Consider the following 57671-nt stretch of genomic DNA (forward strand, 5'->3'; position numbering starts at 1 on the left):
TGTAATGTTTTATGGACAATCTGGATAGGGGGCGGAATAGTGTAAAAATAAAAAGGTAGGACAATGTCCTACCTTTTTCCCCAAATCTTACCATGAACTTAACCTACTTATGCTATGGTCCTACAAACATAGGGTATAACTTAAGGGTATGGAAAGGTATTAGACAAACTTCCTGATACTTGGTTAAAGTGTTCGATTAGGTGGAAAACTAGGATCAATCCCAAAAGTTGGGTGTGAATTGGAAAAAAAACGCATAAACTATCCCGAGGTTCGTGTGCTGTTCTTTTTTGCATTGCCTCAAATGCATAGCATTCATGAATACCGTTAAAAAACAATAGACATGCCGATGAATAAAAAAGAAGCAGGACCGAAAAACCAAGGTGTGGTGTGCCTTGGTTATGAGGGGCCAGCAGTAGCCTTGGCTTGCCAACGAACACTTCCTAGGACATCTAAAGTGTAATTCGGCTGTGCGAAGTCTGTGGCTTCGCTCCGCATTCCACTCTGTGGACGGCTTTCCCCCCAATGCGGAAACCACTTGATTTAAAACGAAATCAAAAATAGGCCCTTCCTTCTTTAGCACCCCGCTCAGGGGGTTGAAAAATATAGCATTCTTCCTTTCCAGATTGACAATGATCCTTGCATAAACTCAACAATTGGTCATAACCCTTATATGGGTTAACCCAACTATTTGCATAAATATCCAAATGCCCAGAAATTGTTCTTGATCCTATAAATCGATGGAAATGAAGTTCGATTAAGCGCAATAAAAAAGGTGGAGAAGTCTCCACCTTTTTTGCCCCAAATCTTACCATGAACTTAACCTACTTATGCTATGGCAGGTCTAAAGTAGGTGGGTAGGTTTCGTTCTTGACTATAAAGACGATAAAACACTTAAATTATCGATGAAATGCACATTTATTATGTATTTCATCGATAAAGTGTACTAATAAGCCCTTTCGTTCTTTCCTTGGTAGAAGTTGATAAATGCTTTGTTTACAACCCTATTACCCCCTTTTGTTGGATAGTTGCCGGTAAAATACCAATCCCCTAGATTTTTAGGACAGGCTTCATGTAGGTTTTCTATCGTTTGATAAATGATCTTGACCTCGGCTTTAATATCGATGGGGCTCAAGAGCTCTCCTATTTTATCGGATATTTGTTGGGCGGTAAAAGGTGCGTAGAAATCCTTGACATAATTAACGATTTCATCTTCCTTTACATTGAGCTGGGAAAGACATTTATTGTAAATGGCAGTTACCTGATCCATGGTATTGTTGTCTTGGTGCAGGGCGAGAGCAGCCTTAAAGGCAATGAAATCCTCTAATTTAGCCATGTCAATACCATAGCAATCCGGGTATCGAATCTGCGGGGCCGAGGAAACTACAATGATTTTTTTAGGCGATAAGCGATCTAATATCCGTAGGATGCTTTTTTTAAGTGTTGTTCCCCGTACGATACTGTCATCAATGATAACAAGGTTATCATTCTTTTTTACTGAACCGTAGGTGATGTCATAAACATGTGCGACCAAATCATCCCTGCTACTGTCCTGGGTTATAAAGGTCCTTAGCTTGGCATCCTTTATGGCTACTTTTTCAATCCTGGGTCTTACCGCCAGAATTTCATGAAGCTCCTCACTTGTGATTTTAGTACCGATGGATAATATTTGTTCCTCCTTCTTTTTGTTCAAATAGTTCTGCGCCTCCTTGACCATGCCAAAGAAAGATGTCTCTGCCGTATTCGGTATATAGGAAAAAACGGTATTTTTTATATCGTGGTTGATGGCCTTCAGGATCTGGGGGAAAAGAAGTTTACCAAGTTTCTTGCGCTCTTGGTAGATTTCCTTGTCACTACCCCTTGAAAAATAGATGCGTTCAAAGGAACATGCTTTTCTTTCCTTAGGCTTTAATATCTCAGTGATTGAAGCACTACCATCCTTTTTGATGATCATGGCATGACCCGGGTCAAGTTCCTTGACCTTTTCAAAAGGAACATTGAATACGGTTTGTATGGCCGGTCTTTCAGAAGCGACCACGACTACCTCGTCATCTTTGTAGTAATAGGCGGGTCTGATACCGGAAGGGTCCCTTAGCACAAAAGCGTCCCCATGGCCCAACATACCGGCCATGGTATAACCACCATCCCAGTTCTTTGCTGCCCTTCGTAGTATTTTATTGAGCTTTAATCTTTTTGCGATTAAGGGTGAGGCTTCCATTTTATTGAAGCCTTCTTTCTTTATTTGTTTATAGAGTTTGGCTACGGCATCATCCAAAAAATGACCAATTTTCTCCATCACCGTTACGGTGTCGGCCATTTCCTTAGGGTGTTGCCCGAGTTGTACAAGATTGTCGAAAAGCTCATCCACATTGGTCATATTGAAATTACCGGCAACGATAAGGTTACGGTGCATCCAATTGTTCTGTCTAAGAAAAGGGTGTACGTTTTCAATACTATTCTTGCCAAAAGTACCATAACGTACATGTCCTAATAATACTTCACCAATATAGGGTATGTTTTTTTTCTGTGCGGCAACATCCTCTTGATATTCAGGGTGTTCCTTAAAAGCAGTATTGATACGGTCATTGATTTGATCAAAAATATCCTGAATCGGCTGTTGTTGTATCGAGCGTACCCTGCTCATATAGCGCTCACCGGGATCCATATCCAATTTGATACTCGCAAAACCAGCACCGTCCTGACCGCGGTTGTGCTGTTTCTCCATCATAAGGTACATCTTGTTTACCCCATAGAAAGCCGTACCGTATTTTTCTTTATAATAGGATAAAGGTTTTAGTAAACGGATTACCGAAATACCACATTCATGCTTAATTGCGTCGCTCATCGCTTCTTTAGATTAAAAAAGCCCTGGCAATTGTTGCAGGGCGTATCATTGTTATTGTATTTCAATATCAAATTGTGTCAATGCCTTGAATTGAAGCATTCTCCTGTTCACTTCATCCTTGTCCAGATTTTGCATTCTTTCGGTACCGAAACGTTCAACACAAAAAGAGGCAAGATTAGAGCCGTGAATGACCGCATTCTTAATATTGTTGAATGATGTGTTTTCAGTGGCTGCCAAATATCCCGAAAAACCACCAGCGAAAGTGTCTCCCGCCCCAGTTGGGTCAAAAACTTCTTCTAGTGGTAAGGCCGGTGCAAAGAAAACATTGTCTTCATTGAACAAAAGGGCACCATGTTCCCCTTTTTTGATTACCACATATTTAGGCCCCATTTTTTGAATTTTTCCAGCAGCCTTTACCAAGGAGTACTCATTGGTCAGTTGTCGTGCCTCTTCATCATTGATGGTAATAACATCGGTGTGTTTTATGACCTTCATCAATTCTTCGAGGGTATTGTCCATCCAAAAATTCATGGTATCCAAAATAACCAATTTGGGTCTTTTGGTCATTTGGTCGATTACACTCATTTGAACATTGGGGTGCAAGTTGCCCAACATGACCACGTCGGCATCCTTGAAATCATTGGGTACCACAGGGTTAAAATCGGCCAGGGTGTTCAACTCGGTGACCAAGGTGTCCCTGGAATTCAAATCGTTGTGGTATTTTCCCTTCCAAAAAAAGGTCTTGCCACCCTTCACCACTTCAAGTGATGAGGTGTCGATATTTTTATTTTTAAGAAGATCGATATATTCTTGCGGAAAATCGTCGCCAACTACGGAAACGATAGCTGATTGTACATCAAATTGGGAAGCCGAAAGGCCAATATAGGTAGCTGCACCGCCCAAAATCTTATCCGTTTTACCAAAAGGTGTTTCAATAGCATCGAAGGCGACAGTGCCGACAATCAGTAATTTGCCCATTACATTAGAATTTTGCTGCAAATATACATTAATGATGGGCTAAAATCCATAGGGATGTGGCCTTATTGTAAAAAGTTGTCAAAGCTTTATTTTCTTCCAAAATCTGCGGGAATTTCACCCCAGGCCTTGGTTTCCCATTTAACGACCGTTGTGTTATAAGTGTTTTTGTCCAACCATTCAAGGGCCCTTCGGACCAAATCGAATAGGTCTTTGTTCTTGGGTGTTTCCACTAACTTCGTATTGCAGGTTTTTTTTCGGATCCAACTCATAGCTGTTCTTGAGTCGGTATAAATGATACGATCGCTTTTCTGTTGTTTTAAAAAGGCCAACCCATGAACAATGGCCAAAAATTCACCAATATTATTGGTTCCTTGTTGAAAAGGCCCTTGTTTAAATAGTACTTTGCCAGTTTTGGTGTCGACGCCCTGATATTCCATAATACCAGGATTGCCGCTGGATGCGGCATCTACCGAAATGGAGTGGTAATTTGGTTTCCCTATTTTCTGAAGTTGTTCCGGGGTTAATCTTGCGGTGGAGCTCTTTTTGCCTTTATATGATTCGTAATCGGAGTTATAGGCCTTTTTTGCCATATCAAAAGTGGCAAATGACTTGTATTGGGCACCTTTGTAGCCGCTAATTGCTGCCTTGCAATCGCTCCAAGTGGAGTAAACCCCTGGGCGTTTGCCTTTCCAAACCACATAAAATTTCGTCTTTTTTGCCATTATTGGGCCAATAACAGTTGTTCTATGACTTTGGGAAAATGGTCATACTCCAATGCATGTACCTTCGCTGCGATGTCTGCCACCTTGTCTTCGGAAACTATTTTAGTTTTCGCCTGATGGATTATCGCCCCATCATCATAATGCTCATTTACATAGTGAATGGTGATACCCGATTCACCATCCTTGTTCGTTTTTACAGCTTTGTGAACGTTGTCCCCGTACATGCCTTTACCACCGTATTTTGGTAAGAGGGCAGGATGGATATTGATGATTTTGTTCGGGAACGCTTTGATGATATTTTCAGGGACTTTCCATAAAAACCCAGCTAAGACAATTAAATCCGGTTTGGCACATTTTAAAATATCAAGGACGCAGTCTGTTTCTTTAAATGCAGTTTTATTGAAATATAAAGCACTGATATTTAATCTATTGCATCGTTCTAAAACTTTGGCATTGCTTTTGTTAGTCAATACCATGGCTATAGTAACGTTTGGCTTATCCTGAAAATAGTGGATTATATTTTCAACATTGGATCCAGAACCAGAGGCAAATAAAATAATTTGTTTGGTTTTCAAAAGAGTAGGATTTTTTTAGAAGAATATAGTTTTTATTATCGGTAGGGCGACTAGGGAAAGAAACCGGGATTAGAGAACATAGCAGGCACTCTCAAATATTAAAAAGGGCTAAAATCCATAATCTTTGCTTTCCTTTTCCACACCGTTACCGAAGAAAATATTTTGGCTAAATTAATACACTTGTGTTTAAATTTCTTAAATTACTAACATTATTAACCACAAAAGGTATTATTAACACCAAAGTTTTTTATTTTTGCCAACAATTTAAATTTTAAAAACCAAAATTATTATGTCAGACATTGCATCAAGAGTTAAGGCTATCATCGTTGATAAATTAGGAGTTGATGAAAACGAAGTGGTTTCAGAAGCGAGCTTTACCAACGACTTAGGGGCGGATTCACTGGATACGGTTGAGTTGATTATGGAGTTCGAAAAGGAATTCGATATTCAAATCCCTGATGATCAAGCTGAAAATATCGCAACAGTTGGCCAGGCCATAAGCTATATAGAAGAAGCGAAGTAATCATATGATTTCTTGAATACGTTAATAATTATCCATGCGGTACACATGCTGCATGGATATTTTTATTTAATTTCACTTGGCTTATTAATTTAAAGTTAGTTCAATGCAATTAAAGCGAGTTGTAGTTACAGGATTGGGTGCTTTGACACCTATTGGTAATAATATTGAGGAATATTGGGAAGGATTGGTCAGCGGAAAAAGTGGTTCTGCCCCCGTGACCTATTATGATGCGGAAAAGTTCAAAACCAAGTTTGCCTGCGAACTTAAAAACTTCAAAGCTGAAGATTATTTCGACCGAAAGGAAGCACGTAAATTAGACCGATTTGCCCAATATGCCTTAGTTTCCTCTGATGAGGCCATACTTGATTCCAAGTTAGACCTGAATGTTGTTGACAAATTTCGGGTCGGTGTAATTTGGGGAGCAGGTATAGGTGGTCTTGAGACATTCCAGAACGAAGTGATAAACTTCGCAAATGGGGATGGAACCCCAAGGTTCAACCCTTTCTTTATTCCTAAAATGATAGCGGATATTGCCCCTGGTAATATTTCGATCAAACACGGTTTTATGGGGCCTAATTATACAACGGTCTCAGCATGTGCCTCATCGGCAAATGCCATGATCGATGCACTCAACTATATTCGTTTGGGTCATTGCGATGTTATTGTTACCGGAGGTAGCGAGGCAGCCGTAACCATGGCGGGTATGGGCGGATTCAATGCCATGCATGCCCTTTCGACTAGAAATGATAGTCCTGAAACCGCTTCAAGACCTTTTGATGCAACCAGGGATGGTTTTGTATTGGGAGAAGGGGCAGGAGCTCTTGTTCTTGAGGAGTATGAACATGCCAAGGCAAGAGGTGCTAAAATATATGCAGAGGTACTTGGTGGTGGAATGACAAGTGATGCGTACCATATGACCGCACCACATCCCGATGGGATTGGTGTTGTACAGGTTATGAAAAATTGTTTGGAGAATGCTGGTCTAAAACCGGAAGATGTCGATGCGATAAATACCCATGGTACGGCTACTGTTTTGGGAGATGTTGCGGAACTTAAGGCAATATCCGAAGTATTCGGAGACCATGCGCCAAAAATCAATATCAATTCAACTAAATCAATGACGGGTCATTTATTGGGAGCTGCCGGTGCGATTGAAGCCATTTCGTCTATCCTGTCCATGAAATATGGTATTGTGCCGCCGACGATAAACCATACGACTTTCGATGAAAGGATTGATCCAAAACTGAACCTGACCTTGAATAAAGCACAAAAAAGGGAAGTAAATGTAGCCATGAGTAATACCTTCGGATTTGGAGGACATAATGCATGTGTTGTTTTTAAGAAAATCAGTTAATAAGATTATGAATTTCCCATCCAATATATTTAATTCCCATCCTAAGCAGGATGGGGATTTTTTTTTGGGTGTCACGGATCTTTTAGGTTTTAAGCCGAAGCAACTCGAAATTTATAAAAAAGCCTTTTTACATCGATCGGTAAATAGAAAAGATAAAAAGGGCAACCCAATGAATTACGAACGCCTCGAATTTTTAGGCGATAGTATGTTGGGAACCATAATTTCGAGGTACTTATATAATGAAGTGCCCGAAGGGGATGAGGGGTACTTGACCAAAATGCGCTCTAAAATTGTTAGTAGGGAACATTTGAATGAACTTGGTAAAGATCTAAATTTGATCAAACTTGTCGAAAGTAGAATTCCCAAGACCCATTTTGGGGATAATATCCATGGCAATGTTTTTGAAGCATTGGTAGGGGCCATTTATTTGGACCGAGGGTATAAATATGTTGAGAAATTCATCTACGATAGGGTTATTGGACCTTATGTTGATATTGAACAACTCGAAGGTAAGGTCATTAGTTATAAGAGTTTGATCATAGAATGGTGCCAAAAACAGAAAAAACCGTTCAATTATAATGTTTATGAAGATACCGGCAAGGATGAATTGAAACATTTTGCCGTAAAGCTATCCATAGGGAATAAAGTTGTTGCAAAAGCGCGGGCAACATCGAAAAAGAAAGCTGAGGAACGCGCTTCAAAACGTGCATTCTTTGCCCTTCAGGATAGGATAGGTTAATATTGCACTAATAAATTGAAAATATACCATTATTGTTTTAACAAAAATGGCTTTAGTCTATAGTCGCTTAGGCTGTATATTTTATTAATCATATATTTACGCTTTTGTACGCATATGGCAGCAGTGCATAAAATTAGTGGTGATTTTTACGAGGAATCCTTTACCCTAATCGCTTTACATAGTTCTATGCAGGACTATTCGATTGTGTATGCCTTGAATATGGTGCTCAATTCATCATTTGTTAGGGCTTCGAAAGATTTGGAACTGTCTGAATATAAGTCGTTTCCTTTCTTTGAATGGCAAGACGAACAACATGATCGGTATTGGACATTGATTGCCAATAAGAGTATAAAAAAAGAACTTTTGGTACGGGATGGACTTTTTCAAGATGAGCCTTCATTTGCAAAACACTATTTGGTGCCAGAATATAAAGAGGTCGATTATTTTGTCAAGATTGAACACGATGATGATTTAGATTCATCCTTCCTGGTGAAAGATTTATTGACCATACCTAAAATAATAACTGCATACAGTTTAGATGCAGATACATTGAAATCAAGAAACAACTTAATTTTTTAATTGATGCCAAAAATAAAAAAGACGAAAATAGTTGCAACCTTGGGTCCTGCTACAAGTACAAAGGAAGTAATTGTCGATATGATTAAGGCCGGGGTTGATGTATTTAGAATTAATTTCTCACATGCCGATTACGAAGATGTAACGGAGCGTGTAAAAATGATTCGTGAAGTCAATGCGGAAATGGAGACCAATATTGCTATTTTAGGGGATTTACAAGGCCCTAAATTGCGGGTAGGTGTAATGGCTGAGGAGGTAGTTGTTGCCCCTGGGGATGAAATTGATTTTGTTACAGGAACGCCTTTCGAAGGAAATGCTGAAAGGGTATATATGAACTATGCCGCTTTTCCTAAAGACGTAAACCCCGGCGAACGCATTTTATTGGATGATGGTAAGTTGATGTTCGAGGTGATATCCACCAATAGGAAAGATCTAGTACATGCCAAGGTCATCCAAGGCGGACCATTAAAGTCCAAAAAGGGAGTGAATCTACCTAATACGAATATTTCCTTGCCAGCACTTACTGAAAAGGATGTCAAAGATGCCATTTTTGCTATTTCACTGGATGTTGATTGGATTGCATTGTCCTTCGTGAGACATAGCCAGGACATCATTGATCTACAGAACATCATCAAGGAACATGGCCAACATAAAATTCCGATTATTGCAAAAATCGAAAAACCTGAAGCAGTCGATAATATCGATAAGATCGTATCATATTGCGATGGTTTAATGGTTGCCCGTGGTGATTTGGGTGTTGAGGTTCCTGCGCATGAAGTACCCTTGATCCAGAAAAAATTGGTGCTAAGGGCCAAAAAAGCCAGGATTCCTGTGATAATCGCAACACAGATGATGGAGACGATGATCACCAGCCTTACCCCCACAAGGGCCGAGGTCAATGACGTAGCAAACTCTGTTATGGATGGGGCCGATGCCGTAATGCTTTCCGGGGAAACCTCTGTAGGTAATTATCCGGTCGAGGTTATAGAGAAAATGTCGAGCATTTTATCAAGCGTTGAGAATTCCGAATTGATTCTCGTACCTCAAGAGCCACCACATATCAGAACCAATAGATATATTACAAAATCGGTCTGTTACCACGCCGCCATCATGGCGAATGAAATTAAGGCAAAAGCCATATCTACCTTGACCAATAGTGGGTATACGGCCTTTCAAATTTCAGCATGGAGACCTAGTGCCTATATTTTGGTGTTTACTTCCAATAGAAGAATATTAACCCAATTGAATCTACTTTGGGGTGTTAAGGCATTTTATTATGACAAATATGTTTCTACCGATGAAACCATCGAGGATGTGAATGTCATTGCCTGTAAAAAAGGATTTTTGGAAGAAGGCGATATGCTTATCAGTTTGGCCGCCATGCCGATCAAGGATAAGGGAATGGTGAACACTTTAAGGGTGACCGAAATAAAAGGCCTGTAATTTTAATAGGACCATACTAATGATCTAGGCCCAAACACAAGCGTGTTTGGGCTTTTTCTTTTAGTAAGTTATCCAAACAGGGTAAGACTAATACTTTATGGCATTATAAAAACAAAGTATGAAGTTTGAATTTTACAACCGTAAATTGGGAGCTATTTTTGGCTTGACGGATGACATTAAAAATGAGGGTAAAGGTTTTTCCATTACTTCAGGGACCATTAATTTTTTATGGAACAGGAATCGCGAGAATCTGGAAATCCTTATTGATGGTTTTCCTGTAGTATTACAACCAAACCAGTTGACGACGACGACCTATTTACAACACATTTCTTATAAGAATACCAAGTTGCCGTTAACATCCTTTTTATTTAACAGGGAATTTTACTGTATTTCGGACCATGATGCCGAGGTCTCCTGTAATGGTATATTGTTCTTTGGAACACAAGACTTGCCGATAATAACCATACCTAAAGAACAGGAACGGAAGTTTAATACACTGTATGGGATTTTTGAGGATGAGTTTACGACATCGGATAAGATTCAAGGGGACATGCTTCAAATGTTATTGAAAAGATTGATAATAATGTCAACAAGGCTGGCCAAGGAGCAGTTGATACTTAAAAAATTGGATAATGATCAAATAGATGTTATCCGTAAGTTTAATGTTTTGGTGGATGAACACTATAAAACAAAAAGAAAGGTAAGTGAGTATGCCGAGTTGCTTTTCAAAAGTCCAAAAACACTTTCCAACCTTTTTGCGATCTACAATCAAAAATCCCCTCAGCAAATTATTTTGGACCGTTTGGCTTTGGAGGCCAAAAGGTTGATCAATTTCACAGACAAGCAAAATCAGGAAATAGCCCACGAATTGGGATTTAACGATCCTGCGCATTTTAGCCGGTTCTTTAAAAAAGCAACCTCTTATTCCCCAACTGAATACCGGGAAACACATAATATCCTTCACTAAGGGAAATATTTACAAGTAGTCGGGAAATGCGTAATAACAAAAAGCCTGATTGCTGTCACATCTTTGCATTGTAATTATAAAACAAAGCAAGATGAAAGAACATATCAAATCCATTTTCAACCTTATAGAGATTTTTGGTAAGACAAAAAGGGTAGTGCCCCAAACCCTTAATCTAGAAAATTACTGTACGCATGAACACCATCACGATTTCTATTGTGATGCGGAAAAACCGTTTATAACCTTCTAATTAGTATTAAAAACAGGGATTCAATAATTCCCATTAAACAACAACATAAACATGAATGATTTTAATGTACCCAAAAGGGAAGAAGTAAGTGCTACGAACCAAGCAATTTTTGACAATCTGGAAAAGGCAGTAGGTTTTGTGCCTAATTTATATGCGACCTACGCACATTCTGAAAATGCCCTGCAAAATTATTTGGCATTAGCCAACGCAAAAACATCCTTAAGTGCCAAAGAGAAGGAAGTGGTGAATTTGGCAGTGAGTCAAGTTAACGATTGTTCATACTGTTTGGCAGCCCATACGGCAATAGGGAAAATGAATGGTTTTACCGATAGTCAGATTTTGGAATTGCGTTCAGGAAAAGCAAGTTTCGACACCAAGTTGGATGCTTTGGCAAGGTTGGCCAAAAACATTACCGAAAATCGTGGGGCTACTGATGAAGCTGTTATAGCGGATTTTTTCAGTGCAGGTTGGAGTAAAGGCAATTTAGTGGATACGATAGTATTGGTAGGGGACAAAACGATTTCGAACTACTTGCATAAAACAACAGATGTACCAGTCGATTTTCCAGCTGCCCAAACATTGGAAGCTATAGAAGCATAAATAAGTATTAATAACAAATAACAAATTTAAAACGATGAAAAAAATTATAGTATTGGTAGTATTGGCATTTGGAACGGCATTTTCGGTAAATGCCCAGGATAAAATGATGAACAAGACCCAAAAGACGATTTCTTTGGAGCAAACATCCGGGGAATTTACCCAAAAACAAATCACGGTTTCTGAAGGAACATACGTTTTTGAAATCGCAAATAATGCCGTGGGTCATGATGTCGGATTTGTGTTGGTTGAAAAAGGAAAGGACATTGGTAAACCGGAAAACCATATTCAAACGGCATATGTCACGGAGGCTGTGGCAACGGGTAAGACCCAAAAATCCAAACCTACCAAATTGGAAAAGGGGGAGTATGTGTATTTTTGTCCTTTAAACCCTACGGCAACAGACAATTCCCTTATAGTAAAATAATTTCCAACAAACATTCTTAAGAAAGCCTCGATATAATCCATATATCGAGGCTTTCTACATGATGTGCGTACCCAATGGCCTGTCTGGAATGGCGTATTGACGATAACCCATTTTTCGTTCTCGGTGAAAAATTGGCACTTTCAAATGTCATAATGACATTTTTTTTTAATACTTCTTTAATAATTGGGAATTGACTTTCTTAAATAGTTTTAAAACTTTTCCCCCTATGACATATTTTTTCAATTTCGGCACCCAATTTGTTTCTACTGTAGTGATTTTTAAATGATTGTCTAACTTAAAATTTTGTCGTTATGGGTAATTTAGTAACAGCGGGAAATGGAAGTTTGGCAAAAACAAACAACAGTGGCCTGACATTTCCAGCATGGTCTTCATGGATTGATGAAATGTTCAACAGGGAGCTTCCATCGATTTTCACCTCCAATTTCAATACGGGTATTACACTCCCTAAAGTGAATATCAGGGAAACCAAGGATGCCTATTATGTTGATATGGCTGTTCCGGGAATGAAAAAATCCGATTTCCATATTGATTTGGATAATAAGGTGTTATCCATTTCAAAAGAGGTCCATGAGGATAATAAGGAGTCCAATGGGAACACGGGGGATGGAGAAAATTACACACGTAGGGAGTACGGGTACGCTTCCTTCAAACGTTCGTTCTCTTTGCCCGAAACCATCAAGGAAGAGGATATCAAGGCGGAATATGTAGATGGAATCCTCAGTATCCATCTTCCCAAAAAAGAGGAGGCCATTCAAAAGCCACCACGAATTATCGAGATTAAATAAGTTTTAGATGGGAGGCCGGATGGGCCGGTCTCCCATTACATTTTAACGGTTAATCATAATTCTTCTTAAAGATGAAAGTATTTGGAAAAGAAATAGGAAAGGATTTTAAAATACCACCCTTTTTAGACCACTTTTTTGGAAAGCTATTGCCGCATAAAAACAATGAGGAATTGGTCACCATCCCTTCAACGAACATTAGTGATGAAGAGAAGGTCTTTGAGCTTTCAATGGCCTTACCGGGATTGGACAAAAACGATGTGCAAATACAAATAGAGGATGATTATTTGATCATAAGCGGTCATAAGAGCCAGAGCTTGGAGGAAAAAAATAAAAACTGGGTGCGAACAGAATTTGTGGGCAATTCATTTTATAGGGCATTCGCATTGCCAACGAATGCCGACCCAAATCGTATAGAGGCCAAAATGAAGAATGGAATATTGGATGTTAAGGTGGGGAAGAGGCCTGAGGCCGAACGAAAAACCAGGATGATCGAGGTGGCCTAGTTTAACGGTTGCTTCATGGCATCGAAATTCATATGCGATGGAAAACCTTTTTAATTCGAATAAAATACTTTCTGGAATTGAATAGTGATTTTTTAAAAAGGATGACGATGAAAGTGAGGAAATTCAAACCAGGTGATTGGGTTAAGGTAAAAGGTAGTCCGGATCCGACAAAAATGGAGGTCGTAAAATACATTTTAAACGACTTCCCAATGCTGGACAAGGTTAATGATGGTAATTATCTGGAGTGTGTTTATTACAGGAACGGGGAAAGGATTTCGAAAATAATACACGAAAACCGCTTGTTGAAACATTGGGAAACGGGCGGTATATATAAAACCTAGGATGTTGAATATAAGATCATTCAAAATAAATTTAGTAACCTAAAAATCATTGTAGCATGAAAAAGTATGTTGTATTGGCTATTTCGGCACTTCTAACAATTAGTTGCAATAGTCAGGAAAAGCGAAACAAGAATGATGTCCATGGTGATGCCAAGGCTGAAATTACCGAGGCCCCTAAAGGTAGTTGGAAGGTCAATAGGGAGTTTGATGAACAGGGGAACCTCATTCGATATGATTCAATATATTCATGGTCTTCGAGTACCGACCTCGACAAACTGGCCGCTATGGACAGGGATAGCATTTTACATTCCATGCAATCTAGGTTTTATCACGGTTTTTCAAATTTTAACCATGAAGGATTTTCTGATCTGTTTTCTAAGGATTCATTGTTTACCAAACAGTTTTTCAATGATGATTTCTTCGATAGCGATTTTGGTCATGATTTTATGGATATAGACCGTTTTCGTGAGCAAATGGAAAGCATGCAGCGCAAATTTTTGGAAAGGTACCAATCCGAGTTTGAAAAAATCGGGAATGAAGGTTCTGGTGATAGGTCTTAAACGAGTTCAAAAGTCGAACTGTAACTGTACCAAGACCGAGTCTTTTTTAGTCTCGGTTTTATTTTTGTCGGTATTTAGGTTGGCCAAGGAAATACCCAAAAGACGCACCGAATTTTCCATTTTTTCCTGATAGAGTAATTCTTTGGCTGTTTCCAAGATCAGCGACTTGTCGGTCACAAAATAGGGTAGGGTCTTACTGCGGGTTTGTAATGTGAAATCGCTATACTTGATTTTTAAGGTAATCGTCTTACCGGCTATTTTCGATTTTTTAAGTCGTTTTTCCAATTCGTTCGCAATATGGTCTAGCCGCTCGAGCATAAAGATCTCGCTACTCAGGTTTTCACTGAAGGTACGTTCTGCCCCGACCGATTTGGGAATGCGATGCGGCTTTACTTCACTAGTATGGATGCCCCGAACGACATAAAAATAGTGGGAACCGCTTTTTCCGAAATGTTCTTCGAGAAATTCAAGTGGTTTTTGTTTTAGGTCTTTCCCTGTAAAAATGCCCAATTTGTACATTTTCTCGGCGGTGACCTTGCCCACCCCATAAAACTTTCGGATTTCCAAGTCTTCCAGGAATTGGGGTACTTCCTCGGGATTTACGGTTTTTTGGCCATTGGGTTTATTGAAATCACTTGCGACCTTGGCAATGAACTTGTTTATTGAGATGCCGGCGGAGGCTTTTAGTCCGACTTCATCAAGAATGCGTTTCCGGATTTCCTGGGCTAGCAAGGTTGCCGAAGGGTTTCCTTTTTTATTGGTGGTAACATCCAAATAAGCCTCATCCAATGAAAGAGGCTCTACCAAGTCGGTATAGTCGAAAAATATTTTCCGTATTTGTCCTGATATTTCCTTGTATCGGGCAAAACGTGGTTTTACAAAAGTGAGGTGTGGACAATATTTCTTTGCCAAATACCCGCTCATGGCACTGTGTACACCAAATTTTCGGGCCTCGTAATTGGCTGCGGATACTACGCCCCTTATTTCATTACCGCCAACAGCAAGGGGTTTCCCGATTAATTCAGGATTGTCCAACTCTTCTACGGATGCATAGAAGGCATCCATATCTACGTGTATGATCTTTCGTAAGGGGAAATCCGTTTTCATGTTGTAAATTTATAACAACTTTTAACCAATTCAACAGCGGTGAAAACAGCAATAATCTTAGGGGCAACGGGATTGACAGGAGGTAGGTTGTTAGAACTCCTGTTAAATGATTCCAGGTATTCCAAAATAAAACTATTCTCTAGAAGTTCTGTGGGAATAACGGACCCTAAAATTGAGGAATATCTTGGTGATATGTTCGATTTGGAAGACTATAGGGATGATTTTAAGGGCGATGAGGTTTTTTGCTGTATTGGAACAACAAAATCAAAGACCCCGAATAAGGATTTCTATAAAAAAATAGACTTTGGTATTCCTAATAGTGCGGCGTTACTCACAAAATCAAATGTAATAAATACCTTTATTGTCATCTCGGCATTGGGGGCCAATGCGAATAGTTCCATCTTTTATAATCGCATTAAGGGCCAGATGGAAGAAGCGGTCTTAGAAGCGCATATTCCCAGGACCTACATTTTACAACCTTCATTGATAGGGGGCAAACGCGAGGAAAGAAGGTTGGGTGAATGGGTTTTTAAACAATTGATGAAAGTGGCCAATCTTGTTATGGCCGGACCCTTGAAAAAATACAAGACAATTCATCCAGAGACTATTGCCAAAGCCATGGTTTGGTTGGCCAATAATGATTTTGATGGGAATAGGATACCGTCGGATGCCATTCAGGAAATAGCCCAGCGTTAATAAATCGAAAGTACAGGCAGATATTTTTTTTATAAATTTATTATGTATGGACATATGTACATAATAATTATTATATTCGTGTATTCCTTTTATAAATAAGTATGATGAAAAGAAAAACATCCCAATTTTTAATTCCTGTCGAAAAAAAAGAACAAGTTGATTCATCCTATAGCATTTATCCCTCGTTTTCTATTGAAAGTGGGGCTATCAATGAAGGGTATACCACTTTGGCTATGGAATTGGCCAAGTCAGACACCCTGGTTTTGGATGGCTATGTAGGTGTGGATTGGAATGAGGTAATTACCTCATTGGATGCGGCGTTTCAAAACATGGGGTTAAGTACCTCTATCCAGAACATTGATGGTTTCTTAAAACCGGAAGAGGAATTAAAGTCCATGATAGATCCATTTTTGGGCGGTGATGATCCCATTTTCGGTTTTAAGACAAATTTGGAGCTAAGTGATTATTTCGATAAAACTAGAATGTCCAATGTCTTGGATGACAAGGTTGATATTAAAATCGTTTATGGTACGGGGGCCAGTGAAATGGACTTGGACGGGAAACTTGTTTATTTTGACCTTCCAAAGAATGAGCTTCAGTATCGTATGCGGGCCAATGCCATCACCAATTTAGGTTTTGGTTCCCCTAAAGACCATAAACAAATGTATAAGCATTTCTATTTTGTTGATTGGCCTATTTTGAACAAGGAAAAGAAAAGACTATTACCGAATATTTCGATTATCGTGGATCAGCAAAGACCAGGGCATCCAGTTTGGATGCGTGGAAGAAAATTGAGGGATGGACTCAAAAGTATGTCCCAAAGTCACTTCAGGGTAAGGCCATGGTTCGAACCTGGTGTTTGGGGTGGCCAATGGATGAAAGACCGGTTTAAGGAGCTGAATCCGGATGTGCCCAATTACGCTTGGTCTTTTGAGATGATCGTACCAGAGAACGGTTTGTTGTTTGAAAGTGATGGGGCCATGTTGGAAGTCTCTTTTGATATGTTGATGTTCCAGGAAAGTGAAAATGTTCTAGGAAAGGCAGCGCATAGGTTTGGTGATGAATTTCCGATTCGGTTCGATTTTTTGGATACTTTTCAGGGAGGAAACCTATCGGTGCAATGTCATCCGAAACCGGAGTATATCAAAAAGGAGTTTGGCGAGAATTTCACACAGGACGAAACGTATTACATCCTTGATGCCGGTGAAGATGCCGAAGTGTATTTGGGCTTTCAAGAGGGTATTGACCCCAATGGTTTTAAAAGGGCCTTGGAATATAGTTATACATCCAAGGAGGAATTGGATGTTGAAAAATATGTACAGAAACTTCCAGCACATAAGCATGATCTTTTTCTAATTCCCCACGGTACTATCCATTGTTCAGGGATTAACAATATGGTTTTGGAAATTAGTGCAACACCGTACATCTTTACCTTTAAGATGTATGACTGGCAACGTATGGATCTAGAGGGTAACCCTCGACCTATGAATATTGATAGGGCTTTTGAAAACCTCAATTTTGACAGACAGGGGAAAAAGGTGTCCGACACCCTGGTGGCAAAACCTATGACCGAAGCATCAGGGGAGGGTTGGAAAAAAATACACCTACCAACGCACAAGGATCATTTTTATGATATCTATCGATATGAATTCGATAGTAAAGTCGCTATAAGAACGAATGATCAGTGTCATGTGTTGATGTTGGTAGAGGGAGAGTCCATTGAATTGGAGGTCGAGGGCAGCAAAACCCAAACCTTCCATTTTGCGGAAACTTTTGCGGTTCCTGCATCGGCCGAAAATTATTCCTTGGTGAATAAAGGGAAGACCAAGGCCAAGGTTATTGTATCTTTTGTAAAGGATGAGGCATGTTAAAACTAAAACATATGGGTTATTTGAAGTTTCGTTTTTTAATTATCGCGGTAGTATGGTTGACCGCTTCGCAAGCACAGGATTCAACGGTTTGGCAAATAGGGGAATCGGATGATAGTAGCTCGGAATTTGCCTTGGCGAATTCTGGGTATACCAAGTTTTTGGAACATGATTTTGGATGGGAAGACCGGTTTTATTTAGTCGGTTTTTCCGATGAAAAAAAAGACTTTCCATTTGTATTGCCAGGGGCAATGGATTATTGGGGAGGTACTTCGGGATTAGCGGGTATACGTCCACATGAAATAAATATTCTGTTTGGAATTAACGAAAAACCAAGCAAGGGCTCTTGGAGATTGGTAGTTGATGTTTTGGATTGTAACCCTGAAACGCCACCCTTCTTTAAAGTAAGTGTCAATGATGAATCATGGAAGTTCAAGCTCGATAAAGGTCAGAATGCCGATGCCTTAAAGGGAGTTAATAAGGATACCAAGGAACAAAAATTGAGTATCCCTATTCCGGAAGGATTGATAAAGCGTGGTGGCAATAGCATACAATTGACGACTTTGGAAGGCAGTTGGTTGGTTTTTGACCAAGTTCGCTTGGAAGGACCCGAAAATGTGAAGTTGATAAAACCCGAAAACGCATTCTTAAGAAATGTTGCAGCTGCGGACTACGAATTGAAGATCGATAACAAAGAAATCCAGCCTTTGCTATTGGATGTTCAGCATCTTTCAGGAAATCCATTGCTTCAGGTACAGTTAGATGGCAAAGTTATATTCGAAGAAACCGTAGAGCATGGTAGAAGCATCTATGAAGCACCCATGACGGCCGTAAAAACATCAAAAACCAGTAGTTACACGGTTTTATTGGATGGTAAACCAATAGAAAAGGGAACTGTGGAAAGGTTACCTAAAAAACAAAATCAATTAGTTGATTATGTCGATACCAAAATAGGGACAGGGCATTCTAGATGGATGATCGCCCCTGGACCATGGATGCCATTCGGGATGGTTAAGATAAGTCCGGATAACCAAAAAAGTGGATGGCAAGCAGGGTATCAGCCTTCATTTGAAAGTGTGGGCACATTCAGCCATATCCACGAATGGACGATGGCAGGTTTGGGAACTTTTCCCACCAACGGCCCTTTGATTACCGAGGTAGGGAACCCCGGAGAACCCGATTCCGGTTATCGTTCACGTGTTGACAAAAATACAGAGCAGGCACCGTTGGGGTACTATTCCGTGTTTTTAAGTGATTATAAGATCAAGGCGGAACTCACGGCTACTACACGTGCCAGTTTTCAGCGGTATACCTATCCAAAGGATAAGCCCAACTCCAGAATACTTGTTGATCTGCAGACTCCTTCAGAATACAACTATAAGATTGAAGAAGCTTATATTAAAAAAGTAAACGATTATAAGATTGTTGGTTATAGTAAACAAATATCCCCTTCGGTTTGGGGAGAAGGCTATTATAGGAAACAATTTGTCGAAGATGGTGATCAACCCAAGGAATGGGATGATATAGCGCAAGAGTATACCGTACATTTTGTGATGGAGTTTGATGTCCCAATCAAGGATTTTGGTGTCTGGGTAGATGGCGATAAAGAAGGAAAGGATGATGCCGCCACTACGAATACTGCGGAATTTAAGGTTGAAAATCCGGAAGATGTAGTCGCCTTTGTTGAATTTGATACCAAGGATAACCAAGTGGTACAGACAAGAACCGCTATCTCGTATGTAAGTATAGATAACGCTGCCCTTAATTTAAAGGAAGAAATAACAAAACCTTTTGGTTGGAGTTTTGAAAAAGTTCGGGAGAATCAAGAAAATGCGTGGAACGATTTATTCGAGAGGGTCCTGATTACATCGAATGACCGATTGGAAAAAACACGGTTTTATTCAAACATGTACCGTGCTTTGGTAAGTAGGAATATATTCAGTGATGTTGATGGTAGTTGGGTCGATGCCGAGGAGCAGGTTCAAAAAATTGAAGACCCCAATGGAGTGGCTTTAGGGTGTGATGCCTTTTGGAATACGTTTTGGAATTTAAATCAATTTTGGAATTTGGTGACACCGGATTGGTCATCGAAATGGGTGAATTCACAGTTAGGAATGTATGATGCCAATGGCTGGTTGGCCAAAGGACCGGCTGGAATGGAATATATTCCGGTTATGGTGGCGGAACATGAGATTCCACTTATCGTGGGGGCCTATCAAATGGGCGTTGGCAATATCGATGCAGAAAAGGCCTTTGAGGCTGTTTATAAAATGCAGACCACTTTAGGGCAAAAGGTAGGGAATGGTTATGCGGGGAATAGGGACCTGGAGCCTTATCTAAAATACCATTATGTGCCGTATAACAAAGGGCGTTTTTCAAATACCCTGGAATACTCCTTTGATGACTTTGCTGTATCTCAACTGGCAAAGGCATTAGGTAAGGATAAGGAATATGACGAATTTATACGAAGAGGGTATTGGTGGAAAAATGCCATTAACCCAGATGGGGGCTTTGCCCATTTAAGGCATTCCGACGGTTCCTGGTTCCCCGATTTTGATCCTATTAAAACGGCAGGCAATTTTCAGTTTGTTGAAGGTAATGCGTGGCAATTGACATTTTTTGTTCCACAAGATGTCCCGGCACTTGCTGCCATTGTTGGTGAGGAGGAATTCGCAAAACGTTTGGATGATGGTTTTAATATCAGTAGTCCGTGGCGGTACAATGCGCCCAATGAGTTGTATTGGGATTTTCCAGTTACGCAAGGAAACCAACAATCCATGCATTTTTCATTCTTGTTCAATTGGGTTAAAAAACCTTGGTTAACGCAGAAGTGGAGTAGGGATATTATTGATAGGTATTATGGTTTTGGTTTGTCCAACGCCTATTTAGGCGATGAGGATCAAGGGCAAATGAGTGCATGGTTCATGATGGCATCCTTAGGGCTTTTTCAAACAGATGGTGGGGTCCGTGTAGATCCTATCTATGAAATAGGAAGTCCTATTTTCAAAAAGGTGGAAATAGATTTAGGTGGGCGATACGGAAGAGGTAAAACTTTTGTTATTGAGGCAAAAAACACATCGTTCAACAATAAATATGTACAAAGTGCAACGCTGAACGGAAAAAGATTAAAGAACTTTTGGTTCCCTTCAAAGGAGCTGTTGAAAGGAGGGAAACTAGAATTGGAAATGGGTCCCGAACCCAATAAAAAATGGGGCATCAAAAGCCTTCCACCATCAATGTCCAACAAAAAATAAAAGTCTAAAAAAAATAAAGGAAAATGAGAAAAATGCTCGCTTTTGTCTTGAGCCTGGTAGTGCTAGGATGCAAGGCCCCGAAGGAGAATAAGGAACTTGCCCAAAAAGTACTTTCCAACCAACAATTCGATGCTGTTAAGAAAAAGGCCTTGGCGGTTATCGAGACCGGATTCAATGCCGGTGATGGCTATCGTGAGGTTTGGATAAGGGACTATAATACGTTTATTGAACTTTCAGCGGAAGTGTATCCGCCAGAGGAATTAAAGGAAAACCTCTTGGTGTTTTTTAGAATGCAAGGCGATGATGGCAATATTATCGATGGGTTTACACCTGCCGAAGCCATTACTAAGGAAGAAACCGATTTCAGCTACTTCGAATTGGAGCCCCGCTATGCGGGCCACAAGAACACTGTTGAGACCGATCAGGAAACTTCTTTGATCCAGGCCGTGTACAAATATGTAAAGACAACCGGGGATAGGACTATTCTCGATGCTAAAATAGGTGATAAGACGGTGGCCGAACGTATGGCGTGGGCCATACAGTTTTTAATGGACAAGCGTTTCTCCAAGGAATACGGACTTATATGGGGGGCAACCACGGCTGACTGGGGCGATGTACAACCAGAGCACGGTTGGGGTGTTGATATTGATGGGAATACACATAGGGCCATTGATATTTATGACAATGCCATGCTGATCATTGCCTTGGATAATATGCTTGAACTATTGCCGGACCTTACGGATCAATGGTTGCCAATCAGGAGACAATTGGCAAAGAATGCCAAAAATCATCTGTGGGATGGTAAAGCCCAAAAGTTTATACCGCATATCTATTTGGACGGTTCACCGTTTCCGGAGGATTTTAATGAGAACGAAATCTACTACTTTGGGGGTACTGCCGTAGCCATAGAGGCGGGGTTGCTTTCAAGGGAGGAAATTAAAGTCTCTATCGATGAAATGGTTTCCAGGGTAAAACAAGCCGGTGCGGGATCGATCGGTCTAACCCTATATCCCCCATATCCTGAAGGATACTTTGAGAACCAAATTATGAATCCGGAATACAGCTACCAAAATGGTGGGGATTGGACCTGGTTTGGGGCAAGAATGATCCAGCAATTGGTGAAATATGGCTTTGTTGAAGACGCTTATCAACAATTATTGCCGATGACCGATAGGGTTATAAAAAATGATGGCTTTTATGAATGGTACACTGTTGATAATAAACCTGAGGGTTCGGGTACTTTTCGTGGTTCTGCTGGTGTACTTTACACAGCAATTCTTAACTTTGAAGAATGGGCAAATTCCCATATCGAATAGGTGAGGATGATCAACGAAGGAATATGGATAATATTTGGGTATGGACTTTAAACTAGACCAAAATAGTCCTGTGCCGCTTCATGCACAGATTGAGGGATACCTGAGGTCTTTGATCGTTCAGGAAGAATACCGAAGTGGAAAGTTTTTCCTACCTAAGGAAGTAACCTTGGCGAAAAAATTAGGGGTGTCCAGAAATACGGTACGCCAAGCCGTAAATGCATTGGTTCAAGACCAACTTATTGAACGTAAAAAGGGAGTCGGCACCAAAGTCCTCAACAAAAAAATCGCTACACGACTCGATAATTGGATCAGTTTCACCAAAGAAATGGAGAAACTGGGTATTGAAGTCGTCAACTATGTGGTAAAGGCGACTTTGGAAATAGCTCCGGACGAAGTTTATGATGCCTTATCCATTTCCACATCGAAAAAAATATGGAAGCTAGAAAAAGTACGTGGGTCGAAAGAGGCAAAGTATCTATATTCCGTATCCTATTTCCATCCAAGGGTTGGAATAACGGGGGAAGAGAATTTCGTCACACCACTTTACGAACTGTTAGAGACCGAGCATGATACCATCGTAGCGACTTCCAAAGAGCGGTTAAGTGCGGTAAAGGCGGATTCAAATTTGGTTTCCATATTAGATCTAGCCCCGGAAGTGCCTATTTTACGAAGGGAACGGTTGGTATGCGATCCTGGGGATAGACCGGTTGAATTCAATATCGTGTTCTATAATACCGATTACTTTACTTACGATATTGAAATAAAAAGGGATTTATGATGTGTTCTTTAAAAGATCTTATCAGATCTACCACCTTACTATATACTTAAATGAACTTTCGGGGATTAAATATTGGTGTTGCATTTCTGTCAATTTTAGTTTTGATTATTGTCCCATTGGGGTGTAATTCCGATATTGAAACGAAGTCTCCCCAAAAAGAAAATCTTTCACAATACGTAAATCCCAATATTGGTACCGCTCACAGTCGTTGGTTTTTTTATACCCCCGCTGCAATGCCCTTTGGTATGGCAAAATTGGCACCCTCGACCAATGGCTCCTACGGGAATAAAAGTGGATGGGAGGCTGTAGGTTATGACAGTCGGCAGAACAGTATTGAGGGATTTGCAAACTTGCATGAATTTCAAATAGGTGGGTTTCTATTTACTGGTATTACAGGTGGGCTAAAAACCATTCCCGGTACCTTGGAGAAACCCGATGAAGGGTATAGGTCCCGTTTCGATAGAAAAGATGAGGTTGCCATACCGGGTTATTATAAAGTGCTCCTTAAGGATTATAATGTTCAAGTGGAATTAACGGCGACGAAAAGGGTGGGTTTCCAACGGTATACTTTCCCGAAATCAGACAATTCCTATTTGCTTTTTGATATTGGAAACCAATTGGGGGAAAGTGGAAAAGTAAAGGATGCCAACGTAACCTATAACAATGATGGAACGCTCCAGGGTTATGTGATCACCTACCCCGAATATGTAAAAAAGTATCAAACCGACGGCGACATAAAAATGTTCTTTTATGCCGAAGTAAGTAAAAAACCTGAAGCGCATGGTGTTTTTAAAGGGGAAAATGTCATTAAGGATACGGATTCCATTTCGGGTGTGGGTGCTGGAATGTTTTTTAAGTATAAAACATCCGATGCCGATCAAATTACCATAAAGACAGGCCTGTCCTATACATCGATAGAAAATGCGAAGATCAACCTTCGGACCGAGGCCGCAACCTTGGATTTTGATCAGGCAAAGGAAATGGCAACCACAGCTTGGGAAAACGAATTTGATAAGATCAGGGTAACCGATTCCTCCAAGGTCAAGAAGACAAAATTCTATACATCGCTTTTTCACGCCCTTTTAGGTAGGGGATTATCCAATGACGTTAATGGCCAGTTTCCACAAAACGATGGTTCTGTTGGCCAATTGCCCTTATTGGCTTCAGGGGAACCCAAATATAATGTCTACAATACCGATGCGGTATGGGGTGCATTTTGGAATTTAACGCAATTATGGGCCTTGGTGTGGCCCGAATACTATAACGATTTTGTTCAGTCCCAATTGGAAGTGTACAAGAACTCCGGTTGGCTGGCAGATGGGATAGCCAATGGCAGGTATGTTTCTGGGGTAGGTACAAATTTCACAGGTTTGGTTATAGCTGCCGGCTATCAAACGGGAGTTCTTAAGGATAATATTGAACTTGCTTATGAAGCGGCATTGAAAAATGAGGTCGGATACCAAGACAGAAAGGAAGGAGCTGGGAAAATGGATCTAAAGAGCTTTATTGAAAACGGATTTATTCCTTATATTGAAAGAAAAAGGAACCATAGGGCAAACGTTCCTGAAGGGTCGGCATTTTCTGTTTCACATTCGTTGGAATACGCGTTTAGTAGTTATGCAGTTGCCCAAATGGCCCATAAAATGGGAAAAATGGATGATTATCGTATGCTGATGAAATTATCCCATGCATGGAAAGGATTTTATGATAAGGAAACAGGATTCTTTAGGCCTAGGTTGAAAGATGGCCAATTCATTAAGGATTTTGATCCATTGGCCCCGTGGATCGGATTTCAGGAAGGCAACGCATGGCAATATACGTTTTATGTTCCCCATGAACCCGAGGCTTTGGTAGAACTGATTGGAAAGGAAAAATTCAATACCCGGTTGGATTCCATTTTTAGGATCTCTGAAAAAACGGCATTTGGTGGGGAGGGTATCGATGCCTTCGCAGGTATAAAGACGTTGTATAACCATGGGAACCAACCCAATCTACATATTTCATGGCTATTCAATTTTTCGGGAAAACCATGGTTGACACAGAAATGGACCAGATTGATCGAAGATAAGTTTTATGGTACAGGGGAAATTCACGGTTATGGTTATGGACAGGATGAGGATCAGGGACAACTTGGGGCATGGTATGTTATGTCGTCCTTGGGTATTTTCGATGTTAAGGGATTAACCGGTGAGGAACCAAGTTTCCAATTCGGAAGTCCTACGTTTGATAAGGTCGAGATCAAGGTTAAAAACGATAAGGGACAGCCTTTTACGATAACGACGTCCAATGCTAAAAAAAGCAATTTTTATATCGACAGTATTGAGTTGAATGGTAATGCGTATGACAAACTGGATATTCCTTTTAAGGAAATAACCAAAGGAGGTCATCTGAATTTTTATATGTCCGATGTCCCACAAATGAAGTTGAAAAATCAATAGAATGTTTAATCCATTTTTTAATAAAAAGCGAACCTAAATAGAATAAATATGACCGATCAAATAGCAATTGGGGCAGATATTGGTGGAAGCCATATTACGAGCGCAGCTGTTAATTTAAGAACCTTTGAAATTCTTGAAAATACGACGTTTTCTGCTAAAATAGACAATAAGGCATCGAAGGATGTGATTATGCAAGACTGGTGCAAGGCCATAAACAAAACCATTGAAAGTGCTTCATTGCAAACTAGAGCGGATATAGGTTTTGCGATTCCTGGGCCATTCAATTATAAAACAGGAGTAGCCCTTTTCCAGGGAGAGAATGATAAGTATGAAAGCTTGTATAATGTTTCTGTACCTGAAGAACTGCCTAAGTTCATTAACAGCGAAAAAGTAAGCCTAAGGTTTCTGAACGATGCCACCTCTTTTGGTGTAGGGGTATCCACTCAAGGAAAGGCAAAAAAATGCAAAAGGGTTATTGTTGTTACACTGGGAACTGGTTTTGGTTCTGCTTTTATCAACAATGGTGTGCCCCAAGTAAATTCTAAGGACGTACCTGAAGATGGTTGTTTATGGGATAAATCCTATAAAGCAGGAATAGGCGATGATTATTTCTCTACCCGTTGGTGTATTGAAAGGTATTATGAAATTACTTCTAAACGTGTAAAGGGTGTAAAGGAAATCGCTGCGGCGGATACCGATGATTCAAGAAGGGTTTTCAATGAATTTGGTGCTAATATGGCTGAATTCATGATACCATTCATTAAAAAGTTCCAAGCGGAAATTATTGTCATGGGTGGCAATATCTCAAAGGCCAGTGACCTTTTCTTGCCAAGACTAAAGAGCGATTTACAAAAGGCGGATTTACAATTGGAGTTTGAAGTGTCTCCCTTGCTGGAAGATGCGGCCATAATCGGTAGTGCCAAACTTTTTGTGAACGACTTTTGGAATGTAGTAAAAAATGAACTCCCTGAAATTTAAAATAATTATATATGGCTACCAATAAAATACAACTGAACAAATTTTTCCCAGTATTCCTGACCTTCATTATTATGGGGTTTGTTGATATCGTGGGCGTTTCAACAGGATACGTACAGAAAGATTTCGATCTTTCAGATTCCATGGCACAGTTTATCCCATCCATGGTGTTCATATGGTTTTTCGTCTTTTCGATTCCCGTAGGTGTACTACAAGATAAGATTGGGAAAAAGAAAATGATGAACCTCGGTATTATGATCACTATTTTTGGACTTATCCTACCGTTTATCTATTACTCTTTTGTGGTGATTTTGATTGCCTTTGTCTTTATGGGAATCGGTAATACCATTGTACAGGTCGCGGCAAGTCCATTGCTACAGGAAGTGACCCCAAAGGAGAAACTCTCGAGTTTTTTAAGTCTTTCCCAATTTATGAAGGCCATCACTTCATTGACAGGGCCTATCATTGCCACTTATATGGCAATTACATATGAAAAGTGGATCCTTGTATTCGCCGTATACGCTGTGATATCATTGGTCAATCTGCTTTGGCTTTCTGGTACCAAGATAGATGAGAGCATAAAATCGGAAACTCCGGCTACCTTTGCATCCTGTATGAAACTGCTGACCAACAAGTTTGTACTTGCGATGGTAATCGCAATATTCCTTATTGTTGGGGCCGATGTGGGAATGAATTCCAACATTCAAGGATTCCTCATGAAGCTTCACGGACTCACGCTCGAAAATGCATCATACGGTATAAGTATTTACTTTACGGCCTTAATGATCAGTAGGTTTGTTGGGGCCATTTTACTCCAATTCCTAAAACCTATTTTCTTTTTGGTAACTACTACGGTTTTGGCCATTATAGGTACTTTGATGATCATGTTCTCTTCTACCGAGATGATGGCGTATATCGCTATTTTCATTGTAGGTTTGGGAGCAGGAAATCTATTTCCATTGATATTCTCTATTGCCATAAATAAAATGCCCTCAAGATCAAATGAAATATCAGGATTGTTGATTATGGCCATCGTAGGTGGGGCCGTAGTACCTCCGATTATGGGCTTTGTTAGTTCCAGCTCTGGAATTATGGGAAGCCTTGTGGTACTTTTAGTGTGTTTTGCATATATGTTGATCATACCATTTACGGCCAAGCAGGATAAGGTAGAAAAGGCCTAGCTTATAATAGAATCATTTTTATATTCCAAGAATCCCCATATTGTTTATGGGGATTTTTGCTTTCATTTACATACTTTTAGTTTTGAAGACCTTTCAATTATGGTAGAAATAGAGCGTAAATATTTGGTTAGGAATACTTCCTATAGGGAAGAGGCAATCTCCCAAAAAAGGATAGTGCAAGGGTTCCTGAATACCGACCCCAATAGAACGGTACGTGTACGGATCAAGGGAGATGAGGGTTTCTTGACCGTTAAGGGCATTTCCAATGCTTCGGGCACTACAAGGTTCGAATGGGAAACGGGCATTAAGGTCGAGGAGGCAGAAGCGTTACTTCAACTTTGTGAACCCTCGGTCATCGATAAAATAAGGTATGAAATCCCAAATGGGAAGTATCTGTTTGAAGTGGATGAATTTCATGGGGCCAATAAGGGATTGACCATCGCCGAAATCGAGTTGGGGAATGAAAAAGACATTTTTGAACGCCCCGATTGGCTTGGGGAGGAAGTGACAGGTGATATAAGATATTATAATTCTCAATTGAGCAAAAATCCTTTTACTGAATGGTAGCGGTTTTTCTCATAAAACAAACCCTTTAACATGAGTCAAATAGATTCATGCCAAAGGGTTTTAATTTCCTTTTTCAATGGTTTTTTTCTGGGCTTAACCAAATCATTGGTTAAGCACCAGCACTATCTTCATTACTGCCATCCACCGCCTAATGAACGGTATAACTCTACGGTTGCCGATAACTGTGAAAGTTTATTGCTTACCAAACTCAATTCAGCATTCAAGGCATTTTCCCTGGCCGTCAACAAATCGAGATAAGTTAAGTAACCGCTGTTCAATAATTCTTGGGAATTATCTTCAGCCCTACGCAATGCTACGACCTGTTTTGATATGAATGTTTCTTTTTCCAGCGATATATTATAATCATACAAGGCCTCTGAAACTTCTTTTCCCGCAATTAAAAGGGCTTTTTTAAAGTCCAATAAAGCTTGTTCCTGATTGGCTTTGGATACCTCGTAGGCCGTTCTTACCTTTCTTCCATTGAATATGGGTTGGGTAAGTCCACCCACCAAATTGGCGAAAATAGAACTGGAGTCTATCCAATTATCCAACTCCAAACTTTGAAAACCGCTATTTGCGGAGAGTGTGATCGAAGGATAAAAATTACTTCTTGCCACATTGGTAAGTTCAAAACTATTTACCAAAGCATATTCGGCCTGCAAAATATCGGGGCGGTTTCTCAATAATAAAGAAGGAACGCCAAGTTTCATTTCATCGGCCAAGGTTTGGTCTTCGAGCGTACTACGAGGGTAGTATTGCGGTTCTTCACCCAATAATAAACCCAACGTGTTTTCTGTGATAAAAAGTGAATTTTTAAGGTCTAACAATTGACTTTGGGCACCATAGAGTTGTGCGGCGGTTTGATCTACCCCAACTTGATTTGCTTGTCCCGCATCTTTAAGGGCCTTAATGGTCTCAAGGCTACTTGAACGGTTTATAATGGTTTCTTCAGTGACCTTTATCTGTTGATCTAGGGCCAAAAGCTGATAATAAGTAATCGCTATTTGGGCAACTAAGTCTGTTTTTACCGCCTTATGGGCAGCAACGGTTTGTAAATAGCTGGCATCACTTGCTCTTTTGCTGCTTCTAATCTTACCCCAGATATCAGCTTCCCAGGATAAGGCCCCAGTAATATCAAACTGATTGTAGGGTTGGGTGAACAAACTTCCGAATTGGCCGTTTTCACTGTTCCTGGCAGTTCTTGTAGCTGTTGCCGAAGCATTCAAGGTGGGAAAGTATCCCATTTTCCCCTGTTTAACATAGGCCTCAGCAGCATTTATACGCTGCAAGGCTATCCTAATATCCAAATTGTTCTCCAATCCTTTTTCGATATAGGTTTTTAGATATTCATCGGAAAATAGGTCTTTGTAAGAAACCGATGCGAACGAAACACTGTCTTGTGGAAGCTGATCGGTCCTAAAAAGATTTTCGGTCTCCACAGTTGGCCTTTCGTAGGTTTTCGCCACAAAACAGGATTGTAGCAAGAGCGGAAGAAAAGCAACTAGTATAAGTTTATTTGTAACTATTTTTTTCATCGTTATTGTTCTTTTATTTCTGGAATTTCTTGGTTAGGGGCACCCGTTACCTTTTCTTGTAATGTTTGGAAGATGACATATAGGGCAGGAATTATCAATACCCCGAATAGGGTTCCGATCAACATGCCCCCAACGGCACTCATACCAATAGATTGGTTACCCACGGCACCGATACCTCTTGATAAGGCCAATGGCATTAAACCAAAGATAAAGGCGAATGATGTCATTAGAATGGGTCGAAGCCTGGCTTTGGCACCATGGATTGCAGATTCCATTATAGACATACCGTGTTTTCTACGCTGTAGTGCAAATTCAACAATTAGAATCGCATTCTTGGATAGCAGTCCGATCAACATGATCAAAGCTATCTGAAAATAGATATTGTTCTCTAAACCTGCAAAATGGATAAATGCTATAGCGCCAGCAATACCTACCGGTAATGATAGTAGTATGGAGAACGGCAAAATATAGGATTCATACTGGGCACTCAACAAGAAATAAACAAACACCAAACTCAATATGAAAATAAGGATGGTCTGGCTGCCTGCATTATTTTCTTCCTTGGTAAGTCCGGAATATTCATAGGTATAATTGTTCGGCAAAACCTTTGCGGAAACTTCCTCAATGGCCTTGATGGCATCCCCTGTACTATATCCTGGATTTAAGGCCCCATTTATTTTCACCGAGCTGAGCAAATTGAACCTGCTCACCACTTCCGGTCCATAAATTTTCTTTAGGGACACGAATTGTGACACCGGCACCGATTCACCCATTTTATTGGTTACGTACATATGGTTCAACGAACCCTCGTCGGCTCTATCCTCTGGTTTTGATTGGATCATGACACGGTATTGTTTACCAAATTTGTTGAAATCCGTAGTGTATAAACCTCCGTAATACCCTTGCATCGCATTAAAGACATCAGTAACCGCTAAACCGGCTGATTTTGTTTTCTCTACATCGACCTGCAGTTCATATTGTGGAAAATTAGGATTGAACTGTGTAATGGCGTATTGTACCTCCGGCCTTGCATTCAAGGCAGCCAAAAATTCATTGGTGGTATTCCCTACGGTTTGCCAATCATCCGCATCCTTACTCTGTAAGTTCATTTCAAAACCCGTTGAGTTTCCAAATCCCTGAACACTTGGTGGTGTAAAGAAGAAAATACGGGCATCTTTTAGTCCTGCTGTTTTTGCAAAAAGACTCCCCACAACGGCTTGTACGGATTGTGATGCTTCTTTTCTTTCGGCCCAGTTTTTAAGACGGATAACAGAGAACCCATAGGAACCCCCACTTACCCTGCTCAACAAACTGAAACCGGTAACGTTCATTCTCGTATCTATAATATCCATGGAAGCATAAATAGAATCCAGTTTTTTAACCGTTTTCTGGGTCTGTTCCAATGTCGTTCCCGGAGGCAAACTAATATCGGCCATGATAATTCCCCTATCCTCATTGGGAATAAACCCTGAAGGGGTGGTTTTGAATAATAGGATGGTTATACCTGTGAAAATAACCAGTGAGACTATTGTGATCCATTTTCTTTTGGCAATAAAGCTTACTGAGCCTACATATTTATCGGTAATGGCATTAAATCCGGCATTGAAGGATCTATAGAAACGGTGTTTCAAACCCTTATCATGTTCTTCGGATGCTTTGTGCGGCTTTAAAAATAGGGCAGCCAAAGCCGGACTCAGGGTCAGGGCGTTCACTGCAGAGATCATAATGGCAATAGCCAATGTAATACCGAACTGTTGGTAGAAAACCCCTGAAGACCCATTTATAAAGGATACTGGAATAAATACGGCTGACATGACCAAGGTTATTGATATAATGGCCCCTGAAATTTCGGACATGGCCGTTTTCGTGGCCGTTTTGGCATTGGTAGCCCCTGCATCCATCTTGGCGTGTACCGCCTCGACGACCACAATGGCATCATCGACCACAATACCAATGGCCAGTATCATGGCAAAAAGGGTCAACATATTGATGGAGTACCCAAATAAGGAGAGGAAGAAGAACGTACCCACAATCGCTACCGGGACAGCTATTGCCGGTATCAAGGTAGACCTGAAATCCTGTAAGAATAGGAATACCACGACGAATACCAATAAAAATGCCTCAATCAATGTTTGTATTACGTGTGAGATAGAGGCATCAAGGAAATCCTTGGTATTATAAGGAATTACATAATCCAGTCCTTTTGGAAAATCCGCCTTACTTTCTTTTAGAATAGTTTCAATTTCGGTAATGATGTCGTTCGCGTTGGAGCCCGAGGTTTGGAATATACCTACAGCGGTACCCGGTTTGCCCATACCTTCATTCTTGGTACCATAATTAAAGGCGCCAAGTTCAATATCCGCAACATCCTTTAAACGTAAGAACTGGCCATTGTCTTGGGCTTTGATGATAATATCCTCATATTCCGATATTTCAGATAACCGTCCTTTGTATTTTAGCACATATTCGAAGACCCCATCTGCATTTTCCCCGATTTTACCCGTTGCGGCCTCAAGGTTTTGTTCAACAAGTGCACTCTGAATATCCGAGGGCATTAGTTTAAAAGCAGCCATTTTATCGGGTTTTAACCAAATACGCATTGAATAGTCCTTGGAGCCGAATACGGTTACATTACCAACCCCTTCGATACGTTGCAGCTTAGGTACTAAATTTATCCGTGCGTAGTTTTCAACGAATGTGGCATCATAATCCTTATTGTCTGAAAACATGGAGAAAAACAACAAGGCACTGGTTTGTGATTTTTGCGTCACCACACCTGTCCTTATAACAGCTTCAGGAAGTACACTATTCGCTCTAGCAACCCTATTTTGAACGTTTACCGCGGCAATATCGGGGTCTATACCCAATTTAAAGAATACATTGATGGTAGCAGCTCCATCATTACTCGCATTGGAGGTCATATAGGTCATTCCTTCCACACCGTTGATCTGTTCCTCTAAAGGAATAACAACACTGTTGAGTACGGTTTCAGCATTTGCCCCTGTGTACGTTGTGGTAACTTGTATTGTAGGCGGTGCGATTTCTGGATATTGTTCAATCGGTAAGGAGGTTAATCCCAAGATTCCGAGTATGGCAATGATGACCGATATTACCGTAGATAGTACGGGACGATCTATGAATTTTTGAAACATGTTTTTTAGATTATATGTTGTGCGGAATATTTATTGAATGGGATTAATGGTCATTCCATCCCTTAATTTTGAGACGCCTTCAGTAACAATGGTCGTTCCAGGTTGTATGCCACTGGTTACAATGAATCCTTTTTCGGTATTTGCGGAAATCCGTATAGGCTTTGTGGTTATGGTGTTGTCATCCTTTACAATGAATATCAACTTATTGCCTTGTAGGTCTATGGTTGCTTTTTGAGGAATCTCATAGGCATTTTTATAGAGATATGGAATTTTAATCTTACCTGTACTACCACTGGTTAATAGGTTGTTCGGATTTTTAAAATCCACTCGTGCCGTGGCGCTCCCTGTAGTGCTGTTGATAATTGAATTGATCATGGCAATCTTACCGGGCTCAGGATATTCCTCCCCATTGACCATCACCAATCGTGCATCATTGGCGTTCTCAAGGTCAAATTGGTTTTTCTGGTTTAAGGGAATGGACTCCTTGAATTTCAACAATTCTTTTTCGCTAAAGGAAAAGTAGGCACGAACCTCACTAATATCGGAAACGGTTGTTAGTGGGCTTGCCATGGCAGAACTTACCAAGGCTCCTGTTTTATAGGGTATTTCCCCGATAAAACCGTCAACCGGACTTGTGATTCTGGAGTAGTTTATATTGGAAACAATGCTTTCATAATTACTTTGCGCTTGTTTTAGTTGGGCTTCTGCAGTTGTTAACTGAACAGGACTAATGATATTTTTTTCTACCAAGGGCCTTAACTTGTCCACTTCGACCTGGGCCACATTTACGGCTGCTTTGGCCGCATTGGCATTTTGGTTCATCGTTTGGGTCTCTAACTTGAACAATAGTTGTCCTTTTTTGATTTTCTGACCCTCCTCAACATGGATGTTTTGTATAAATCCAGATACTTTTGGCCATATTTCCACATTCTGCTTGCCTTCAAGCGTAGTTGAAAATTCGTTGAATATGGTGATATCTTTTTGGTTTAATGCTTCAACTTTAAGACTTGGTGCAGGCATTTTAGGGCCTGCTTGCTGCTCTGTGGCCTTTCCGAAACAAGAACTTAATAGTATCAATAGACTAAGGGAACCTATAATTGATATTTTTTTCATTTTAAATGGATAATAATTTGTTATTAAAGTTTTGTTAATTCTGTTGGTTCGGTACAAAACGAACTAACAGTGTAAAAAAATTATTCTTTTAGTGCATTCAGTTGATCTATGGTCTTTAGAAAAATATCCTTTTGTTCCTTTATACAGTTCATATATATATCCTTCATTTTTTGGCTTGATTTAAATATTTCAGGATTGAACTTTTCGTTGTAATCCGATAGTTTTTCCATCATTTTCTCTTCATTTTCCAGTTGTTTAAGTGCTTTGCTTAATTTTTTTATCATAAAGGAATCCTTTGCGGCTACCGTGTAGTATCGTTTCCTGTCCCTTGATTTCGTGAAATATTTAATAAACCCCATCTGTAATAAAAGATTGAGCGAGGTTGATATTGAACTTTTACTTGCACCTCTTCTTGTTAGGCAATCATCAAAAGTCAACCCGTCCTCTTCTGTCATAATCAACGAGGCAAAAATTCGGGCCGATAGCGGAGGCAAGGAATATTGATTTTCAATATGAATTCCTAAATCCTCTATAAGTCCTCTTCGATATTCTTCCTTATCCATAATGTTAAGAATTGAAGGCGCAAAGATATGGTTAGTTCGGAAAGAACCAAACCAAACGAAACTAATTTTATGTTAAAAAAATATGAAATGAACCTAGAAACCTTAAAATATCCCAATGGTTTGAGGGTTGGTTTTAGGGAGTCGAAATGAATTATATTATTGTTGAAGACGGTAAATACGGACTATTTGGCGAATATACCTGGTTTATGGATAATGGGGATATCAACTAGATTCCCTTCGGTAATGGTGTCCTTTTCAAAAAGGAATTTCCGTTCGTATAATTTGCCATCGGCAAAAAAAGTAACGAAAAACTCGTTGTTCAATTCGAGGACATCATCTTGTATGAGCTCTATCTTGGCGTATGATTTTGTGGCCATGATGGCAATCGAATGTCTCATTGTTGAGGTTTTCCGGTGTTCATCGTATCCTTTCGAGACAACAAGAACCATATCAATGGGCGTGTCCCGGTCGTTCAGAATGTAAGCATTCCATTTTTTCTCCAGAAAATCATCGTTCCATTCCTGTATCAACGCAAGATATACGTCCTTAACAACGGGTATTTCTATATCCTTTTTCAAAAGGGAAAAATTAAAGGGTGCTTTTGAATTGATCCAAGAAGCGGACATCATTCTCACTCAATAATCGAATATCGGTGATTTGATGGAGCAACATGGCAATTCGATCAATACCAACACCGAAGGCAAAACCGGAATAGATTTCAGGGTCGATGCCACAATTGATTAAAACATTAGGGTCAACCATACCACAGCCACCTATTTCCAGCCAGCCAGTACCTTTTGTGATCTTATAATCCGATTCGGTTTTTAATCCCCAATAAACATCAACCTCCGCACTTGGTTCGGTAAAGGGGAAATATGAAGGGCGCAACCTTATTTTTGACTTTCCAAAAAGTTCGGTAGTAAAGATCTGTAAGGTCTGCTTTAGATCGGCAAAGGAAACATCCTTGTCAATATAAAGTCCTTCAACCTGATGGAAAAAGCAATGTGAACGGGCAGAAATGGCCTCGTTACGATATACCCTACCTGGTGATATTGTTCGGATAGGGGGTTTGTTGTTTTCCATATAGCGCACTTGAACCGATGAGGTGTGGGTACGTAGGAGAATATCGGGATTGGTCTGTATAAAGAAGGTATCCTGCATATCCCTCGCAGGATGATATTCGGGAAGGTTCAAGGCCGTGAAATTATGCCAGTCATCCTCAATTTCGGGACCTTCGGAAACGTTGAACCCAATTCTTGAAAAAATATCGATAATCTGGTTTTTCACTATGGAAATGGGGTGTCTCGATCCTAGGGCCATAGCTTCGCCAGGTCTGGTCAAATCACCGTATTTTCCAACTTCCTCATTCTGGCTATCCATGGTTTCCTTGAGCAGGTTGACCTTTTCATTAGCCGCTAATTTTAGTGTATTAATGGCCTGACCAAATGCTTTTTTTTGATCATTGGGTACATTCCTGAATTCCGCGAAAAACTCATTCAGTAGCCCTTTTTTGCCTAAATACTTAATACGAAAGGTTTCAATAGCTTCCTTGGTGTCGGCATTGAAATTTTCTACTTCCGTAATATGTTCCTTTATTTTATCGATCATGATATTCAAGTGAGGGACAAATTTAAAATTTTCTACGAAGAGGAGAGGGAATTAATTCAATAAAAAAACCGTGCCTTTATCGAAAGCACGGTCTTATTAGAGTATTGCGGTGACTTAATGCGTATCTTTTACATGATTCTTGATCCAGTCGGTACAGCGATCGAAGTTCTCAAAAATATGTTCTTCCGGAATGAAATCAGGAATAATATCAATACGTTCCATCATATATCTCGGTTGTCTTTGTAAATCGGTAAAGAGCACCGTTACATTGTTTTTATTCAATTCTTGAAGCACATCCTCCATGGCGTATAGGCCGGATTGATCCATGTACTGCATGCGATCTAAACGAATAATAGCGTAAGAGGCTGTCTTGGGGATTTGATCCGAGAGTATTTGAAAATCGCTGGTTGTACCAAAAAACAAAGGTCCCTTAATATGCTTTATAAATACTTCTTCCTTAAGATCTTTTGGAAAGTTGGCTTCATCTGCCCACGCTTTTTCCTTGTCCAGGGACTTAACATCCGATCGTTCACCCGTAAGGTCCCCGATTTTTTTCATGAACATCAAAGAGGCGATTATCAGGCCAATACCTACGGCATAAACCAGATTCCATACTGTTGATAATACCAAAACAACCAGCATTACCACAACCTCGGAACTTAGTTTTATAGGCCCTATTTTAATATCCTTTGGAAGGTTGGGAATAGCCTTAAGTCCTTTGTAATCCATGACCGATATTCCTACGGTTATAAGTATTCCCGCCAAAACCGCGGCTGGTATTTGGGAAGCTATGGGTCCCATGGCTAGCAAGATGACCAATAACAATACACCGGCTATCATTCCTGAGAGTTTGGTTTTACCCCCTGAATTGATATTTACAACGGTACGAATTGTTGCACCTGCTCCTGGCAGACCGCCAAAAATGGCTGCTATCGTATTTCCGATTCCCTGACCGATCAGTTCCTTGTTTGGTTTGTGTTTGGTCTTGGTCATGTTGTCTGCCACCACAGAGGTCAACAGGGAGTCAATTGCCCCCAATAGGGCCAAGGTCAATGCCGTGAAAATATAAGGTGATATGGCTCCAATCTTAAATTCCGTGAAGATTTGAAGATTGGGCATCGGAAATCCTTCCGGTATCTTTTCTATGGTTCTATAATCAAGTCCTAGACCATAAGCAATCCCGGATACCACGAGTAATGCTATCAAGGTGCTGGGGACAGCGGTGGTGATACGTTTAAATCCGAAAATAATGATAATGGTAGCGAGGGCAAGCCCAAGTTCCAACCAATTGATCTGCTGTAAGGCATTGGGCAAAACCTTTAAGGAACCAATAACACCGGATGCATTTTTAGCCGCTAAGGTTTTGGCCTCCTCGAGGACCGTCTCTTGGGTCACTTCGTTGGAGCGGGCAATGGTTTCCTTAAAGTCTTCCAATACTAAAATACCCTCTCCAGCTTCCTCACGGAGTATATTTTCGAGGATCAATTCCTCGGCTTGGGGCTTAAAGGGTTCTACCCATGACTCATCCTCTTTGGGGTAGTAACCCAAAGCAGGCAAAATCTGTGTAATCAGGATAATGAGACCTATGGCGGTCATAAAACCCGAAACAACGGGATAGGGTATGTATCTGATATACTTTCCTATTCCAATAAATCCCAACCCTATTTGCATTAATCCGGCAAGCAGAAAAACGGTTAAAATGGCCGGTAGTGCTTTTTCAACACTTCCGTCGAAGATGGCTACAATGCCGGCAATGACTACCATACTAACGGCGGTCATCGGGGCGGTAGGACCCGAAATCTGGGTGTTGGTGCCCCCAAATAGTGCCGCGAAAAAGCTTATAAAGATAGCTCCATAGAGTCCGGCACTGGGGCCTAATCCGGAACTTACCCCAAATGCCAGGGCCAAGGGTAAGGCAACTATCCCAGCGGTTATCCCCCCTAAGAGGTCACCTTTGAAATTCGAGAAGAAATTTTTCATAAAGTTAATTTTGCAATGTTATTTGGGTGGTCGGGAACTTTTCCAATGGGATAAGTCCCCCCATTTCCCTAAATAAGATTATTTTCTTGGTTTAAGGGCTGCCAAAGGGTAGCCCATTATAATAAATGATGTTAGGGTCAGGTTAATCCAAATGATAGATTTCCATGATATTATGAAGGATTCCTTCAAAGTCAATCTTTAAATCTATCAATTTTCCAGTATGTATATCAAAGACCCAACCATATACTTTTAGATTCCTATCTCGGTATGCTTTCTGAACAGCGGCTGTTTTAATAAGGTTTACACACTGCTCCTGTACATTGAGTTCCACTAAGCGATCATATTTTTCGTTCTCATCCGTGATGTCTTTCAATTCATCTTTATGAATTCGATATACGTCGCGAATGTTACGAAGCCAAGGGTTTAAAATACCGAGATCGGCAGATTGCATGGCTGCTTTAACACCGCCACAACCGTAATGGCCACATACAACGATGTGATTTACATTTAAGTGGTCAACGGCGTAATTGACAACGGACATGGCGTTAAGGTCAATACTGATGACCATATTGGCAATATTACGATGAACAAATACTTCACCAGGACCCATGCCCATTAGGTCCTCTGCGGTAACCCTACTGTCGGAACAGCCTATATAAAGTAGTTCAGGGTTTTGACCTTTGCCCAATTCGTCAAAGAAATCAGGGCTAATCGCTAATTTTTCCTTGATCCATTTCTCATTATTATTAAATACGTTATCTATTTGCATGTTCAGTTTTTTTAAATTATAGTAAAAATTCTGCAAGTAGGATTGTCGCCAAAATACTCATGAAGTTAGGTTTTTTTGCCCAACTAAATGGATGATTTAACGATTAAATCAGGGATGCAGGGGCCCGTAGTGATAAATTCCTAAGACAAGGGTTATGCCATCAGGAATAAAGGACAACTAGCAAATTGGTTCTGGTGGAGGGAGCACGATTTCAGAATTACGATCGTAGTGGCCCAATAGATAGAAATCATGGAAACCAAGGTTCTGTAGATGGGCAAGAATATAGGCACCTGGCGAGTTGTTTTCCAAGATCAGTTTTTCGCCAAGGTTCTTCTTTCCTTGTTCTTGTTGCTCTTCTTCGGTTATGTTAATCGATATTACCGCGTTTCCATCATCATTCAATAGTGTGATGATAGGAGGGGCGAGTATGGCGAATATCCATACGGAAAGTAATACAATAAGGATGTTCAACCGAATCATTTAAAAGCATTTTGCACAAATATAATAGTATTGCTATTATAGTTAGTTAAGGAAATACTAAAAATCTTTTAACAATTTTATGCTTTCCGAGGGTATCCACCCGGTTTTGCCATCAGCGATTCTTATTTTATTCCATTCGTTTAACCGATCAAGAACATTCACTTTGGCACCTTCATGCAGTACGAATATGGGTTGACTTCCCTTGTTGGGTTCCGATTTTATACGAACCTCACTAGCGTAGACGATTGCAGGTTGGTCGGCCATAAAATCATTGAATTGGATAAAGGCGAAGACCACTGTCATTAGTGATATGAGTAAGGAGACAATACTTAGAATGAATGCGATACGTTTGTGCATGGCATATTTAAAATAGTAAAAGGCCAGATACAACAATACAAAGAGAATCATGAATACAACCGCAACATAACTCCATTGGTCAAAGGAAAGAAAACCGGTAAGTGTTTTGTATATTCTGGCAAGACCTGTTTCTGGCATTACCTCAATGGCGTCCAAGGTCATGTTTTGTGCATAGCCAAGGTTGTTCTTGATTTCCCGATCGTTGGGGGAAAGTAAGAGCGCCTTTTCGTAATTGTAAATGCTTGGGGCAATCTGGTTCAATTTATAATAGGCATTGCCCAAATTGAAATAAAGCTCGGCCGAATGTTGGCCATTATCCAAAATACTATTGTAGTAATCAATGGCTTTTTGGTAGTCGCCACTATTATAGGATTCCGTGGCCTTATCGAATATTGCTTCATTTTGGGCGGTCCCAATGAAGCTAATGAATACTACAATGATGTAAATTAACTTTTTCATTGTCTATAGTTGTTTGTCCAGATTAGCGATTACTTTACTGGCCCTGTCATAATCCTGTTGCATTTGCACTTCTGAAAATGGACTGTACCGCGCCATCTCACAATTTTTCAATAACCCGATAAAGCCATCAATGGTTTCTATGTCAACATCCTTTTCGTTTAATAGGCTCGAAATTTTATCCTTACTGAATTCAGAGGTCTCAATTTTTAATTTGGCCTTTAGGTAATTATGCAATGCTTTTTCCATGGCGATAAAGAAAGCATCCTTGTGGCCTAAGGTCTTTTTGGCCTCCGACAAATATTTTCGGGCCAATTTGTTGGCTTTTTTAATTTTATTGCCTTCGACATCACTCGCTATGGCATCGCGCTTTTTATGGAATACAATGGCCAATGGTATCAATAATAAGGGGAGTAAAAGCCAAAGGTAAAAGTTCATGGAACCAAAAAAGTAATCGGTTCCTTTTGCCGTAAGATTAGGATTGAGTTTAATGAAATTGAATTGGTTCCCAGTGGTTACGACGGAATGTTTGGTATTCGCTGGGTTCGCATTGACGTTCCCTTGGGAATTGGTAGGTCCTTCCAATACATTGATCAGGATTTCCTTGGAATCCACGGTGTGGTACGATGCCGTATTTGGATTGAAATAACTGAAGGAAATACTAGGTACCGGATACTTGCCCTTAAAGGAAGGCACTATGGTATAACTATCGCTTATCTTACCCCGGGTTCCGGCTAGAGTGGTACGAATGTCCTCATTGTGTTCAGGATCATAAACCTCAAGGGAACTGGGTAATTCGGGGGTAGGCAATTGGAATAATTTCAAATTTCCTTGGCCACTGACCTCTACAACGGCCTGAAGCGATTCTGATGCATTTAAACTGGTCTTGCTTGTGGTGACCGAAAAATCGAAATCACCCACCGCGCCACCAAAGTTCGCAGGTTTCCCTGCCGTAGGCAATGCCTTTACATTGATGGTTCGATTCCCAGCCGATACGGTTTTGTTCGTTTGGGTATATACCCTTCCACCGAAAAAATCACGTTTGTTGGTTGGTACATCCACCGTAACATCCAAAGAGAGGGGTTCAATGTCAAGTTTACCCGATTTTTGGGGATACAGTACAACCCGTTTTAAAACTACGTAACGATATGTTTTGCCTTTATACGTTCCGTTTTCCGCATTCAAACGTTGTACGGGGATGTCTTGGCTCCAAAAATTATTGTATTTGGGATTATCCAACGGACGATAATTCGATACCCGTATCGATGGACTCACATAGAGTTTATAGACCACGCTAATGGCTTCGTTCAAATACGGATTCATTTTGGATACCTCCGCAACGAGATGCAGATTGTCATCGGCATAATCATCGACATTCATATCGTCGTTTGGTTTTGCCACTGCGGCAGTGACCTCAACGGTTTTAGCCAAAGATTTATAGACCTTACCATCAATAACAATCGAAGCCTGTTTAATGGTGAACTTACCCCGTTCTGTAGGGGCTAAGGTATACGAATAGGTTTTTGAATAGGACCGGACACCGTTGATCCAAGAAGAACTTATGGCCTGTGATGGACCCATGAGTACCCGAAACCCTTTAAAATCCGGAGGGGAGAAATCATCGCCATCCTTGTTCATGGTGAACTCAACCCGTAACCTTTCATTGATACCGAGTTTTTCCTTACTCAGGTTCATTTCGAAGGTAACGGCATTATCTTGTGCGTTCATAACAAATGCTATGAACAAGAGAGGAAACAATGATATGAAATGTTTAAAATCGCTGTACATTACCAATCTTTTTCATTTTTAACTTTAGCACCTTTGACCTTTTTGGCATCAATCTTTTCCTGCACTTTCTTTTCTTCGTTCTGCATGGCCTCTAACAGATTCTGGATCTGCTGTTTGGAAAGTTGATTAGGTCTTGGTTGTTGTTGCTGTTCTTGGGGCTTATCTCCTTGTTCGGGCTTTTTCTGTTCTTCTTTTTTCTCGTCGCCTTCACCTTCCTTATTATCCTCCTTCTTTTCGTCTTCTTTATCCCCTTTGTCTTCTTGATCCTTCTTATCGCTATCGTCTTTGTCCTTCTGGTCTTCCTTATTATCCCCGTCGTTCTTTTGATCCTGGTCTTTATCGTCTTTTTGGTCCTTATTATCTTTATTGTCCTTGTTTTCGTCGTTCTTTTGCTGCTCGTCCTGCTGTTTTTTCAATAATTCTTTAGCAAGGGCTAGATTATAACGGGTTTCTTCATCCTTAGGGTTATTGCGTAAGGCCTCTTTATACGCCTCAACGGCTTTCTCATATTCCTTCTGCTTCATAAAGACATTCCCCATGTTATGGTAGGCCTTGTGCTTCTCTTCCTTGGCCGTTGCCTTCTCGCCCGCTTGCTTAAAACGCCCAAAGGCTTCTGTATAGCTTTCTTTGTTATAATAGGCATTGCCTAAATTATAGGGGGCGACGGTATTCTCGTCACTTTTTGAAATTGCTTTACGGTAATCCACTTCAGCAGCGACAAAGTCATCCTCTGCAAGGTCCTTATTCGCTTCCCAAGTGAGGTTGGTAGACTCGATTCGTGCCTTCTCCTTTAGTTTTTCCTCTTGTTCTTCCTGTGCAAAAGATATAAAGGCCACAAAAAACAATATGAATGCGATTTTTTTCATCTTATGCTGCTTCTTTATGGTTTTCGTTGAAAAGATTCAATTTTTGAAGCCATTTGGTTTTTCTGTCCAATACAAAAATGTCTAAAAATAGGAATAAGATTGCCCCTCCTAAAAACCATTGGAATTGATCTTTGTATTCTGAAAATTGTTTGGCTTCAAACTCGGTCTTATCCATTTCCAAAAGAATATCCTTAATACGCTCAACGGCCTTTGCTGTATTGGTTCCATCAATATACTCACCATCACCATCATTCGCTATTTCCTGTAAAACGGTTTCATTGAGTTTGGTGATCACGACTTCACCTCGGGAATCTTTTTTAAGGCTTTCGACAATCCCATTTTTTTTGATGGGAATAGGCGCACCTTTGCTTTTGCCAACACCGATGGTGTAAATACGAATACCTGCTTCAACGGCCTCGTCAACCGCTTTTGAGGTGGTGCCTTCGGAATGGTCTTCCCCATCGGATATAATGAACAGTACCCGATTGGTTTGCTCTTCATCATCGTAATAGGTTGTGGCCAAATCCAGGGCCTCATTTATGGCTGTACCTTGTGAAGTGAGCATGTCGGTGTTCATATTCTGCAAGAACATTTTTGCAGCACCGTAATCCGTCGTAATGGGTAATTGGGGGTAGGCTTGTCCTGCATAAGCGATTATGCCAATTCGGTCACTGGCCAATTGGTTGATGATTTCCGAAACCAAGCGTTTCGCTTTTTCCAAACGGTTAGGGGCAATGTCTTCGGCCAACATACTTTTAGAAACATCCACGGCAAATACAATGTCGACGCCCTCGCGTTTTACGGTTTCCAATTTCGTTCCGATTTTCGGATTCACCAAAGCCAAGGTTAAAAAAGTAATTCCCAAAAGGAAAAACAACAGTTTCAAAACGGATTTAAAATTGGATTTTTCCGGGGTCAATCTTTTAAGCAGGGTGGATTCGGCAAATTTTTTCTGGGTCCGTTTTTTCCATATTTGAAGAAAAATGAACAGAACCACGATAACCGGGATTATCGCAAGAAGGTAGAAATATATTTTTTCGTCGAATTGAATCATAATCTATATAAAACTTCTGAATAAGGTATTTCGGAGCAACCATTCGAACAATAGTAAAGCACCTGCCAAGAATACCCAGGAACGAAATCTTTCGTCGTATTTGTAATACTTGAATTCCTCTATTTCAGTTTTTTCCAATTTATTTATTTCTTCATAAATGGCTTCCAATTTTTCATTATCGGTAGCTCTAAAGTATTGTCCCCCTGTTGCTTTTGCGATGTCTTGCAATAGCTGTTCGTCAATTTCAACCTGTCGCATGCCATATCTGAATGAGCCATCGGCATTGTAGGCGATGGGCGAAAGGGCATTGCCATTGGTTCCCAGGCCGATCGTGTATGTTTTGATGCCGTATTCCACGGCTAGGTCTGCAGCTGTTTGTGGTTCGATAAAGCCGGAATTATTCACACCATCGGTCAGGAGAATGATTATTTTACTGATTGCCTTGCTTTCTTTTAACCGGTTTACAGAAGTCGCCAATCCCATACCAATGGCCGTACCATCATTTAACTGTCCATAGGTAATTTCACGTAGCGCATTAAGCACAATGGATTTGTCACTGGTGATAGGGGTTTTGGTATACGCTTCCCCGGCATAGGCGACAAGACCTATTCTGTCGTTGGGTCGTTCTTTGATAAAATCCGCGGCGACTTCTTTTAGGGCGGATAATCGATTGGGTTTCAAATCGCGGGCCAACATACTCGAAGAAACATCGATTGCCATTACAATGTCGATTCCTTTGGTGGTTTTGGTACGGGTTGAGATATCCTCGGTCTGTGGTCGGGCCATCGCAACAATAATAGCGGCCAAGGCCAATAATCGAAATACGAACAACAACGGTTTTAACTTAGGGAGCAGACCACTATTGGAAAACCCTTTTATACTCGAAATCTTAAGGGATGGCGTTAATTCCCTGCGCTTAAAAAAATACCATAGGATAGCCAGTGGTAGCAATAAAAGCAACCAAAAGAACTCTGGATTCGCAAATGATATATTATCTAACATTTATACTTCAGTTTTAACTTCTACGGTACTTAATACCCGATTAATGATTTCTTCCGCATAGGTATCCCCATCTTGCCAGGTTAGTAAGACCTGTTGTTGGAATCCTTTGCCACCAAAACTGAGAATGGCATATTTTCCTTTCACCAGTTCTTCGGAATCTGGGACCTTGAATTTGGCACTACCATAGGTTTTTAGGCCCTTAACCCCTGAAACAGTTACGAATTCCTCTTGTTTTGTGATTATATTTTTAGCTCCTTTTGCTTCAAAATTACGCAAGAGTTGATCTATGGTTTTTTCGAAATCAGGTTCTACCGGCTGGGTAAAAGTCGTCGAGGTCGTTGCCAAGGTCAACAAGGATTTATCTTCCCTAAAAATGAATGTTTGAAGGTCTTTTATGTTGGCTTTGGCCTCAGCAGGGATTTCCACTTCCTGGCGTACCAATACTTCCGGGGACTCCAAGCTTATGGGTGGATATCCATAGGAACTTGCGACCCATTCGTTGTCCAATAAAAGTTTGGAGGGGTGTCCGGTAATGGTATCCCAAACCTTGACAGGGCCATAATATCCGATTAGTGCAATACCCGTAATCAAAAGCAGGCCTATGGCGGTAGTTCCTGCAATTACCCATTTTTTCTTTTCGTGTTTGCGGGCCAATTCATTTTGATATTCTTCTTGCGCCATCAGTTCTTCCATAGTTGGTTCCGGAATGGCCTCGTGCGTTTTTACCACAATATGCTCAACAACCTTTCTATCTTGCAGTGCTACATTGGTCGGTGGTTTTGACTTGGCGAATTTTACCAAATCGGCAGTCCTTAAAATGTTCTTGAACTGGTTGATGGTATCTTTATCGAGTTCAAGTTCCCCGGCATCCTTCAACAGCTCCAATTTGTCGATCAACTCGTCCGTAGTACTTTCCAAGGCTGAAATATTAGCATCTTCATCCAAGTAGGAGCGAACAATATCCGTTAATTGGGAATAATATTCTTTATACTCATCTTGGATCAGGTATTTAGAATTGTCCAATTTTTTCAATTCCAAAAGCGCACGATCATAGGGGGGTAGTTGAGCTACTTTTTCTTCTTCGGTCAAGGGTTTGGCACGAAAAACGAACCAGTATAATAGTCCTGCTACAAGGGCCAAAATGCCTAAAACGATTAAAAGAATTTTCCACCAACCTGAATTTACCTTCTCAACTTGGATCAACGGTTTAATGTCGTACATCTTTTGCGCCGTGGTATCAACCGGCACTGTGGCGACGTTTACGAGCAACGAGTCTGTAAAATATCCTTTTCCGTTGATATCAATACGTTGCGCAGGCAATTTGTATGAACCGGAATCGAATTGTGTTAGGGCATAGGTTTTCAATAGGGTAATCCTGTCCTTTTTACGGGTGGTGTCGGTAGCAAATGCCTCAACGGTCTCTAAGGGTGAAAATGTTTGTCCTTCTGGAAAGATGACCATATCGGTAGAATCGACTTCAACGGTTACCATGAATTTCAGTTGATCACCGATTTTGATAAAGGTCGTGTCTACCGCTGAGGAAATTTTTGGTGTTGTTTGGGCAAACCCAAGACTACCGTAGAATAAAGCGCACAGGAAGAAGCAGCGTACTAAAAAAGCACGCAAAACCCAGATTCGTAATTGGTAATTTTTGACACCCATTAACCTCTTCTTTTAAAATAGCCTAATAGCTTTTTAACGTAACTTTCATCAACCCTGCAATTCAGCACTCCGCATCCTGATTTGGTAAACGACTCCTTAAAATATTTTACCCTTTGACGGTGATGTTCCCCATATGCCATACGAACACTTTTTGATTGGGTGTTGACCAACTGTAATTTGCCGGTTTCCGCATCCTCCATTTGAACCATACCGAGGTTTGGAATATTTTCCTCCCGTTCGTCATAGATTCGAATACCGGTTACATCATGTTTGTTTCCGGTAATTTTAAGGGTCTTAACGTAGTCATCATCAATGAAATCGGAAAGCACAAAGACTATGGCTTTCTTTTTCATGACATTGGTCAGGTATTTCAAGGCTTCGGCAATATTCGTTTTATTGCTTTTGGGTTTAAACTCAAGTAATTCCCTAATGATACGAAGTACGTGTGATTTTCCTTTTTTGGGAGGAATATAAAGTTCAACTTCATCTGAGAACAACAGGAGTCCTACCTTGTCATTGTTTTGCATGGCAGAGAATGCCAACGTAGCCGATATTTCAGTGATAATTTCTTTTTTGAATTGATTGGTGGTACCAAAAAATTCCGAACCACTCACATCTACCATTAACATCATGGTCAGTTCGCGTTCTTCTTCAAAGACCTTTATGTAGGGTTCGTTGTATCGGGCCGTTACATTCCAGTCGATATTACGCACGTCATCCCCGAACTGGTATTGCCTCACCTCACTGAAGGTCATACCACGCCCTTTGAAAGTGGAATGGTATTCCCCTCCAAAAATATGATCGGATAGACGACGTGTCTTAATCTCAATCTTACGAACTTTCTTTAGTAAATCTTTGGTATCCATCTTTTATAACAAACAGTAATAAGTATTCAATAACCGAGTGTAGCCAATGTTCGGAGGAACGATACGGGCCACTGTATACTGCCTACTGTCTATGGTACTTCAACCTCATTGACAATCTTGTTGATGATTTCCTCGGAAGTGATGTTCTCTGCTTCGGCCTCATATGTTAAGCCAATTCGATGTCTAAGTACGTCATGTACGACAGCCCTGACATCCTCAGGAACCACATAGCCCCTACGTTTGATAAAAGCGTAACATTTGGAAGCAATACCGAGATTAATACTTCCACGCGGGGAAGCACCAAAACTGATTAGGGGTTTGAGGTTCTCAAGATTATATTTCTCTGGATAACGGGTAGCAAAAACGATATCCAAAATGTATTTTTCGATTTTCTCATCCATATAGACCTCCCTTACCGCCTTTTGGGCACTTAAGATCTGTTGGGTGGAAATCACGGGATTGACTTTTTCATAAGCACCTAATAGATTTTGGCGCATGATCAGTTGTTCCTCGTTCATTTTGGGGTAGTCGATTACCGTCTTCAACATAAAACGGTCTATTTGCGCTTCGGGTAACGGATAGGTACCTTCCTGCTCTACCGGGTTTTGGGTCGCCATAACCAAGAATGGCTTGTCAAGAATAAAGGTTTCATCACCAATGGTCACCTGTTTTTCCTGCATGGCTTCCAAAAGGGCCGATTGTACTTTTGCCGGGGCCCTGTTTATCTCATCCGCAAGGACGAAATTTGCGAAAATGGGACCTTTTTTAATTGAAAAATCATTTTCTTTTATATTGTAGATCAAGGTACCGACCACATCGGCGGGTAAAAGATCGGGGGTAAACTGAATTCTGCTAAAGCTGCCTTTCACCGCTTTGGCCAAGGTGTTGATGGCAAGGGTCTTCGCTAGTCCCGGAACACCTTCCAACAAAATATGCCCTTGTCCCAACAGACCTATAAGCAATCTTTCGACCATATGCTTTTGGCCAACGATCACTTTGTTCATTTCCAACATCAAGAGGTCTATAAAAGCGCTTTCCTGGGCAATTTTTTCGTTTACTGCGCTAATGTCAATTGAAGTATTTTCTTCCATATATTTTATTGCATTTTTGGATATTGTTCCGATTTGATCTTAACAGTGGTGCAAATTGAAAATTTATTCATAGTAACGCTGTTAATGTATGGTTAAAAATTCATGAAAGCCCTTATTTTTATGAAGTTTTTAAGTGATTTCTTTTTAATTTCACACGCCTATGGCAAACATAACCAAATTTTCGAAAACTATAGCCGGAACCATGACATGGGGAAGATGGGGAAAGCAGCTTGGGAAAGATGAAATGATACGGCTAATAAAGCATTGTTTGGAGGTGGGAATAACCACTTTTGACCATGCCGATATCTATGGGGGTTATACTACCGAAGCCGAATTTGGAAATGCTTTTTCCAAGAGTGGGATTCCCCGTGATGCAATTCAACTCATATCAAAATGTGGCATTCAATTGATATCGGATAATCGTACGTCGATTGTACAGCATTACAACTATTCCAAGGAGCATATAACCAAGTCGGTGGAACACTCGTTAAAGCAGTTGAATACTGAATATTTGGATCTTTTGTTACTTCATAGGCCAAGCCCTTTGATGGATCCAGATGAAATCAATGAAGCAATAATGCGGTTGTTCAAAGAAGGAAAGATACTCGATTATGGGGTATCTAATTTTACACCTACCCAAATAGCCATGTTAGAGGGTGTTCTCCCCTTATCTGCAAATCAAATGGAGTTTTCCCTGACCAATAATTCGGTTATGTACAATGGTGTGTTGGATGATTGTGTTGCCCATAAAAGATTGGCAATGTCCTGGAGTCCCTTAGGGGGTTATTTTAAGGAGGATAATAAAAAGACCCAGCGGATAAGGCTTGCGCTGGAACCCATGATAGAAAAATATAATGCAACAGGGGATCAGCTCTTGTTGGCGTGGATCATGAAACATCCAGCCCATATACATCCTGTGGTAGGCACGACAAATGAGGATCGATTGACCCTAGCCTCCAAAGTCGAGGATATAATTATGGATATCGAGGATTGGTTCATTTTGTTGGAAGCCAGCCATGGGCATCCTGTACCTTAAAATAAAGAACAATGAATAAAACAGTGTTAATAACGGGCGCTACTAGCGGAATAGGGCGTGCAACAGCAAAACTCTTTGCGGCAAACAAATTCAAATTGATTATCTGTGGAAGACGTCAAGATCGTTTACTCGCACTACAACAAGAACTAAGTGGTTTGACCAGTGTACATGTGCTTAATTTTGATGTTCGAAACAGGGGACAGGTAACCGAACAGATCAACGCTTTACCTCCAGCTTTTTCCGATATTGATATCTTGGTGAACAATGCCGGAAATGCCCACGGTTTAGACCCGATTGAGGAAGGTAGTTTGGATGATTGGGATGCCATGATCGATATTAATGTAAAGGGTTTGCTCTATGTGACGAAAGCGATTTTGCCAAAAATGGTGGCTAAAAAAGGCGGACATATCATAAACATCGGCTCTACGGCGGGTAAGGAAGTGTATCCCAAAGGAAATGTCTATTGTGCCAGTAAGCACGCTGTTGATGCCATAAACCAGGGCATGCGAATTGACCTTAATCAGTACGGTATTCGTGTAGGGGCCATAAATCCGGGATTGGTAGAGACCGAATTCAGCCAAGTGCGTTTTAAGGGTGATACCCATAAGGCAGCCAAGGTCTATGAGGGGTTTCAAGCCTTGCGGCCTGAAGATATCGCCGATATCATTCTATTTGTGGTCACCCGACCTTATCATGTGAACATTGCCGATTTGGTGGTAATGCCCACCGCACAGGCCAGCGCTACTATCGTAAATAAAAAAAATTAGTGTCAATCAAGATTGTTTGAAAGAAAAGGTTTGAAATGTAATTTTCATTTATTCGAACTTATAATCCATAATTCCTATGATTAACAAACGCCTCTTGGTAAAAAATCTTCTCGCCCATAATGATGAGAATAGCTTTTACGATAAAAAGCGTTTTATAGCCATTGGACACAAAGAGGGGAAGGCTAAATTCCTGAAACATGTTTGTGCCTTGGCCAACAGCAATCCTACGAACCATTCGTTTATCGTCATTGGGGTAGAGGATGTTGATAATACGATTGTTGGGGTCGATTTTTTCGATGATAGTAAGATACAGAACCTGATCAATGCCTATTTGGATAATCCCCCGTTGATAGCTTATGAGAATATTCCCTTTCCACACCTTCCTGAAGGTAAGGTCGTGGGCTTGGTTACGATAACTTCCAGCGGAAAGGTCTGTTCCTTAAGAAAGAATATCTGGAAATATTATGGTGGTTCGGTTTTTTTCAGGGAAGGCAGTATCAGCATGCCCAAAGCTTATGATATTGAACTAAAGGATATCAATTCGGAGGTTGTTGCTACCATAGAGCTACATGCGCGAAACAATATTGAATTGACCTTGGATGGGGTCATCGATTTCATCAACCATAGACATAAAGACCTGGAAAGCAACTATAAGGTGTTTAAGGAACAATTTGTGGTTTGTTGGGCAGGGCATACCAAAAAAGTAAAGGATAAGACCTATTTCTCACGGGTAGATATTGAGCTGATCAATGAGCAGGTAAGATTGTTCTACTCTACACTTGATGAGGTAAGGGTGGGCTATAATGAAGATAGTTTCACGATTACGGAATATGTGCAGTTAGGACTTGGTAAATCCCATGAATATTATCCTTTGGAAGAGGTGCAGATCATTTTTGAGGAGAATGGTACATATCAGATCCAAAGCCAGATGATCTTTGAGCCCCCAAAGTACGATGCAAAAACATTACACCATATTTTCAATATGAACAAAGCCCTACTTATGAAGTTGGAAAATGGCCAGATGTTGAAACCTACTGAAAAGCATGATTTGGCCCGTTTGCCAGCGACGTATCTTATTTGCTTTTTAAATGGATTCGAGGAGGCCAGACCCTTATTGGAAAGGGCACGACCCCTCTTGAAGAAGACCGATCAGGCTATTTATGGTTCCTTAAAGGAAAGCTTGCGTATTATAAGGAAGGTAAAGTATAATTAAGACCTATATGATTGTTCCAAACGGTATCTTGCGGGAATTTTCATGATAGGTAAGAAGGCAAAAAAAAGAAAAAATAATTGGGATAGGGGAGCATACGATAATTTTAAAATGGCTATCCTCGCAGACGACGAAGATATTTTTTTAACAACGATTCAAATAGTTTGCGCCAAGGCGATACAATAACCCAAAAATATACGTATTTTGTATAGGGTGTTTACAACGATGCTATCGGCGTTGTTGATGTAAAATGGCAATTTTAAAGATAAAGTATATGAAGTCACAATTTGCATTTATTATTGGAATGTTGGTAATGCTAAGTTGCGAAGAACAAAAGGAGCTCAGCTCGATCAATCCTGAAAACTGGTCAAAGAGAACCATTGATATCAGTAAAAAGGACAGTTTGGAATATGGTAAATCCTATTTATCCGTTTATTCACAAATTTATAGTACATCGGAACATAAAACGCATAACCTAACCTCAATGGTGAGTTTGCGTAACACAAGTGATAAGGATACGATTTACATTCTTAAGGCGAATTATTTTGATACCCATGGTACACATGTGAGAACCTATTTTAACACACCGATTTATCTGAGTCCATTGGAAACAGCCGAGATTATCATTGATGAAGTTGATGTTTCGGGGGGTACGGGCTCAAACTTTATTTTTGAATGGAAAGTGACTTTGGGTTCTTCAGAACCCTTATTTGAAGGGGTTATGAATTCGACCATGGGACAACAGGGGTTGTCCTTTACGACGCAGGCTAGGCGTATCGAATAATTGGCGCCGTGGTTGCTTTAAAATAACAAATTGGGAAACACCAATATTCACGAATCGAATAGCCACTAAGCTTAAGGGGGCACTATTTGGTTTTGCCCAACCACAACATTTGATAGGGCATCAATCGTAATGTGCCATCTCGAAAGGTGATTTTTTCTCCCGAAATCAAGTCGGTGGGATTGGCCTTTGATCCATAAGAACCGAGGGTATTTTCGTATATGGCCTGCGGTACTTCATCAAAATTACAAACAACCAGCACCCCATTGTTTTTACCCATAGGTCTTTCATAGATCAGGTAGTGGGGGTTATGGGCTTCATACAGGATTATGTTGTTCCGATCGGAAAATGCAGGATGCTGTTTACGCAATCGGATCAAATGCTGTAATGAATAGAATATTTGGGAATGATGGTTTTTTTGTGCATCGATTTGTGCTATGGTATCCCAATCCTGGTGCGGTCGATTGACCCAACGGCTATCTTCCTTTTTATTGTGGACCTTTAGGTACGAATAATCGTTTAAGGTCCCAATTTCATCTCCTGCATAAATAAGGGGAACACCGCCATAAGAGAGTATAATGCCATGCATCATGATTATTTTGGCTATGGCCTGTTCTATTTTGCTTTGATCCTCCTGTTCAAGGGCTTTTTCCAATCCCAGTAGGGATGCAGCGCTTCCAGTGATCCTACCATCACCTGTTTTCGGATTGTACATGAACATATGTCCCTTGGCAGGGGACCAATCAATTTTCTGGCAGTAATAATCAAGTAGGAACTTGCGATGTGATTTCGCGTTCCAGCCGATTTCATGAATATGGTGGTCTTCAAATCCCAAACCAATATCGTCATGGCACCGAATGTAATTGATCCATGTGGTTTCTTTGGGTTTTTCTGGAAGGGAATGGATGTTTTTATAGAGCAGGACTGCTTTTTTAGTGGCGATGGCGTCCCATAATAAAGCCATTAAGGTGGCATTATAGGCGATTTCACATTCGTTGCCTTTCATTGTTCCCGAACCAAAGTATTTTATGATCTCTTTTGGGGCCACTATGGCCTCTGCCAAGAATATGACCCCTGGTGCGATTACCTGTAGGCACATCCTGAACAGAGAGATCAAGGCATGGGCCTCGGGCAAGTTTTGGGACACTGTACCTAGTTTTTTCCACATAAAGGCAAGAGCATCCAAACGCACAACATCAACACCTAGGTTCGCCAGTTTTATGAGATTGCCCAACATTTCGATAAAGACCTCGGGATTTGAGTAATTAAGGTCCCATTGATATTGGTTAAATACCGTCATAACCCATTTTTTCATTTCGGTATTGAAGGTGAAATTACCCGGAGAGGTCATTGGGAATATTTCGGGAAGCGTTTTTTCAAACTCATCGGGCAAGGTGCGGTCTGGGTATATGTGGTAATAATTTTGGTATTTGGGGTCGCCTGCCATGGCCTTTTTGGCCCAAACATATTCATTGGAGGTATGGTTTGCGACAAAATCGAGCATTAAATACATGTTTTTATCACGCATTTTTTGGGTTAAATCCAAAAGGTCCTCCGTACTGCCGAACCGTGGGTCCACCTCATAATAACTATTAACGGCATAACCCCCATCATTTTCACCCTGGGGTCTAGGGGTAATGGGCATTAAGTGGACGAAATTCACCCCAAGTTTTTCGAAATAGCCCAACTTTTCTTCCAGTCCCTTAAGATCTTTATTAAAATGATCCACATACAATTGCATACCAACAAGCTGTTCGGATTGGTACCAGTTTCCTTCATTGATACGTTGTACGTCCAATACCTTCAGTGGCGATGGTCTTTGCCCAAAAAGGATGGGAAGCGTACGCAATAGTTTCACAAAGGAGTTCTTATGGTCTTTTTCGGTATAAAGTGAAAAAAACAAATCCTTGATCAATGTAAGGTTGGTGGCCAACCGTTGTTCAAAGAGGGCTTCAACATCATTTGCTATGGTCTTTTTGGATTCCGTAGCAAGATATTTGTGAATGGATGCTTGATTCATTAGTTTGCTTGAAGTTGTTCTTGATCTGGCAAGGATGGGATTGCCCCAAAATTAGTCGTGGTTAATGCTCCAGCCTTATTGGCTATTTTGACCATTCCAATCAACAGGTCGATATCTTCAAGTATTTCCTTAGGGTTATGTAGGTTTGCTATTTGTTGTAATAGACAACCGATAAAGGCATCACCGGCTCCTGTAGTGTCCACAGGGTTTACAGGTATGCTTGGAATGGTGTGTTTGGAATTCTCAGTACTTAATAGGGTACCTTCCCCTCCTAAAGTTATGGTGATGACCTTGGTGCCTATTTCGTGTAAGACGGCGCAGCATTCTTCCAAATCGGTCTTACCTGATATGAGTTGGGCCTCTTCAAGACTAAACTTGGATAAATGGGCCTTTTGTATATAAGGCATACATTTTTTTATAAAGATATGTTCATCCCCTTTCCAAAGATCCCCCCGAAAATTAGGGTCAAAACTTATGAAGGCATCTTGTGTTAGGGCATCAAAAAAATAGCGCCCATAGGCAGCTTCCAAATCCCCACCCAGAAGGGCAGTGGCCGCACCAAAATGAACCATGTTGTCTTGAAACGATTTTTTAATGGTAGAATCGTATTTCAGTTTTTTGTCAGCTCCCCGGCTAAACACAAAATCGCGCTCACCATCCTCAGCAATCGAAACAAAGGCAATAGTAGTAAACGATTTTGAACGTTGTGTTAAACTGATATCCACATGGTTGTCTTCCAATACACCAAGTAAAAAAGAACCGAACTGTCCAGGACCTACACAACCGATGAACTTACTTAAACCCCCGAGTTTGGCAATAGCGCAGGCAACATTGGCAGGGGCACCTCCTGGTTTTTTAGTGAACACTTCGGCTTTGGCGAGATCGTTTCCTTGATTTTCGGCAATAAAATCAATTAATAGTTCTCCGATGCAGAATATTTTCTTCATAATGATTAGTGCTGATAGTTACCAAGGTAGTTACAAAAATAGGTTTATTCCAAAATATAATATGAATTTATAGGGAATAAGGATTTTGAAGTATTGCGGTAAAATAATTCTTTTAAAGATCAAGCCATTGCAGTTGCAATGTTCTTATTCTGGATTTTACAGCCCTTTCCTGGAATTGCGTTTTGTTTTTTCGCCATAGAACATGAAATTCAATAAAAAAACCGCAACGACCTTAACTGGGCATTGCGGTTTTTTGGGAACTCTATGTATCCTTATGGCTATGTTTGGGGTTTAGCCACATTTGGAAGAACCACAATCCTTACAGGTAAGGCATCCTTCTTGATAAATCAAATTGGTCGATTTACAATTGTCACATTTTTGGCCGGTGGCAATGGTGCCATCTTCCACAAAACGTTTTAGGGCACGGGTTACACCGTTTTTCCAAGTGTTTATCGATTCTCCATCCAATTGGAGGCTATTGATCAAATCAACGATTTTTTCAATAGGCATGCCATATCGTAAGGTACTTGAAATCAATTTCGCATAATTCCAGAATTCTGGATTGAATTTATGTGAAAGTCCCTCTATCGTGGTTTTATAGCCTCTTTTGTTCTTGTATTGAAAATCGTAGCGGGAAGTACCATCCTCATTCCTGTTTTTGATGATCACGCCATTTTCAACCCAACGTGGTATTAAGATACCATCTTCATCATCTGCCAATCCGGTAAAGACTTCGTACGGTTTATCTTCGATAAGGCCAATAAAGGCAATCCACTTTTCCTTATTGTTTTGGAAACGAACAACATCGGCTTCCAGCACTTGGGGTCGTTTGGTGGGGAATGGGGTAAGGGTTTCCTCGGTTTCCGGCTCATTGGAAATCAATACTCCCGAGCGGGAACCATCACGGTAAACCGTAACACCCTTACAACCTGCTTTCCAGGCTTCCAAATATAATTTACCAACCAATTCCTCGGGTGCGTCATTGGGTAAATTGATGGTGACACTGATAGAGTGGTCAACCCACTTTTGCACGGCACCTTGCAAACGTACTTTGCTCAACCAATCAACATCATTTGAAGTTGCTTTGTAGTAAGGGGATTTCTTTACGATTTTATCGAGTTCAGCCTGACTGTACGATTTAGAGGTGTCGATGTCATTGGCTTCCATCCATTCCTTGAATCTATGGTGGAATACCACATATTCCTCCCAAGAGTCACCAACCTCATCAATAAAACTGACCTTTGAATTCTTGTCGTTGGGATTGACTTTTCTTCTGCGCTTGTAAACAGGAAGGAAAACGGGTTCGATACCCGATGAGGTTTGGGTCATTAGACTTGTGGTCCCCGTGGGGGCGATGGTCAATAAGGCTATATTACGACGGCCGTATTCCAACATTTCGTAATACAATTTTTCATCAGCTTCCTTAAGGCGTAATATGAACGGATTGTTCTTTTCCCTTTCTGCGTCAAAAAGTTCAAAGGCCCCTCGTTCCTTAGCGCCATGTACAGATGCCCTATAGGCTTCCACAGCGATTGTCTTGTGTACTTCCACAGAGAACGCGTTTGCATCATCACTGCCATAGCGCATTCCCAAAGCGGCCAACATATCACCTTCGGCAGTAATACCAATCCCCGTCCTACGGCCATTAATGGCTTTTTCCTTGATTTTTTCCCATAACCGTACTTCGACAGCCTTGGTTTCATCCAATTCGGGATCCGCAGCGATTTTAGCCAAAATACCATCGATCTTTTCCAACTCCAGGTCAATTATATCGTCCATGATGCGCTGTGCGGCTGCAATATGTTTTTTAAAGAGTTTGGAATTGAAATTCGCTTTTTTGGTGAAGGGTTGCTCTACATAGGAGAAAAGGTTTATGGCCAATAACCTACAGGAATCATATGGGCATAAAGGAATTTCCCCACATGGATTGGTCGACACCGTTTTATATCCTAAATCTGCATAGCAGTCGGGTACCGATTCATTAATGATCGTATCCCAGAAGAGAATTCCGGGTTCGGCGGATTTCCATGCATTATGGACAATTTTGCCCCATAATTTATTGGCCTCGATTTCTTTGGTGAATCTTGGCTCACTACTTTGAATGGGGAATTTTTGCGTATAAGTCGTGTTATTGGCAACGGCTTTCATGAAGTCATCATCGATTCGTACCGAAACATTGGCACCAGTT

Annotated in this window: 51 protein-coding genes (1 of these 51 running past the window's edge); 26 read left to right on the top strand and 25 right to left on the bottom strand. The window is 40.6% G+C overall.

Going from position 1 to position 57671, the window contains the following annotated elements:
- Positions 1–943: 943 nt before the first annotated feature.
- The 4 genes from HPE56_RS16415 to purN form a co-directional block, all read right to left on the bottom strand.
- The gene (locus HPE56_RS16415; protein WP_188244842.1) at positions 944–2842 is read right to left on the bottom strand and encodes an amidophosphoribosyltransferase; all 1899 of its coding nucleotides are present in this window, start codon (positions 2840–2842) and stop codon (positions 944–946) included.
- Between the two features lie 51 nt (positions 2843–2893).
- On the bottom strand, positions 2894–3820 hold the full coding sequence (locus HPE56_RS16420; protein WP_188244843.1) for a PfkB family carbohydrate kinase: 927 nt from the start codon (positions 3818–3820) through the stop codon (positions 2894–2896).
- A gap of 86 nt (positions 3821–3906) precedes the next feature.
- Positions 3907–4542: a ribonuclease H1 domain-containing protein gene (locus tag HPE56_RS16425; protein WP_188244844.1), complete on the bottom strand. Its 636-nt coding sequence runs from the start codon at positions 4540–4542 to the stop codon at positions 3907–3909.
- Positions 4542–5117: a phosphoribosylglycinamide formyltransferase gene (gene purN, locus HPE56_RS16430; protein WP_188244845.1), complete on the bottom strand. Its 576-nt coding sequence runs from the start codon at positions 5115–5117 to the stop codon at positions 4542–4544. The genes HPE56_RS16425 and purN overlap by 1 nt, the downstream gene beginning before the upstream one ends.
- Positions 5118–5406: 289 nt before the next feature.
- Between purN and HPE56_RS16435 the strand changes: the two genes are divergently transcribed.
- The 13 genes from HPE56_RS16435 (at position 5407) to HPE56_RS16495 (ending at position 14200) form a co-directional block, all read left to right on the top strand.
- A complete protein-coding gene (locus HPE56_RS16435) occupies positions 5407–5640 on the top strand; it encodes an acyl carrier protein (RefSeq protein ID WP_047247024.1) in 234 nt (77 codons plus the stop codon).
- A gap of 103 nt (positions 5641–5743) precedes the next feature.
- Positions 5744–6994 carry a beta-ketoacyl-ACP synthase II gene (gene fabF / locus HPE56_RS16440; protein WP_188244846.1) on the top strand — a complete coding sequence of 417 codons (1251 nt, stop codon included), beginning with the start codon at positions 5744–5746 and terminating at the stop codon, positions 6992–6994.
- A 7-nt stretch (positions 6995–7001) separates the two neighbouring features.
- Positions 7002–7733, top strand: coding sequence for a ribonuclease III (gene rnc, locus HPE56_RS16445; protein WP_188244847.1), 732 nt, complete (start codon positions 7002–7004; stop codon positions 7731–7733).
- A 114-nt stretch (positions 7734–7847) separates the two neighbouring features.
- The gene (locus HPE56_RS16450; protein WP_188244848.1) at positions 7848–8312 is read left to right on the top strand and encodes an IPExxxVDY family protein; all 465 of its coding nucleotides are present in this window, start codon (positions 7848–7850) and stop codon (positions 8310–8312) included.
- A gap of 3 nt (positions 8313–8315) precedes the next feature.
- Positions 8316–9752, top strand: coding sequence for a pyruvate kinase (gene pyk / locus HPE56_RS16455; protein ID WP_188244849.1), 1437 nt, complete (start codon positions 8316–8318; stop codon positions 9750–9752).
- Positions 9753–9870: 118 nt separating this feature from the next.
- Complete coding sequence (locus HPE56_RS16460) at positions 9871–10719, top strand: helix-turn-helix domain-containing protein (RefSeq protein ID WP_188244850.1); 849 nt, start codon at positions 9871–9873, stop codon at positions 10717–10719.
- Positions 10720–10810: 91 nt separating this feature from the next.
- Positions 10811–10966 (top strand): hypothetical protein, encoded by a 156-nt coding sequence (locus tag HPE56_RS16465; RefSeq protein WP_188244851.1) that lies wholly within the window; start codon positions 10811–10813, stop codon positions 10964–10966.
- A gap of 51 nt (positions 10967–11017) precedes the next feature.
- The gene (locus HPE56_RS16470; RefSeq protein WP_188244852.1) at positions 11018–11566 is read left to right on the top strand and encodes a carboxymuconolactone decarboxylase family protein; all 549 of its coding nucleotides are present in this window, start codon (positions 11018–11020) and stop codon (positions 11564–11566) included.
- A 34-nt stretch (positions 11567–11600) separates the two neighbouring features.
- On the top strand, positions 11601–11990 hold the full coding sequence (locus HPE56_RS16475; RefSeq protein ID WP_188244853.1) for a cupredoxin domain-containing protein: 390 nt from the start codon (positions 11601–11603) through the stop codon (positions 11988–11990).
- A gap of 311 nt (positions 11991–12301) precedes the next feature.
- Entirely contained in the window at positions 12302–12796 is a 495-nt protein-coding gene (locus tag HPE56_RS16480) for an Hsp20/alpha crystallin family protein (RefSeq protein ID WP_188244854.1), read from the top strand.
- Positions 12797–12867: 71 nt separating this feature from the next.
- Positions 12868–13299 carry an Hsp20/alpha crystallin family protein gene (locus HPE56_RS16485; RefSeq protein WP_188244855.1) on the top strand — a complete coding sequence of 144 codons (432 nt, stop codon included), beginning with the start codon at positions 12868–12870 and terminating at the stop codon, positions 13297–13299.
- A gap of 107 nt (positions 13300–13406) precedes the next feature.
- A complete protein-coding gene (locus HPE56_RS16490; protein WP_188244856.1) occupies positions 13407–13640 on the top strand; it encodes a hypothetical protein in 234 nt (77 codons plus the stop codon).
- Positions 13641–13696: 56 nt separating this feature from the next.
- The gene (locus HPE56_RS16495) at positions 13697–14200 is read left to right on the top strand and encodes a hypothetical protein (protein ID WP_188244857.1); all 504 of its coding nucleotides are present in this window, start codon (positions 13697–13699) and stop codon (positions 14198–14200) included.
- A 6-nt stretch (positions 14201–14206) separates the two neighbouring features.
- Here the strand turns inward: HPE56_RS16495 and dinB are convergent, their stop codons facing one another.
- Positions 14207–15307 (bottom strand): DNA polymerase IV, encoded by a 1101-nt coding sequence (gene dinB / locus HPE56_RS16500; protein ID WP_188244858.1) that lies wholly within the window; start codon positions 15305–15307, stop codon positions 14207–14209.
- Between the two features lie 39 nt (positions 15308–15346).
- On the opposite strand from dinB, the gene HPE56_RS16505 reads away from it, so the two are divergent.
- The 9 genes from HPE56_RS16505 (at position 15347) to HPE56_RS16545 (ending at position 28380) form a co-directional block, all read left to right on the top strand.
- Positions 15347–16003: an NAD(P)H-binding protein gene (locus HPE56_RS16505; RefSeq protein WP_188244859.1), complete on the top strand. Its 657-nt coding sequence runs from the start codon at positions 15347–15349 to the stop codon at positions 16001–16003.
- 101 nt (positions 16004–16104) lie between these two features.
- A complete protein-coding gene (locus HPE56_RS16510; RefSeq protein WP_223170352.1) occupies positions 16105–17874 on the top strand; it encodes a class I mannose-6-phosphate isomerase in 1770 nt (589 codons plus the stop codon).
- An 11-nt stretch (positions 17875–17885) separates the two neighbouring features.
- Complete coding sequence (locus HPE56_RS16515) at positions 17886–21125, top strand: GH92 family glycosyl hydrolase (RefSeq protein ID WP_188244860.1); 3240 nt, start codon at positions 17886–17888, stop codon at positions 21123–21125.
- Positions 21126–21148: 23 nt separating this feature from the next.
- Positions 21149–22441, top strand: coding sequence for a GH36-type glycosyl hydrolase domain-containing protein (locus HPE56_RS16520; protein ID WP_188244861.1), 1293 nt, complete (start codon positions 21149–21151; stop codon positions 22439–22441).
- Between the two features lie 40 nt (positions 22442–22481).
- Entirely contained in the window at positions 22482–23219 is a 738-nt protein-coding gene (locus tag HPE56_RS16525; RefSeq protein WP_188244862.1) for a GntR family transcriptional regulator, read from the top strand.
- Between the two features lie 50 nt (positions 23220–23269).
- Positions 23270–25657, top strand: coding sequence for a GH92 family glycosyl hydrolase (locus HPE56_RS16530; RefSeq protein ID WP_188244863.1), 2388 nt, complete (start codon positions 23270–23272; stop codon positions 25655–25657).
- Positions 25658–25705: 48 nt separating this feature from the next.
- Entirely contained in the window at positions 25706–26635 is a 930-nt protein-coding gene (locus HPE56_RS16535) for an ROK family protein (protein ID WP_188244864.1), read from the top strand.
- Between the two features lie 11 nt (positions 26636–26646).
- Complete coding sequence (locus tag HPE56_RS16540; RefSeq protein WP_188244865.1) at positions 26647–27813, top strand: MFS transporter; 1167 nt, start codon at positions 26647–26649, stop codon at positions 27811–27813.
- Positions 27814–27912: 99 nt separating this feature from the next.
- Positions 27913–28380 carry a CYTH domain-containing protein gene (locus tag HPE56_RS16545; protein ID WP_188244866.1) on the top strand — a complete coding sequence of 156 codons (468 nt, stop codon included), beginning with the start codon at positions 27913–27915 and terminating at the stop codon, positions 28378–28380.
- A gap of 131 nt (positions 28381–28511) precedes the next feature.
- Here HPE56_RS16545 and HPE56_RS16550 read toward each other — a convergent pair whose 3' ends face one another.
- From HPE56_RS16550 to HPE56_RS16630, 17 genes are all read right to left on the bottom strand, one after another.
- Positions 28512–29915 (bottom strand): TolC family protein, encoded by a 1404-nt coding sequence (locus tag HPE56_RS16550; RefSeq protein WP_188244867.1) that lies wholly within the window; start codon positions 29913–29915, stop codon positions 28512–28514.
- Between the two features lie 2 nt (positions 29916–29917).
- Positions 29918–33067 (bottom strand): efflux RND transporter permease subunit, encoded by a 3150-nt coding sequence (locus HPE56_RS16555; protein WP_188244868.1) that lies wholly within the window; start codon positions 33065–33067, stop codon positions 29918–29920.
- A 30-nt stretch (positions 33068–33097) separates the two neighbouring features.
- Positions 33098–34180, bottom strand: coding sequence for an efflux RND transporter periplasmic adaptor subunit (locus tag HPE56_RS16560; protein ID WP_188244869.1), 1083 nt, complete (start codon positions 34178–34180; stop codon positions 33098–33100).
- Between the two features lie 80 nt (positions 34181–34260).
- On the bottom strand, positions 34261–34743 hold the full coding sequence (locus HPE56_RS16565) for a GbsR/MarR family transcriptional regulator (RefSeq protein ID WP_188244870.1): 483 nt from the start codon (positions 34741–34743) through the stop codon (positions 34261–34263).
- 182 nt (positions 34744–34925) lie between these two features.
- Positions 34926–35321 (bottom strand): hypothetical protein, encoded by a 396-nt coding sequence (locus tag HPE56_RS16570; protein WP_188244871.1) that lies wholly within the window; start codon positions 35319–35321, stop codon positions 34926–34928.
- 10 nt (positions 35322–35331) lie between these two features.
- Complete coding sequence (pheS, locus tag HPE56_RS16575; protein WP_188244872.1) at positions 35332–36351, bottom strand: phenylalanine--tRNA ligase subunit alpha; 1020 nt, start codon at positions 36349–36351, stop codon at positions 35332–35334.
- A gap of 114 nt (positions 36352–36465) precedes the next feature.
- Complete coding sequence (locus tag HPE56_RS16580; RefSeq protein ID WP_188244873.1) at positions 36466–38331, bottom strand: SulP family inorganic anion transporter; 1866 nt, start codon at positions 38329–38331, stop codon at positions 36466–36468.
- Between the two features lie 142 nt (positions 38332–38473).
- Positions 38474–39100, bottom strand: coding sequence for a carbonic anhydrase (locus HPE56_RS16585; RefSeq protein ID WP_188244874.1), 627 nt, complete (start codon positions 39098–39100; stop codon positions 38474–38476).
- Between the two features lie 177 nt (positions 39101–39277).
- Positions 39278–39580: a hypothetical protein gene (locus HPE56_RS16590; protein WP_188244875.1), complete on the bottom strand. Its 303-nt coding sequence runs from the start codon at positions 39578–39580 to the stop codon at positions 39278–39280.
- A 57-nt stretch (positions 39581–39637) separates the two neighbouring features.
- Positions 39638–40396 (bottom strand): SH3 domain-containing protein, encoded by a 759-nt coding sequence (locus HPE56_RS16595; RefSeq protein WP_188244876.1) that lies wholly within the window; start codon positions 40394–40396, stop codon positions 39638–39640.
- A 3-nt stretch (positions 40397–40399) separates the two neighbouring features.
- Positions 40400–42121 carry a BatD family protein gene (locus HPE56_RS16600; protein ID WP_223170353.1) on the bottom strand — a complete coding sequence of 574 codons (1722 nt, stop codon included), beginning with the start codon at positions 42119–42121 and terminating at the stop codon, positions 40400–40402.
- 59 nt (positions 42122–42180) lie between these two features.
- On the bottom strand, positions 42181–43047 hold the full coding sequence (locus HPE56_RS16605) for a tetratricopeptide repeat protein (protein WP_188244878.1): 867 nt from the start codon (positions 43045–43047) through the stop codon (positions 42181–42183).
- Position 43048: 1 nt separating this feature from the next.
- Positions 43049–44101, bottom strand: a complete 1053-nt coding sequence (locus HPE56_RS16610; protein WP_188244879.1) for a VWA domain-containing protein — start codon at positions 44099–44101, stop codon at positions 43049–43051.
- A gap of 3 nt (positions 44102–44104) precedes the next feature.
- Positions 44105–45103, bottom strand: a complete 999-nt coding sequence (locus tag HPE56_RS16615; protein ID WP_188244880.1) for a vWA domain-containing protein — start codon at positions 45101–45103, stop codon at positions 44105–44107.
- Positions 45104–46765 carry a hypothetical protein gene (locus tag HPE56_RS16620; RefSeq protein WP_223170354.1) on the bottom strand — a complete coding sequence of 554 codons (1662 nt, stop codon included), beginning with the start codon at positions 46763–46765 and terminating at the stop codon, positions 45104–45106. It abuts the gene before it with no gap.
- The gene (locus HPE56_RS16625; protein WP_188244881.1) at positions 46765–47631 is read right to left on the bottom strand and encodes a DUF58 domain-containing protein; all 867 of its coding nucleotides are present in this window, start codon (positions 47629–47631) and stop codon (positions 46765–46767) included. The genes HPE56_RS16620 and HPE56_RS16625 overlap by 1 nt, the downstream gene beginning before the upstream one ends.
- A gap of 89 nt (positions 47632–47720) precedes the next feature.
- Entirely contained in the window at positions 47721–48722 is a 1002-nt protein-coding gene (locus tag HPE56_RS16630; RefSeq protein WP_188244882.1) for an AAA family ATPase, read from the bottom strand.
- Positions 48723–48882: 160 nt separating this feature from the next.
- Here HPE56_RS16630 and HPE56_RS16635 point away from each other — a divergent pair, with 160 nt between their 5' ends.
- The 4 genes from HPE56_RS16635 to HPE56_RS16650 all read left to right on the top strand — a co-directional run bounded on the left by HPE56_RS16635 (position 48883) and on the right by HPE56_RS16650 (position 52519).
- Positions 48883–49758 (top strand): aldo/keto reductase, encoded by an 876-nt coding sequence (locus tag HPE56_RS16635; RefSeq protein ID WP_188244883.1) that lies wholly within the window; start codon positions 48883–48885, stop codon positions 49756–49758.
- Between the two features lie 11 nt (positions 49759–49769).
- The gene (locus HPE56_RS16640; protein WP_188244884.1) at positions 49770–50525 is read left to right on the top strand and encodes an SDR family NAD(P)-dependent oxidoreductase; all 756 of its coding nucleotides are present in this window, start codon (positions 49770–49772) and stop codon (positions 50523–50525) included.
- Positions 50526–50601: 76 nt separating this feature from the next.
- On the top strand, positions 50602–51738 hold the full coding sequence (locus tag HPE56_RS16645; protein WP_188244885.1) for an ATP-binding protein: 1137 nt from the start codon (positions 50602–50604) through the stop codon (positions 51736–51738).
- A 271-nt stretch (positions 51739–52009) separates the two neighbouring features.
- The gene (locus HPE56_RS16650; RefSeq protein ID WP_188244886.1) at positions 52010–52519 is read left to right on the top strand and encodes a DUF3124 domain-containing protein; all 510 of its coding nucleotides are present in this window, start codon (positions 52010–52012) and stop codon (positions 52517–52519) included.
- 82 nt (positions 52520–52601) lie between these two features.
- Here the strand turns inward: HPE56_RS16650 and HPE56_RS16655 are convergent, their stop codons facing one another.
- From HPE56_RS16655 to HPE56_RS16665, 3 genes are all read right to left on the bottom strand, one after another.
- Positions 52602–54536, bottom strand: coding sequence for an amylosucrase (locus HPE56_RS16655; protein ID WP_188244887.1), 1935 nt, complete (start codon positions 54534–54536; stop codon positions 52602–52604).
- Complete coding sequence (locus tag HPE56_RS16660) at positions 54536–55483, bottom strand: carbohydrate kinase family protein (RefSeq protein ID WP_188244888.1); 948 nt, start codon at positions 55481–55483, stop codon at positions 54536–54538. Before HPE56_RS16660 ends, HPE56_RS16655 begins: the two co-directional genes overlap by 1 nt.
- A 291-nt stretch (positions 55484–55774) precedes the next feature.
- A protein-coding gene (locus HPE56_RS16665) for an adenosylcobalamin-dependent ribonucleoside-diphosphate reductase (RefSeq protein ID WP_188244889.1) crosses the window boundary here: on the bottom strand, positions 55775–57671 show its 3' portion. 647 nt of this gene lie beyond the right edge of the window; the window shows 1897 of its 2544 coding nt (coding positions 648–2544); its start codon lies off the right edge, out of view; the stop codon is at positions 55775–55777.

The sequence above is a fragment of the Maribacter aquimaris genome, from assembly GCF_014596745.1.
GTDB classification, from domain to species: Bacteria; Bacteroidota; Bacteroidia; order Flavobacteriales; family Flavobacteriaceae; genus Maribacter_A; species Maribacter_A aquimaris.

Bases quoted from the DNA above. Each gene is read 5' to 3' on its own strand.
- HPE56_RS16650 (WP_188244886.1), top strand. From the start codon at position 52,010: ATGAAGTCACAATTTGCATTTATTATTGGAATGTTGGTAATGCTAAGT.
- HPE56_RS16415 (WP_188244842.1), bottom strand. From the start codon at position 2,842: ATGAGCGACGCAATTAAGCATGAATGTGGTATTTCGGTAATCCGTTTA.
- fabF (WP_188244846.1), top strand. From the start codon at position 5,744: ATGCAATTAAAGCGAGTTGTAGTTACAGGATTGGGTGCTTTGACACCT.
- HPE56_RS16580 (WP_188244873.1), bottom strand. From the start codon at position 38,331: ATGAAAAATTTCTTCTCGAATTTCAAAGGTGACCTCTTAGGGGGGATA.
- HPE56_RS16595 (WP_188244876.1), bottom strand. From the start codon at position 40,396: ATGAAAAAGTTAATTTACATCATTGTAGTATTCATTAGCTTCATTGGG.
- HPE56_RS16560 (WP_188244869.1), bottom strand. From the start codon at position 34,180: ATGAAAAAAATATCAATTATAGGTTCCCTTAGTCTATTGATACTATTA.
- HPE56_RS16480 (WP_188244854.1), top strand. From the start codon at position 12,302: ATGGGTAATTTAGTAACAGCGGGAAATGGAAGTTTGGCAAAAACAAAC.
- HPE56_RS16635 (WP_188244883.1), top strand. From the start codon at position 48,883: ATGGCAAACATAACCAAATTTTCGAAAACTATAGCCGGAACCATGACA.
- dinB (WP_188244858.1), bottom strand. From the start codon at position 15,307: ATGAAAACGGATTTCCCCTTACGAAAGATCATACACGTAGATATGGAT.
- HPE56_RS16465 (WP_188244851.1), top strand. From the start codon at position 10,811: ATGAAAGAACATATCAAATCCATTTTCAACCTTATAGAGATTTTTGGT.
- pyk (WP_188244849.1), top strand. From the start codon at position 8,316: ATGCCAAAAATAAAAAAGACGAAAATAGTTGCAACCTTGGGTCCTGCT.
- HPE56_RS16510 (WP_223170352.1), top strand. From the start codon at position 16,105: ATGATGAAAAGAAAAACATCCCAATTTTTAATTCCTGTCGAAAAAAAA.
- HPE56_RS16495 (WP_188244857.1), top strand. From the start codon at position 13,697: ATGAAAAAGTATGTTGTATTGGCTATTTCGGCACTTCTAACAATTAGT.
- HPE56_RS16425 (WP_188244844.1), bottom strand. From the start codon at position 4,542: ATGGCAAAAAAGACGAAATTTTATGTGGTTTGGAAAGGCAAACGCCCA.
- HPE56_RS16525 (WP_188244862.1), top strand. From the start codon at position 22,482: ATGGACTTTAAACTAGACCAAAATAGTCCTGTGCCGCTTCATGCACAG.
- pheS (WP_188244872.1), bottom strand. From the start codon at position 36,351: ATGATCGATAAAATAAAGGAACATATTACGGAAGTAGAAAATTTCAAT.
- HPE56_RS16625 (WP_188244881.1), bottom strand. From the start codon at position 47,631: ATGGATACCAAAGATTTACTAAAGAAAGTTCGTAAGATTGAGATTAAG.
- rnc (WP_188244847.1), top strand. From the start codon at position 7,002: ATGAATTTCCCATCCAATATATTTAATTCCCATCCTAAGCAGGATGGG.
- HPE56_RS16655 (WP_188244887.1), bottom strand. From the start codon at position 54,536: ATGAATCAAGCATCCATTCACAAATATCTTGCTACGGAATCCAAAAAG.
- HPE56_RS16470 (WP_188244852.1), top strand. From the start codon at position 11,018: ATGAATGATTTTAATGTACCCAAAAGGGAAGAAGTAAGTGCTACGAAC.
- HPE56_RS16620 (WP_223170354.1), bottom strand. From the start codon at position 46,765: ATGGGTGTCAAAAATTACCAATTACGAATCTGGGTTTTGCGTGCTTTT.
- HPE56_RS16590 (WP_188244875.1), bottom strand. From the start codon at position 39,580: ATGATTCGGTTGAACATCCTTATTGTATTACTTTCCGTATGGATATTC.
- HPE56_RS16645 (WP_188244885.1), top strand. From the start codon at position 50,602: ATGATTAACAAACGCCTCTTGGTAAAAAATCTTCTCGCCCATAATGAT.
- HPE56_RS16535 (WP_188244864.1), top strand. From the start codon at position 25,706: ATGACCGATCAAATAGCAATTGGGGCAGATATTGGTGGAAGCCATATT.
- HPE56_RS16540 (WP_188244865.1), top strand. From the start codon at position 26,647: ATGGCTACCAATAAAATACAACTGAACAAATTTTTCCCAGTATTCCTG.
- HPE56_RS16435 (WP_047247024.1), top strand. From the start codon at position 5,407: ATGTCAGACATTGCATCAAGAGTTAAGGCTATCATCGTTGATAAATTA.
- HPE56_RS16630 (WP_188244882.1), bottom strand. From the start codon at position 48,722: ATGGAAGAAAATACTTCAATTGACATTAGCGCAGTAAACGAAAAAATT.
- HPE56_RS16485 (WP_188244855.1), top strand. From the start codon at position 12,868: ATGAAAGTATTTGGAAAAGAAATAGGAAAGGATTTTAAAATACCACCC.
- HPE56_RS16600 (WP_223170353.1), bottom strand. From the start codon at position 42,121: ATGAACGCACAAGATAATGCCGTTACCTTCGAAATGAACCTGAGTAAG.
- HPE56_RS16515 (WP_188244860.1), top strand. From the start codon at position 17,886: ATGGGTTATTTGAAGTTTCGTTTTTTAATTATCGCGGTAGTATGGTTG.
- HPE56_RS16640 (WP_188244884.1), top strand. From the start codon at position 49,770: ATGAATAAAACAGTGTTAATAACGGGCGCTACTAGCGGAATAGGGCGT.
- HPE56_RS16660 (WP_188244888.1), bottom strand. From the start codon at position 55,483: ATGAAGAAAATATTCTGCATCGGAGAACTATTAATTGATTTTATTGCC.
- HPE56_RS16585 (WP_188244874.1), bottom strand. From the start codon at position 39,100: ATGCAAATAGATAACGTATTTAATAATAATGAGAAATGGATCAAGGAA.
- HPE56_RS16490 (WP_188244856.1), top strand. From the start codon at position 13,407: ATGAAAGTGAGGAAATTCAAACCAGGTGATTGGGTTAAGGTAAAAGGT.
- HPE56_RS16605 (WP_188244878.1), bottom strand. From the start codon at position 43,047: ATGAAAAAAATCGCATTCATATTGTTTTTTGTGGCCTTTATATCTTTT.
- HPE56_RS16565 (WP_188244870.1), bottom strand. From the start codon at position 34,743: ATGGATAAGGAAGAATATCGAAGAGGACTTATAGAGGATTTAGGAATT.
- HPE56_RS16520 (WP_188244861.1), top strand. From the start codon at position 21,149: ATGAGAAAAATGCTCGCTTTTGTCTTGAGCCTGGTAGTGCTAGGATGC.
- HPE56_RS16420 (WP_188244843.1), bottom strand. From the start codon at position 3,820: ATGGGCAAATTACTGATTGTCGGCACTGTCGCCTTCGATGCTATTGAA.
- HPE56_RS16530 (WP_188244863.1), top strand. From the start codon at position 23,270: ATGAACTTTCGGGGATTAAATATTGGTGTTGCATTTCTGTCAATTTTA.
- HPE56_RS16450 (WP_188244848.1), top strand. From the start codon at position 7,848: ATGGCAGCAGTGCATAAAATTAGTGGTGATTTTTACGAGGAATCCTTT.
- HPE56_RS16555 (WP_188244868.1), bottom strand. From the start codon at position 33,067: ATGTTTCAAAAATTCATAGATCGTCCCGTACTATCTACGGTAATATCG.
- HPE56_RS16610 (WP_188244879.1), bottom strand. From the start codon at position 44,101: ATGATTCAATTCGACGAAAAAATATATTTCTACCTTCTTGCGATAATC.
- HPE56_RS16615 (WP_188244880.1), bottom strand. From the start codon at position 45,103: ATGTTAGATAATATATCATTTGCGAATCCAGAGTTCTTTTGGTTGCTT.
- HPE56_RS16475 (WP_188244853.1), top strand. From the start codon at position 11,601: ATGAAAAAAATTATAGTATTGGTAGTATTGGCATTTGGAACGGCATTT.
- HPE56_RS16550 (WP_188244867.1), bottom strand. From the start codon at position 29,915: ATGAAAAAAATAGTTACAAATAAACTTATACTAGTTGCTTTTCTTCCG.
- HPE56_RS16545 (WP_188244866.1), top strand. From the start codon at position 27,913: ATGGTAGAAATAGAGCGTAAATATTTGGTTAGGAATACTTCCTATAGG.
- HPE56_RS16460 (WP_188244850.1), top strand. From the start codon at position 9,871: ATGAAGTTTGAATTTTACAACCGTAAATTGGGAGCTATTTTTGGCTTG.